Here is a 55,907-nt window from a genome sequence, read left to right on the forward strand (position 1 = left end):
CCCACCCGGCCCTGGTACTCCGCGTCGCCGGCGCTGGTGTGGTAGCCGGTGCCCGAAACGCCGCGGTTGGCCTCTTCCCATCCGAGCTCCGCCGCGACGAGCGTGCTCCAGCGCCGCTCCGGCACGGACGCGCCGATGCCTTCGGTGTAGGAGTCGCCGAGGAAGACGGCGACCGGCGGCTCCTCCTCCTCCTTCGCGGCGGCCGTGGCTGTGGCCGTGGCTGTGCCCGTGGGAGTCGGCTTCGGCGTTCCCGAAACCTGCTGCACATCCTGGTTCACCCGGACGGACGGCGCAGGCGCCGAGCCCGGCGCCACCGGCGGCGGCTTCGGCACGAAGGCATACACGATCGCGCCCAGCGTCAGCAGCGCCAGCACGGCGACCCCGACGTTTTGCCAGACCTTCTTCTGATAAAAGCGCTCCCGCGGCACTTGCTCGTCCCCCCTGCGGTCTCGGACCAGGTAGCTCTACCGGCTCTACCTTATGGGCGGAACGCCTAGAGATGCACGTGCAGCCGCCGCGCCGCCTCGGAAATCGAGCCAGTGAGCGACGGGTACACCGTGAAGGTGCTGGCAACGTCGTCGACGTGCATCTTCTGCGCGACGGCCAGGGCGATCGGGAAGATCAGTTCGGACGCCCGCGGCGCCACCACGACACCGCCGATCACCGTGCCGGACCCCCGGCGCGCGATGATCTTCACGAAGCCCTCCGTCACGTTCATCATCTTCGCCCGCGGGTTCGTACTGAGCGAAAGCTTGATGACGTCGCCCTGGTACTTGCCGGCGGCGACGTCCTCTTCGGTGACGCCGACGGTGGCGATCTCCGGGCTCGTGAAAATGTTGGAGGCCACCTGCTTGAGCTTCAACGGCTTGACCACGTCGCCGAGCAGGTGCGCCACCGCGATGCGGCCCTGCATGGCGGCCACCGAGGCCAGCGCGAGCACGCCGGTGCAGTCTCCCGCCGCATAGATGTTCGGTGCGGTGGTGCGGGACACGCCGTCGACCTTGATGTGGCCGCTTTCCGCCAGCGCCACGCCGGCTTCCTCCAGGCCGATGCCGGCCGTGTTCGGCACGGATCCGACGGCGACCAGGCAGTGCGACCCGTCCACGGTGCGCCCGTCCGCCAGCGTGACCCGCACGCCGTCCCCGGTCCGTTCCACGGCGGAGGCGCGGGACTTGGAGAGGACCTCGAGGCCGTTGTTGGCGAACACGTCCTCCAGCACGCCGGCCGCGTCCGCGTCCTCGCCCGGGAGCACGCGGTCGCGCGAGGACACCAGCGTGACCCGGGTGCCCAGCAGCCGGTAGGCCGAGGCGAACTCCGCGCCGGTCACGCCGGAGCCGATCACGATCAGGTGCTCGGGCACTTCGGTCAGGTTGTAGATCTGGGTCCAGTTGAAGATCCGCTCGCCGTCCGGCTTTGCCGTCGGGAGTTCACGGGGCGTGGCGCCGGTCGCCAGCAGGATTGCGTCGGCGTCCACGGTTTGGGTACCGGATTCGGTGGTCACGGCGATGGAGTTCGGATCGGTCAGCCGGCCCTCGCCGATGATGACCTTCACACCCATCCGCTCCAGCCCGCGGTGGATGTCCGAGGACTGGCTCTCGGCCAGCTTCAGCAGGCGGGCATTGACGGTCTTCAGGTCCGCATAGGCCGCGTGCGCCTGCTCGTCGAAACGCACGCCGAGGTCGTGCGCGCCGGCCACCCGGCGCATGGCGTCGGCCGTGGCGATGAGGGTCTTGGAAGGAACGACGTCGGTCAGGACGGCGGAGCCGCCGAGGCCTTTGCGTTCGATGACGGTCACCTTCGCCCCGAGGGACGCGGCCACCATGGCGGCTTCATAACCGCCGGGGCCGCCGCCGAGGATGGCAAGACGCGGGGCACTGAAATCAATTTGGGTCGACACAAGGCCATTCTGTCGTACGGCCCGAAGCTGCTCAACCCGAACGGCGGGGTCCGGCCGCCGCGGCAATCCAGCGCCGTGGCCGGCCTCATGCCGGAGCACCGCGCGGCGGGCCAGTGTGAAGCGGACGACGACGGCGCGCGCGGCGTGCGCTATGGAGAGGCGGCAGGGCAGCAGGTAGGTTAGCTGTGTGACTACAGATCCCTTTGAACTGGCCACTGAAGCAGCTGCCTACATCGCCGAACAAACCGGCGTGCGGAACCACGAGGTGGCCCTGGTGCTCGGGTCCGGGTGGGGCGCGGCGGCCGAACTGATCGGCGAAACCACGCACACCCTGGAAGCCTCCGCCATCCCCGGCTTCTCAGCGCCGGCGGTCGAGGGGCATGTCGGGACCGTCCGCTCCGTGCTCACGCCTGACGGCAAGCGCGCGCTGGTGCTGGGAGCGCGCACGCACTACTACGAGGGCCGCGGCGTGCGGGCCGTGGTGCACGGCGTCCGGACCGCGGCGGCAGCGGGCGCCGAAACGCTGGTGCTGACCAACGGCTGCGGCGGCCTCAACCCGGACTGGAAGCCGGGCACGCCGGTCCTGATCAGCGACCACATCAACCTCACGGCCACTTCGCCCCTCGAGGGCGCCACCTTCGTCGACCTGACGGACCTGTATTCGTCCCGGATCCGCGCCCTGGCCCGGGAAGTCGATCCAAGCCTCGACGAGGGTGTCTACGCGCAGTTCACCGGCCCGCACTACGAGACGCCGGCCGAGGTGCAGTACGCCAAGCGGATCGGAGCGGACCTGGTCGGCATGTCCACGGCGCTGGAGGCAATCGCCGCCCGCCACGCCGGGCTGGAAGTGTTCGGCATCTCGCTGGTCACCAACCTGGCGGCCGGCATCAGCGCGGCACCGCTCAGCCACCAGGAAGTCATCGAGGCGGGGCAGGCCGCCGGCCCCCGGATTTCCCGCCTGCTGGCAGACATCATCGCCAAGCTCTGACGCCCAGCCGCCCCGCGGCCGCAGCGGCCGCCGACCAGACAGGTACCGGAATTGACTGACATCGCCAACCCCGCTTCGCTGTTCGCCTCCGCCGAGGAGTGGATGGCCCAGGACCCGGATCCGCAGACCGTGCGCGAACTGCAGGACCTGCTCGCCGCGGCCCGCACCGAGGGACAGGCCGCGGCCGGAGCCCGGCAGGAGCTGGCGGACAGCTTCAGCGGCCCCCTGCAGTTCGGGACCGCCGGCCTGCGGGCGGCGCTGGGGCCCGGACCCAACCGGATGAACCGCGTGGTCGTGCGCCGCGCGGCGGCCGGCCTGGCCAGGTTCCTCGTGGCGAAGGTCGGCACCACCAGCCGGCCCCGCGCCGTCGTCGGTTATGACGCCCGCCGCAACTCGGATGTCTTCGCGCAGGAAACCGCGGCCATCTTCACCGCGGCCGGCATCGAGACGTTCCTGCTGCCCTCCGCGCTGCCGACGCCGGTGCTCGCCTATGCGGTCCGGGCGCTGGACTGCGACGGCGGCGTGATGGTCACCGCCAGCCACAACCCGCCGCAGGACAACGGCTACAAGGTCTACCTGGGTGGCCGCGCCACGGACGATGCGGGCCGCGGGGCGCAGATCGTGTCGCCGTCGGACACGCAGATCGCCGCGGAAATCGCCGCCTTCGACGGGATCGAGGGCATCGCCCTGGCCGACGGCGGCTGGACCGTGCTGCCGCCCACCGGCGGGCCCGGCTCCATCGAGGACGCCTACGTGGACGCCGTCACGGCGCTGGCGGATCCGCGGCTATTTCCCTCCCGGCGCCTGAAGATCGTGCTCACGCCGCTGCACGGGGTCGGCGGACGGACGGCGCTGTCGGTGCTGCAGCGCGCCGGCTTCTCGGACGTCACGCTGGTGGAACCGCAGGCGCAGCCGGACCCCGACTTCCCCACCGTGGCCTTCCCCAACCCGGAGGAGGCCGGTGCCCTGGACCTGGCGCTGGAACTGGCCGAGCGGATCGGCGCGGACATCGTGCTCGCCAATGATCCGGATGCGGACCGGGCGGCCGTCGCCATCAGGCGGCCGGCCGGAGGCAAATGGGAGATGCTCCGCGGCGACGAGGTGGGCGCGCTCCTGGGCGCGCACCTGGCCGCGCGGCTCGCCGCGCAGGCCGCACGCGACTCCGCGGACGACGGCGGCGCGAGGACCCGGGAGGGCGCCCCGCCTGCCGCGGTGGCAAGCCCGGCGGTCTTCGCCAACTCGATCGTGTCCTCGCGGCTGCTCGGCAGGATCGCCGAATGGCACGGGATCGCCCACCGGCAGACCCTGACCGGTTTCAAGTGGATCTCCCGCGTTCCGGGCCTGAGCTACGGGTACGAGGAGGCCCTCGGCTACTGCGTGGCGCCGGACCTGGTCAAGGACAAGGACGGCATCTCCGCGGTGCTGCTGATCGCCGAGCTCGCCGCGGATTTGCTGGCCAAGGGGCGGACGCTGCAGGACGAGCTCGACGAGCTTCAGCTGGCCCACGGTATCCACGCCACCGACCAGCTGGCCGTCCGCGTGGGAAGCCTCGACCTGCTCGACGCCATGATGCAGCGGCTGCGCGACAACCCGCCGGCGTCCTTCGGCGGTTCCCCCGTGGAGTCCAGCCTGGACCTGGCCCTCGGCAGCGCGGAGCTGCCGCCGACCGAGGGCCTGCAGTACCTCACCCGCGACGGCTCCCGCGTGATCATCCGGCCCAGCGGCACCGAACCGAAGCTCAAGTGCTACCTGGAGGTGGTCCAGCCGGTCGACGGGGCCGACGAACTGCCGGCCAAGTACGCCGCGGCAAGGGAGCGGCTGGACCAGGTGCTCGAAGACATCAACGACGCACTGGGCCTCTAGCCGGCCGCGAACCGGTCCAGGACCAGGTCGACCAGTTCCTTCGGCGGTTCCTCGTCCGGCACCAGCAGCGGACGGGAAACGAGGTCCGCTCCGGATCCGGCGGCGAGCGAGGCGAAGTAGCCCGGTGCCAGCAGGTAGCTGGCAACGACCACGCGGGCGTGCCGTCCGGCCAGGCGGCGCCGGGCGATGCGCGCCCGCTCGGCGGCGACGGCGGTCTTGAGTTCGGGCTCGGCGGCCGAGATGTAGCCGGCGGCCACGTCGATGCCGAGGAACCCGGAGAGCATGCGGGCGGTGGCCTCACAGTCGGACACCGCGCGGGCATCGGTAGAACCGGCGCAGGCCAGGACCACCCGGTCGCCGCGGCGCAGCCCGGCCTGCTGCAGCCGCCTCGCCAGCACCTTCACCAGCCGCTGGTCCGGCCCGAGCGCGCGGGTCACCGAGACCTGCTGCGATGCTTCCGCCGCTTCGGCCAGGTCCACGTGGACGTGGTAGCCCGCGGAGAGCAGCAGCGGCACCACCCGGGTCTCCTCCCGCAGGCCGGCCAGGACCGCCGGAACGTCCGGCTGCTGGACATCGACGAAGGCTTCCCGGACGGCCAGATCCGGCCGGCGCCGCGCCACCGCCTCGACCAGGCCGCCGATCGCCGCCTGCCCTGCGGGCGAAGCGGTGCCGTGCGAGGCAGCGACCAGTGCTGTGGCGGCCTGGGCCGGGACCAGGCCGCCCCACGGTTCGCACGCGAAGGCATCAGGGGTCGTGGCCAGCTCCGGCTGGGGCAGACGCGCGCGGACCGGCCGGCGGGGCATCAGCAGACCCGTCGGGGTGCTCATGCCGCGCCCTCTCCCGCGGTTTCCGCCGGGAGGCCGACGGAAACCATGCCCTCGTCGATCCGCACCGGGAATACCGGCAGCGCCAGGGCGGGATCCGTGTAGCACTCGCCCGTGCCCAGGTCGTACACCTGCTTGTGCAGCGGCGAGGCGATGGTCCGGCGCCAACCCTTGCTGCCGAGGATGCCGCGGGCCATCACGCAGGAACCGGTGGCCGGATCCCGGTGGGCCGCCGCGTACACCTCGGTGGCCGAAACCTTGAACAGGGCGACCTGCTGCCCCTGCACCAGGGCGGCCTCGCCCCAGGCGGCTTCGAGCTCATCCACATGGCAGACGGCATGCCAGCGCAGTGCGCGGCCATCCAGTCGGGTCTCCTCAGCGGTCAGTACGGTCATCACGGTCATCGCGAACCCCGTTCGGTGTCGGTCGGATAAGGATGGCCCCCACGCTACGGAGCCGATGTTTCGGGCTCTGATCCTGCCCGGTTTCGACCGGGTAAAACGCTCCTCACCGGCCGGGGAACCGCGCTGTGATGCTGCGGCGGGCCCCGAAAAAAGGCCGCAGGCCCCGAAAACGCGCCCTCCGCCGTCGTTGTTTCCGGCAGGTTTCCAAACCCTCACCCCCGACCCCCGAAAACCCGGAGAAAACGTCAACTGCGGGAAACAGAAGGGAAATTGCCGTGCAACGGCGCCCGCCTAGCGTGGAACCCATGCAGCGCCGGTCCTTGCCGGCGGAAGCCGTTTTCGAACCCGAGGTAGGCCATGAACCAGAACAGTTCCCCAGCCGCACGCCGGATTGTCGTCGTCGGCGGCGGGCCCGCGGCGCACCGTTTCACGGAGGCGATGTGCGCCCGCGGCACCGCCGGCCTGGCCATCACTGTGCTGACAGAGGAAGCGCACCTCCCCTACGACCGGGTGGCCCTGAGCAGGGCCCTCACCGAAACCGGCGTGGACCTCACCCTGGGCGACCGGGAGCTGTGGAACAACGACGCCGTCACCCTGGTGACCGGCGCGCGTGCGGTGGACCTGGACCTGGCCGCCAAGGAGGTCATCACGGCCGACGGCCGCCGGTTCGGCTACGACGAGCTGGTCCTGGCGACCGGTTCGAATGCCGCCCGGCTGCCGATTCCGGGCAACGAGCATACCCACGTCTACCGGACTCTGGAGGACGTGTGGGAGATCAACCGGCGCGTCGCGGACCTGGGCGAACTGCTGGGGCGGCCGGTCAATGCCGTCACGATCGGCGGCGGGCTGCTCGGGCTGGAGGCCGCCGCCGGGCTGCAGCAGCTCGGGGCCAACCCCGTGGTGATCGACGGCGGCCCCTGGTTGATGGGCACGCAGCTGGACGAGGGGGCAGGCCAGGCGATGGGCCGGCTCATCGCGGCGAAGGGGCTCGAGGTCCACGGCGGCGTGTATCCGGCGGCCGTGCTCACTGAAGAAGGACCGGACGGTGCGGCGATGGTCACCGGCGTCGAAATGGCGGACGGGCGGATCATCGACGCGGACATGGTGGTCGTCTCGATCGGCGTCCGGCCGCGCGACGAGCTGGCCCGCACGCTGAACGGCCGCGCCAAGGAGGAGGCCGCGGCGGCGGCCGGGAAGGCGCCGGAGGAGCTGGGCGACGAGGACTTCGTCCCGGTCTTCCGGATGGGCGTCCGCGGCGGCATCGTCATCGACGAGTCCTGTGCCACCGATGTGGAGAACGTCTGGGCGGTCGGCGAGGTGGCCAACTTCGGCGGCCTCTGCGTGGGTCTCGTGGCCCCCGCCAACACCATGGCGGAGATCGTCGCGGACCGGCTGCACGGCGGGAGCGCGGCCTTCGCCGGATTCGACACGGCCACCAAGCTCAAGCTTTCCGGCGTGGACGTGGCCAGTTTCGGGGACGGCTTCGCGAAGACTCCCGGCGCGCTGGAGATCGTGTACGCCGACCCCGCCCGCGGCGTCTACCAGAAGGTGGTCACGAGCAACGACGCGAAGACGCTGCTGGGCGGCATCTTCGTCGGCGACGCCGCCCCGTACCAGAGCCTGCGCCCGCTGCTCGGCCGGGAACTGCCGGCCGAGCCCGGGGCCTACTTGTCGGCCGCGGGCGGCGCGGAGGCTCCGGACTCGGATCTGCCGGACGACGCGATCCTGTGCTCCTGCAACAACGTCGCCGCCGGATCCATCCGCGACGCGGTCAACGGCTGCGGCAGCTGCGAGGGCCAGGACCCGGTGCAGGAGCTCGCCGGGCTTAAGGCGTGCACCCGCGCCGGCACCCAGTGCGGCTCCTGCGTCCCGATGCTCAAGAAGCTGCTGGAAACCGAGCTGGCCAACAACGGCATCGCCGTATCCAAGGCGCTCTGCGAACACTTCGCCCTCTCCCGCGCGGAGCTGTTCGAAGCGGTTCGTGCCACCGGGCTTCGCAGCGCCGGCGAGGTCTTCGCGCGCTTCGGCATTCCGGTGGAGCTGGAGCACGAGGACGGCACGGTGGAAGCGGTCCCGCCGCTCGGCTGCGACATCTGCAAGCCGGCCCTGGGCTCCATCCTGTCCTCGCAGCATGCCGAGTACCCGCTCGATGCCGGCCGCGGAACGCTGCAGGACACCAACGACCGCGCCCTGGCCAACATGCAGAAAAACGGCACCTACTCCGTGGTCCCGCGCATCCCGGGCGGCGAGATCACCCCGGAGAAGCTGGCGGTAATCGCCGGGGTCGCGCAGAAGTACGGCCTGTACACAAAGATCACCGGGGCGCTGCGGATCGACATGTTCGGGGCCCGCCTGGAGCAGCTGCCGGACATCTGGAAGGAGCTGGTGGAGGCCGGCTTCGAGTCCGGACAGGCCTACGGCAAGGCGCTGCGCAACGTGAAGAGCTGCGTCGGCTCGACCTGGTGCCGCTACGGTGTGCAGGATTCCGTGGCGATGGCCATCAGCATGGAGCTGCGCTACCGCGGCCTGCGCGCGCCGCACAAGTTCAAGATGGGCGTCTCCGGCTGCGCCCGCGAGTGCGCCGAGGCCAGGGGCAAGGACGTGGGCGTGATTGCCACAGCGGACGGCTGGAATCTCTACGTCGGCGGGAACGGCGGCGCCAACCCGGCGCACGCCCAGCTGCTCGCCAAGGATCTGGATGACGAGACGCTCGTCCGCTACGTGGACCGCTATTTGATGTACTACATCCGCACCGCCGACCGGCTGCAGCGCACAGCCCGCTGGATGGAGGACCTGGACGGCGGCATCGGCCATGTGCGGGACGTCGTCGTCGAAGACTCCCTCGGCATCGCGGCGGACCTCGAGGCCGCGATGGCGCGCCACATCGAGAACTACGAGGACGAGTGGGCGGCCACGCTCAAGGACCCGGACCGGCTGCGCCGCTTCCGATCCTTCGTCAACGCCCCGGACCAGCGGGACGACTCGATCGCGAACGTGGCCGAGCGCGGCATGATCCGCCCCGCCACCGAGGCTGAGAAGGCCGCCGCTGCCGCCGGCGAGGGACCCGTCCTGCTCGGCGCCACCATTCCCGTCCGACAGTCCTCCGAAGGAGCCTGACATGCAGCTCACCGCAGACCTGACCGGCCGGCACGTCCTCGTCGCCGGCGCCCATGACGAGGCCCGCCGCGCGGTCCGCCGCTTCGCCGGCGCCGGCGCCATCGTCCGCCCGGTATCCAGTCCGGAACACTTCACTCCGGAACTGCTCGACGGCGCCGTGCTTGCCGCGGTGGTTTCCGCGGACGACGGCGGGTGGCCGGCTCTGGCGCACGCCTGCGGTGAGCGCGGGGTACTGCTGGTGCGTGAGGTTCCGGCGCTTCCCGGCGGGTGCGTAACCCTGGTGGGCGGCGGACCGGGAACGGAAGACCTGCTGACAGTGGGCGCCCTGCATGCGCTGCGGGAGGCCGACGTCGTCTTCTTCGACCGGCTGGCCCCGCATGCCGACCTGCCCCGCCTCGCCCCCGGGGCGGAACTGGTCGACGTGGGCAAGCAGCCAGGCCACCACAAGGTCACCCAGCGGGACATCGAACGGCTGATGATCGAGTCGGCCAAGGCGGGCAACAACGTAGTGCGGTTGAAGGGCGGCGACCCGTATGTGTTCGGCCGCGGCGGGGAGGAAGCCGCCGCCTGCGCCGACGCCGGCGTCCCCGTCAGTGTCATCTCCGGCGTGACCAGCGCGATCTCCGTCCCGGCAGCCGCGGGTATCCCGGTGACCCACCGCGGCATCAGCCACATGTTCACCGTGGTCTCCGGGCACCAGCCGCTGACCGATGCCGAGCACGAGCACCTCGCCGGCCTCGGCGGCACCGTCGTGGTGCTGATGGGTGTCGGCACCCTGCCGCAGCTCACCGCCGGCCTGCGCCGCGCGGGAATGCGCCCGGACATGCCGGTGGCCGTGGTGGAGCGCGGTTTCAGCGATTCCCAGCGGACCACGGTCTCCACGCTGACCGGCATCGTCACCGCCGCCGGCGCGGCCCGGGTCAAGTCCCCCGCCATCCTCGTGATCGGCGAAGTGGTCCGGCTCGCTGACGGGAACGAGGCCGGGCAGCTCGCCGGCCTGGCCGAATCGGTGGGAGCCTGATGACCGGGACCGCCGCGGGCCGGCCGCCCGGCCACGGCACGGCCGAATCCCTGGAGGAAGTGCGGGCCCTGGTCGAGGCGCCGAACGCGGAGGCCCTCGCAGGCTTCCGGATCGGGGTCACCTCGGACCGGCGCTCCGACGACCTGATTTCCGCGCTGGAACGGCGCGGCGCCCAGGTCCTGCATGCCCCGGCGCTGAGGATCGCCCCGGTGGCCGAGGACCGGGCGCTGCTGCAGGACACCGCCGCCGTCCTGCACGCCCGGCCGGATGCCACCATGATCACCACGGCCTACGGCATGCGCCGCTGGACCGAGGCCGCGGATGTCCACGGCCTCGGCGAGGACCTGATGGCAGCCCTCGAGGCGTCCCGGATCTTCGTGCGGGGCCCGAAGGCCCGCGGGGCCGTCCGGGCCGCCGGCCTCAACGACGCGGGCATTAGCCACGACGAACGCACCTCCAGCCTGGTGGACCTGCTCCTGGCCGAGGGCGTGTCCGGCGCCACCGTCGCGGTCCAGCTGCACGGCTACACCGATACGACGCAGCTGGCCAGGCTCCGCGACGCCGGGGCGCGGGTCCTGACCGTCACTCCGTACCGCTGGGTCAAGCCTGAAGGCTCGGAAGAGAAGGTCGGCCGGCTCATCGAGGCGGTCGTCGCGCGGCAACTGGACGTGGTCACCTTCACCAGCGCTCCGGCGGTCGACGCGCTGCTCAGCACCGCGCACGAGATGGGTCGGTATGAGGCCCTCGTGGAGGCGTTCGGGAACGACGTCGTTGCGGCCGCCGTCGGGCCGGTCACCTCGCGCCCGCTGGAGGATGCGGGAATCCGTCCCCTCATGCCCGAGCGCTACCGGATGGGCGCCCTCATCCGGCTGGTCGTCGAGCACCTGTCCGAAAACCGGATCCAGCGCGTCGGCACGGCGCTCGGCGAAGTCCAGATCCGCGGCCGCTCCGTCATCCTCGGCGGCAGGCGCACGGACCTCTCCCCCACCCCCATGGCCATCTTCCGCGCCCTCGCCACGGCCGGCGGGGCGGTGCTGCCGCGCGAGTCGCTCCAGCAGTGCCTGCCGGACGCCCCGGGCGAACACGCGCTGGACATGGCCGTGAGCCGGCTCCGCCAGGCCCTGCCGGACGCATCGCTCGTCGCCACCGTAATCAAGCGCGGGTACCGCCTCAACGTGTAGCGGCTGCCCCGGAGACGGGGCAGGTTGCCGGCCGGCAGCGGCTCAGGCGACGATGGCGCCTCCGGCCGGCACCGCGGCGGCATACAGCCAGAACAGGGCCAGCAGGGCGGGCGGCAGCAGCAGGGAGCAGACTCCGGCGCCGCGCCCGCGTCCGGTGAAGGCGGCGACGGCTCCCAGCACCATGCCCGGCAGCACCCCGAGCAGGCCGATCTGGGCCAGCACCGCCCCCGCGGCGGAAGCCCGTGCCTCGTCCGCCGTGCAGGCGTTGTCCAGCGCACACAGTCCTTGCAGGAGCAGCGGGAAACCGACGATTATCAGGGCGACCGCCGCGCCGCAGAGTCCTAGCGCCAGCCAGCCGGGCCAGCGGGGCTTGGCAGCATCGGCGGCAGGCAGGACCATCCCCTCAAGATACTCCCGGCGGGAACCCGAGGGAACGCCGCAGCGGCACGCCGGCCGCAGGCGTGCGGCCGGTTCCGGACGGGCCCTAGCTGCAGGTGGGCAGGTGCAGTGCGGCCGGGGCGGATTCCCCGCCCGCAGGCGCCGCTGCCGAGATGCCGAGCACGGTGGCTCCGACGTCTTCCAGCGCGACCTGCATGAAGGACAACGAGTGGAGGTTCTCTTCCCGCTGGCGCTCGCTGACGCCGGCGGAGGAATTGAGCCAGGTGAAGCGGGTGAGCTTGCCCTCGAGCTCGCTGAGCAGGGCCTGGATCTCGGCTTCCAGCACAGCCGACTGCTGCCCGGCCACGGCGGCGGCGTCCACGGCAGCGGGCAGGGGTTCGAAACGGCGCAGCGTCGAGGACTCGTGCGGCATGGGTCGGCCTTTCCGGGGAGGAGTGCGCCAGCGTCTTCCGATGGCAACAGGCACATCGTAACGTTTCATCCCCGCGGCCAACAGCCCCTACCGGCGTGTCCGGGCACACATGCCGGTGAAGTAGGTCACAATGTGCCCGGGCGGGCGCTTCGTCAGATCGGGTATTGCGCGTGGCCGTACTGCTGGATCGTCACCCACCGCTGCTCCGTGAAGGAGTCGATGCCGGCCTGGCCGCCGAATTTGCCGTAACCGGAGTTCTGGATGCCGCCGAACGGGGCCATGGGCTCGTCGGCCACCGGCTGGTCATTCACGTGCACGATCCCGGTCCGCAGCCGCTGCGCCACCTTCAGTCCTTCGTGGATGTTCTCGCTGATCACGCCGGCGGTCAGGCCGTACTTCGTGTCGTTGGCCAGCTCCACGGCATGCTCCGAATCCCGTGCCGGGAGCACGGTGGTCGCCGAGCCGAAGATCTCCTCGTGGAAGATCCGCATCTCGGGCGTAGTTCCGGTCAGCACCGTGGCCGGCACGACCGAATGATCCAGCTTGTGCCCGCCGGCCACCGCCGTCGCACCCTTCCGCAGCGCATCGTCAATGAGTTCGTACTGCCGGTGCGCGGACTTCGCGTTCACCGCCGGGCCGATCACCGTGGCCGGATCCGCCGGGTCGCCGGTCGGCAGCGCGGACACCCTCCGCGCGAACTTCCCGGTGAACTCCTCGGCCAGGCTCTGGTCCACCACCACGCGGTCCACGGACATGCAGATCTGCCCGGCGTTCATGAACGAGCCGAAGACGGCGGCATCCACCGCGTAGTCCAGGTCCGCGTCCTTGAGCACCACCAGGCTGTTCTTGCCGCCGAGCTCCAGGACCGCCGGCTTGAGGTTTTCCGCCGCCATGACGCCGATCTTCCGTCCCACCGTAGTGGACCCTGTGAAGTTGACAATCCGGACCCGTTCGTCGGTGATCATGGCGCCAACGACGTCGGCGGCATCCTCGGGTGCGTTCGTCACCACGTTGAGCACTCCCGGCGGCAATCCGGCGTCCAGCAGCGCATCCGCAAGGTAGAGCCCGCAGGCCAGCGGCGCGTCCTCGCTCGGCTTGAGCACCGCCGTATTGCCGACGGCCAGCGGAACGGCGATCGCCCGGATACCCAGGATAAACGGCGCGTTCCAGGGCGACATGGCCCCCACCACGCCGAACGGCTGGCGGATGGAGAGCGAGTAGGCGCCGGGCATGTCGGAGGCCAGCACGTCGCCGCGGGTGGCGGTCGTCGCCGCGGCCGCCTCGCGCAGCATGTTGGCGGCCAGCCCGGTGTTGAACAGCGACCACGGTTTGACCCCGCCCACTTCGCCCGCCATCAGTTCGGCGCCCTGCTCCACCCGTTCCTCCAGCAGGTCGGCGGCCTTCAGGAAGATCTTCCGGCGGGCGCTCGGGGCCATGGCGACCCAGTCGTCCAAGGCGGCCGCCGCAGCAGCCACGGCCATCGTCATGTCCTCCGCGCCGGCCGCGGCCACGGTCGCGAAAGCCTCGCCGGTGTAGGGATTGATGTCCTCCGTCGTCTTGCCGGAGGCGGCCGGGACATGCTTGCCGCCGATGATCAGGTCACGCGTGATTGCCACTGAAGCCTCCTAGGTCCTCCCGGCTCCCCGCCTCGGGCGGAGGGCCCGTCTTGACACTCCTTTGCTACCACCGACCAGCGCCGAAAGATAGGGAAGGCGCCGCCGTCGTTCCCCTAAACCACGCCTGCATCGTGCAGGTGCTCCCCGGCCGCGGGCACCTAGGCTGCGGCGCCGGGACCCCCAGGATTCGCCGTCCCGCCCCTCAATTCCGGTCCGGCCACTCCCTTGATTTCGGCGTTGCCCCGCTTCCGCCCTCCGGCGACTATTGAAGTCCATCCATAGTTTCGCGGGCATGGCTGGTGTGGGGCGCTGGTCCGTGCCCGTTCCTCGAGAGGACACTCGACATGAGGAAAATTCCAGCCGCCCTGCTTACCTGCGTTTTGGCGCTCGGGGCCCTTCTCCCGGCGGCGCAGCCGGCCGCTGCAGCCACCGCCACCACGGTCGTCGCTGCCGGCAGCAGCAATGCCAAGGCCCTGTTCAGCAATGCCGGCGGCTATGTCGCCTCGAACAAGAGCTTCGGCCAGAGCTACTACCTGAAGAACATCAAGTCCAACCGCACCGGCGTGCTGCAGGAAAGCCGCGGGGGCAAGTGGGTCACGCTGCGCAAGGTCAGCTGGCGCAAGCAGGCCGGCTCGGCCAATTCCACGGCCGTGACCGTCAGGACCACCAAGACCACGGCCACCGTGGTGAAAAAGTACCGGCTGGTCGTCAACGCCACGAAGCTGGAGAAGCAGTGGATTTCCGCCACGGCCACCCTGCGCCACCAGAATCCGCGGCACTACACCGGCTACAAGCGCACGGTGTACAACACGGTCAAGAAGTACTGCCCCAACGTCATCATCCTGGAGGAAAGCCGCACCCGCAGCTACACCTACAGCACGTCGCTGCGGATGAACGTGGCACGCCGCCCCGCAGGCCAGCTGCTGAAGTATGCGGCCCTGCACGAGTGCGCGCACGTGCGGCAGTTCAGCCTCTACGCGCCGCCGCAGCAACCGACCCTGCACAAGAAGCTGAATGCCATCTACAAGACCACGCGCGGCGTGGAAATGGCCGCGGACTGCATGGCCTTCCGCATGGGCGTGAACAGCAAGCTCATCTTCGGCACGTACACCAAGAACTGCTCCGGCGCGCGGGGAACCGCGGCGGCAAAACTGCTGGCCGGGCGGAAGCTCTGAGAGCCGTCCACAGGGCGCCGCGGACCCCCTTTTCCGCCACCCGGGATTGTGCGACGATGCCCTCATGAGGCATGGATACAGCCACGGCCACCACGAGGACGAAGACCTGCCGGCGAGCGATCCCCGGGCCATCGCCGAGCGCCGCCGGGAAGCTGAGGAGAAGCTGGAGCAGCACCAGAAAGAGGCCCGCGAAAAGGAAGCGCACGAGCACCCCAAGGCCTGACCCTTGAGGGCCTGGCCGGGCTAGTTGAGCGCGCGCAGCGCCGCGAAGTAGCCCGGGATCCGTTCGGTCGCACCGCCGGACTTCATCGGCACTGCCTCGATCACCGCCGGGCCTTCCGCGAGCAGTTCCCAGGCGGCCGGATCGAAGACGCGCCGGCATTCGCGGCGGCCGAAATGCCCCGGCATCGGCAGCCCCTCGATCGCGCGCCGCAGCGGGCCGGGGATGCCCCGCCGGTCCGCGCCGAGGTGGGCCACGTACTGGAACCTGTTGCCTTGGAAGTCCGTCTCCGCCAGGAACACGCGGCCGCCCCGGCCCGCCAGCGCGTGCAGGTTCGCCGCCAGCCGGGCCCGCTCCTCCGCATCCAGCACATGCAGCACGCCGCGCAGGAACACGTTCGCGTCGCCGCCGGCTTCCGCGCGCAGCAGCTCGGCGGCGCCGTCGGCAGTGGCGTCGACGGCGAGGAACCGGGCATTGGGCACGTCGCCGCTTTCGGCGTCCGCCCGTGCCACGGCGCTGCCGGATACGTCCACGCCGATGGCTTCGGGAAACATCCCGGCCAGCCACCGCGTGAAGGTGCCGTTGCCGCAGCCGACGTCGATCACCGGCAGCGCAGGATCCAGCTGTCCGCGGATCTGCTCCTCGTACCGCTCCTGCTCGGACGCGGCCCCGGCGTCCCAGAGCACCTGGCCCCCCCGTCCGGTATGGCTGATCCCGGCCCAATACCGCTCCCACGCCGTGTGCGGATTCTTCGGCACGCGGGAGGAGAGCTTGGCCAGGGTCGGCAGCAAGACGAGGGAATCCCAGAGGTTACGCATAAACCAACCTTAGGCAGGCGGAAAGTCCGCATTGAACAGGGACACGACGGCGTCGGCCGGCACCGGGCGGCTGAAATGGAAACCTTGGCCGTAGACGCAGCCGAGTTCCCGCAGTCGCCCGGCCTCCCCGCCCGTCTCTATGCCCTCGACGATGGCCTGCAGACCGGCCGACCTGATCAGCTGCAGGACTGCGGCCACGAAGTCGCGCTGGCCCTCGTCCGCATCGATGCCCTTGATCAGCGACTGGTCCACTTTCACGGTGTCCGCGGGCAGCGAGCGCAGGTAGCTGATGGACGAGTAGCCGGTGCCGAAGTCGTCGATCTGCAGCCCCACGCCCAGCCCGCCGAGCTTGGCCAGCACCTGCGCTTCTTCCGTCTCACGGGTCATCAGGACGGTCTCGGTAATCTCGAAGACCAGCTGCTCCGGCGCGATGCCGCAGCGCGTCAGGGTTCCGGCGACATCGTCCAGCAGATCCTTCCGCAGCAGCTCGGCGGCGGACAGGTTCACATGCAGCTTGACGTCCCGCATGCCGGGCACGACGGCGTTCCATGCCTTCAGCTGCGGCAGCGCCTCCGCCAGTGCCCACCTGCCGATGTCCACGATCAGCCCGGTTTCCTCGGCAAGCGGGATGAAGGTATCCGGCAGGACCATGCCGCGTTCCGGGTGCCGCCACCGGACCAGGGCCTCCAGGCCGATGATCCTGCCGGTCGCGAGGGCGACGACGGGCTGGTAGTAGAGCGACAGCTGGCCGGTTTCCAGGCCGCTGCGCAGCTCCGCGGCCATTCGGGAACGCTCCTGGGTGGCCTCGAGCATGGACGGGGCGAAGAGCTGCACGTTGTTCCGGCCGCGCGACTTGGCCACATACATGGCCACGTCGGCATCGCGCTGCAGGGTGGCCGCGGTGTCCCCCGGCGAACCGATGCTCACACCGATGCTGCCCATGGCCCAGACGGAGGCCGAGCCCACGGTGATGCTCCTCTGCAGGGAGCGCAGCACGCGGTAGGCGATTGCCCGCACGTCGTCTTTGTGCGCGTTGGGAACCAGGATCGCGAATTCGTCGCCGCCGAGCCGGGCCACGGTGTCCGTTTCCCGGACCGAGGCCCGCAGCCTGCCGGCCACCTCGACCAGCACCTCGTCGCCGGCGCTGTGGCCCAGGTTGTCGTTGATGGTCTTGAAGCTGTCCAGGTCCAGCATCAGCAGAGCCGGAGGACGGCCGCCATGCTGCGCTGCGTCAAGGGCTTCGATGATGCGTTCGCGCAGCCGGGACCGGTTGGCCAGCCCCGTGAGCGCGTCGGTCATCGCCATCCGCCGCAGCTCGGCCTGGGCCTGGATAAGTTCCGTTGTCCGCTCCGCCACCACCTGCTCGAGGTCGGAGTAGATGAAGTGCAGTTCCTCCGCCAGCAGGTTGACGCCGGTGATAACGGCGTCGATCTCGTCGCGGGCCTCCGAGGGCTGGATCCGCGCCGAGAGGTCGCCGGACGCCAGCTTCACGACTCCTTCGACGAGTTGCTGCAGGCGGGGGTCCTTCGCTCCGGCCGCCGTCACCGCTGCACCGGAAGTTCAACGGAGACGGTCGTGCCCTCGCCCAAGCGGGAATCCACCAAAAGCTCCCCGCCGTGCTGGTGCACCAGGTCCTGCACGATGGCCAGGCCAAGGCCGGTCCCCTGGATGGCGGCGGCCGTCGCGTTGGATCCGCGGAAGAAGCGCTGGTACAGCTTGGGCACCTCGTCTTCGGGTATCCCGATCCCGCTATCGGCAACCCTGACGCAGGCCCGCTCCACGCCGTCGCCGGCCGTGCTGGACAGCGTGACCGTGACGCTGCCGCCGGACGGCGTGAACTTCACGGCGTTGGAAATGATATTGGTGAAGACCTGCTCCAGCTGCGCGCGGTCACCCTCGACCTGGACCGGCTCGGGATCCTCAAGCCGGAGCCTCAAGTCGCCGGCAGCCGCGGCCGGAGCCATCGTCGCCACCACGGACCGGAGCACCGTATTGAGGTCGAACTTCTCGATCGACTGCCGGATCTGCTGCGCATCGCTGCGGGACAGCATGAGGACGTCCTCGACGAGTTGGTGCAAGCGGTGGGCGTTGCGCGCGACGACCTGCAGCATGCGGGACGTTTCCTCCGGAAGGCGTCCCTCGCCGTCGTCGATAATCAGGTCCAGGTAGCCGATGATGGAGCTCAACGGCGTCCGCAGCTCATGGTTGACGGTGGCGACGAACTCATTCTTGGCCCGGTCCAGGTCCCGCAGCCGCTCCAGGACCTGCCGCTGCGCGGTGATGAGCTGGCCCTGCACCAGCCCGTGCGCCAGGTTGCCGGCCACGTGCTGGACCAGCGAGGCTTCCAGCGGCGTCCAGGTGCGCGGGGCGTCGGTGCCCAGCCAGAGCAGGCCGAAGGCACTCGCACCGTGGCCCAGCGGCACGATCAGGGAGGAACGCAGTCCGTCCCTGGCCGCGGATTCCGCCAGCGGATGGCACGACGGCGCCAGGGCCGGGTCGCGGTGGTCCGGGACGGTGAGCACGGTGGCGTCTTCCCACAGCCGCGCTGCCAGGGGCCGCGCGGCTTCCTCGGCCAAGGCCGGAGCCGTACCGCGGATCCCGTCCGCGCTCCAGCCGAGGGCCTGCTCCGGTACCCGCTCGTCCCCGAAGGTCAGGATCCAGCTGTGCTCGACTCCGAACACTTCCCCGAGGCCGGCAATCACGTTGCGGGACATCGCCAACGGGTCGTGCGAGCCGCGAATGGCTTCCGATATCCGGCGGGTGCGGCCGCGCAAAGCCTCGGTTTTCCCGCGGCGCTCGGCCCGCTGGCTGTTGCGGGCCAGCGCGGCCCGCACCCTCAGCGCCAGCTCTTCCGGCTGCAGGGGCCGCAGCAGGAACTCCGACGGGTCCCATTGGGCGATCCGCTCCGGCGGGATGCTGCCGCCCGTCACCAGGACTACCGGCAGCCGGCCGCGGAGGCCGGTCCGCGCCAGCTGCTCCAGCCAGTGGTCGCCCTCCGCCTCGCAAGCGGCCAGGATGATGACGGCACCGGGCTGCGCCGGGGCATCCGGGGCAAGCAGCCTGACCAGTGATTCCCCGTCCGCAGCCTCCCGCACGGGGAACCCCGCGGCACGCAGCAGCGAACAGGCCTCCGCCCGTTCCTCAGGCCTGTCCCCCGCGACCGCGACGGGCGCTTGGGCCGCCGGCACCGTGGCTGTTTCCATGAATCCTTTTCCCGACGCCTGCACTGCTGCCTGGCGTCGTCATACTGCATGGGCGAGCCCCACAATCAATCATTTCACCACCGCGGCCGCCGCTGCGCCAGCATCCCGCCCGACCCGGTCCGGGTGCGCCGCGCGGGGCGACTAGGCCCAATGCAAGCCCGCACCCTTCTATGCAAAGATGGAGGCTCCAGAGCACGTAGTCGAAAGGATGCCAATGTCCGGGATCGCCGCCTATATTGACCACACATTGCTCAAGCCGGAGGCATCGCGCGAGGACATCCTGAAAGTCTGCGAGGAGGCGGTCAAGTACAAGTTCGCCTCGGTCTGCACGAACCCCGTCTGGACGGCGCTCGTGCATAACACGCTGAAGGGCTCGGGCGTCAAGACCTGCGCCGTCGTCGGCTTCCCCTTCGGAGCAACGCCGACGGACGTGAAGGTCTACGAAGCCCGCGGCGCGAACCTGGACGGCGCGGACGAAGTGGACATGGTCATCAATGTCGCCGCCGCGCGCGCCGGGGACCGCAGCTCGCTCTTCACCGACATCGCGGCCGTGGCCGACGCGGTCCACGCCGGGGGTGCGCTGCTGAAAGTCATCCTGGAGACCCACTTCCTCACGGACGAGCAGAAAGTGCTTGTCTGCGAGGTCGCCGCCGAAGCAGGCGCCGACTTCGTCAAGACTTCCACCGGGTTCACCGGCGGCGGCGCCACGGTCGAAGACATCAAGCTGATGCGCGGCGCCGTCGGATCCGCATTGGGCGTCAAGGCCTCGGGCGGAGTGCGCTCGATCGAGGACGCCAAGTCCATGCTCGAAGCCGGCGCAACACGGATCGGCGCCAGCTCGTCAGTGGCTATTGTTAACGGAGAGACAACTACTTCCGGATACTGACGTCCGGACCACCACCCGCATTCCGAGGAGAGAAAATCCCCCATGGCAACCCCTAAGCAGCGCTCCCACTCCGGCGAAGGCCACCTTGTCAGCAACATCGTGGTCTTCGTCCTCATGATGGTGCTGTTCTTCGGCGCACTCGTCGCCTTCGGCCTCGAGCCGCAGATCGGAGCGATCCCGGCCTTCGCCATCGGCCTGGTGCTGTTCGGCCTGGCCTTCTTCATCCCGAAGCAGATCATCGGCCGCTCGGATTCCCACAAAGACCTCGCTAGCTAAGTCCCCCAACGGGCGAAAAGCCCCCCAACACCTGGGCGCACAGCCTCGGTTGCAGGAGAACTCCGGTGCTCGGCCATGGCCGAAAACCCGGTGGCACCTGCAACCGGCTGTGCGCTCAGCCCGTTTAACGGCGCCAGGCCCCTGTAATCCGGCGCAACAACGACGGCGGGACGGTCCGCCGTCGTCGGCGTTCCGCTGCCGGTGGATGCGCATGTAGACTGGCACACGGTGTGACGGGAAGTCTGGTCGTCGAGCAATGTGTGGCGTCCCGACCCAAGGAGACTTATGACTCAGCCCGCTCCCGGCACTTCCAGGACCGTCCTCGGCCGCGGCAGCTATCCCGAATACCTGCGGATCAGCGACCTCCTGCGCAAGGAAACCGTCGGCGGGATCCTCCTGCTGATCGCCGCCGTCGCCGCCTTGGTCTGGGCGAACTCCCCTGCCGCGGACAGCTACTTCGCCATCCGGGACTTCAAGATCGGCTACGAGCCCTGGCACCTGGACCTGAGCATCGGCAAGTGGGCCTCCGACGGCCTGCTGGCCATCTTCTTCTTCCTCACCGGCCTGGAGCTCAAGCGCGAATTCGTCGCCGGCGACCTGCGTTCGCCCAGCCGCGCCATCGTCCCCATCGCGGCGGCCTTCGGCGGCGTGGCGATCCCGGCACTGATCTACGTCGTCATCAACCTCAGCGCCGGTCCCGAAGCGCTGCGCGGGTGGGCCATCCCCACCGCCACCGACATCGCCTTCGCGGTCGCCGTACTGGCCGTCATCAGCTCGCACCTGCCGAGCGCCCTGCGCATCTTCATCCTGACCCTGGCGGTGGTCGACGACTTGATCGCCATCGCCATCATCGCCTTCTTCTACACCGAAGAAGTCCATGTACCGTTCCTGCTGTGGATGCTGCTGCCGCTCGGGCTCTTCGCCTTCCTGACGCAGAAGTACACCCGGTTCTTCGCCCGGAACCACGCCGCGGCCTGGATCGTCCTGCTCCCCCTGGGCGTTATCACCTGGGCCCTGATGCATTCCTCCGGCGTCCACGCCACCGTTGCGGGCGTCCTGCTCGGCTTCACAGTTCCTGTCCTGCGGCGCGCGAAGGACGGCGGCCCGGATGCGGGGCCTGGCCTCGCCGAGCAGCTTGAGCACCGCTTCCGTCCGCTGTCCACCGGGTTCGCGGTTCCGGTCTTCGCCTTCTTCTCCGCCGGTGTGGCGCTTGGAGGATGGGAGGGCTTCAGGTCGGCCGTCACGGACTCCGTCGCGCTGGGCATCATCCTGGGCCTGTTCCTGGGCAAGCCCATTGGCATCCTGCTGACCACGTGGGTCCTCACCAAGGCTACGAAGGCCCACCTGGACCCCTCGCTGAAGTGGGTCGACGTGCTCGGCGTCGCCATCCTCGCCGGCGTCGGCTTCACGGTCTCGCTACTGGTCAATGACCTCAGCTTCGTCCTCGGCAGCCAGCATCACGACCACGCCAAGGTCGCCGTCCTCACCGGATCGCTGGTTTCGGCCCTCGTCGCCGCGGGCGTCCTGCGCGCCCGCAACCGCCACTACCGCCGTATCGAGGCCGAGGAGCAGGTGGACGCCAACCACGACGGCATTCCCGACGTCTACGAAGAGGGCAACCGCGCCTGACAGCGCCCACCCGCCAACGCTGGCGCGGCCAACTGTCTAAACAGGACACTGGCCAGTGCCCTGGACATGGCTCAGGGTCCAAGTCCTGGATGCTCCGTCGCTAGAGGTCATCCTTACCTCGTAAGTACGGTTATCGTTCTGAAGCTGCAGCTTGTCCAACGGCAGCGTGAGCGTCATGTAGCCGTACTGGTCCGGGCCTGTCGGTACCCATTGCTCCGGGGAACTAACATTCTGCCCGTTATTAAACGTGCGGCCGACGACCGTCGACGTAGCGTTCGGGGCCTGCTCCCACCTAATCGTGAAGGTGTTCGCCTGAAATGAGCAGCCGGAACCTACGATTCCAACGGCAACTGACACCTCGACCTCTGCCGACTGGGACCACTTGGCCGCCGCGGCTCCCGCGCCGACGCCCATCAGCACTGCAGCGGCGAAGGCTGCAGCGGCGACACGAAGTTCCTTGGACTGTCGGACCCTCGCCGCCTGCGCGGTCATGCCCCGGCCTTCTTCTTCCGGCGCGATTCCTGTGCCCCTCGGAGAATCGTGACGACTCCGTAGCCGATCAGGCCAACGGCTACCCACTTGGCCACTCCTTCGCGGTTGTTGTTCTCCATCCAATTGGCCGCCCACCCCACCTGCGGCACGGAGTACAACAGCTTCCCGCGGACCTGCACCTCTCGGACCGGAACCTCGTCCTCCAGCGAATTGTTGTCCCCCTTGGTGATGAGCGTGCGGTCGCCCTCCTGGTTCACACCGATCGACACGATACGGTGCGTTACCACCTCCGGCTCTCCGGACCTGAGCTGGTACGTGACCACGTCGCCGATCTTCAGGTTGGCGAAATCCGCCGGCTTGACGATCAACAGGGTCCCCGGCGGGTACTTCGGTGCCATCGAATTCGTTAGTACGGTGTACGGCTGCGAGCCGGTTACGGCAGGAATGACAATCAGGATTACGGCGGCAAAAAGTGCCACGCACAGCGCCACGAATCCCAACACCCGGCCGACAGCGTGCCGCATCCCCCGCGGCTTGGTTCCAGGGCTGGTTTCAACGCCAGCAACAGTCATAGCTATCCGTTCAAAGCTGGTCAACGATAATCGGCACGGTAATCTTCGCCTGCCTACCGGAAAGTGCCTCAGGCGCGGTCGCCGCCAACATCAGTTGAAAGCAGAAGACGGCCGACGCATCCTTGGCGAGAACCATTTCGGCCGTCCCGCCGACCTTAGCTGCAGCAAAATCATCCGGGCCGCAACCAGCAGTGCCTTGCGGAGCGGTCTTTGCCACAACTGCCATAGAGAAATAGTCTGCCAATTCGCCCGTTGTCGTTGGAATGGGTCCAACGCGGGCCTGGACCGTGAAATCCGAGCCCGCATCCGTGACATTCGAGACCTTCAGACCGGCATAGGCCGGCATCGTGCTCGAAACAGGGCCGCTCGGTTTCAGCTGCAACCGCGCTGACGCTCCAGATACATCAACCATGTCCACCACTTCGTCAGTCCCTACGTCTGTGAGCGTGACGCGGAAATCGGCCGCCTGGATGGTGCCGGCCTCCACCGGCACCACCCTGCTCCACAGCGCATACGTTCCCTGCACAGTCAGCAGACCAAGAACGACGGCGGCAGCGAGGAGAGCGCTAGCCTTCAGTAACGTCTTGGTCCGCATCATGTTTCTTAGGGTTGGTTGCGGTCGAATGCCGCTGAGATGTGTTGCGCTGCCGCCTAAACTCCCTTACTGTGCGGCGATCGCCTGCGGAGCTATCTGCTCGAGCTTGTAACTGACGTTTTCAAAGCTGTGTTTTGCCAAGACGCTTTGGCGCCCCGACGTACCTGTTTTGAAAACGAACGTGGTTGACGCTTTGATGGACTTATTACTGTCCGAAGAATCCAGCGGATTCTCGAGCGTGCCGACAACCTCGTCACCATCCTTGAAGACGGTTGTTACAGTCAAGGTCTTGTCTGCGAAGGTACCGGTGCCCGGCCCGGTTGCCGTGAGTTTGGCCTTGATGTGCTTACCCGCAAGGACCGGAGTAACGGACTGCGTGTATGTGAGCTGTTCGCCAGGAACAATGCGATAGGTCGAGATGTCCGTGATTTCGGGCTGGAGATTAGATGACCATGCGCCCTTGGCCGGGAGCAGGAGATCGAGGTTGCCCGCCTCGATGGTATCTGCGTTAGATAGCTCGCTGTCGCTCCACAAGGCCAGCGTGCCGCCGCCGCCTAGGAGCAGTGCTACGCCAATACCGGTGGCGATGGCACCTTTCGTCATCTTGTTCATTTGTAGCCCCAACTGTTCAAACTAATTGCTGACAAAGCCCACCCTTGCGGCTGATTCTCAAGAATGGACGCTGGGTAAACAAAAGGAACATGCAAGATCTGCTCAAGATTTGCGCCTCCTTCGCCCGCCGAATCTTGAGCAGATCTTGAGGTGTTTCTGCGCTGGAGCTTGAGCATGTGTGGCGACAATGGCTGCATCAGGTCGGATCACGCGGACGGAGGAACCATGAGGGTCGACGACCAGCTGGTTTCCTTCGAGACGCTGCGCGAACTGGCGGATGAGTTCGATGACGACCGTGTATGCCGGTCCTTCGTGGATAGCTTCATCAACATGTGGGAGGCGCGGCACGCCCGGCTTCGGGAGGCCATCCTTACGTGTGATGTGAAGGCTGCGATGGACGCGGTGCTCAGCGTGAAAACTGCCAGTGCCATGGCAGGCGCTAAGCCGTTGTCGGCGCTGGCTGCGAAGCTTCAGCAGCTCATCCAGTGCCTGGGCGAGGAGATGCGGACGTCGCGTACGCTCGCGCTCCTTGAGGAAATCAAGTCCTGCGGCGAAGCGACGATCGTTCAGCTGAGGCTCTGGTATTCGGGCTCAGCGGGATCCGGCGGCAGGTAGCTGGTGACCGGGCAGCGGGGTCGGTTAGCGGAGGGCGTTGGGGGCCAGCCGGTAACCGACTCCGCGAACGGTCTCCAGGTACTTCGGCGAACGGGAGTCGTCTCCTAGCTTGCGCCGCAGGTTGCCGACGTGGACTTCGATGGCGCGTTCGTCAGCGTCACTGATGAAGGACCCCGTGTCATATTCCTCGTACCGCAGCCGGCGGACCAAGTCAGCCTTGCTGCGGACTACGCGGCCGCTTTCCAGCAGCGCATGCAGCAGGTCGAACTCGGTGCGGGTCAGCTCGATCGAAGCCCCGTCGACCTCGGTGGTCCGAGTCCTGTGGTTCAAGACCAGCCCGTTGTGGCAGTAAGCGCTGTCATCCTCCTCAACGGGAGCAGTGACGACTGACTGCCTGGGTGCCGACTCGGGAGACGAAGGAGCCATTACCGGCGGCGTGGCCGGTTCGAGGCCAGGCTCCCGGCCGGACACTTCAGGCTCCTCGGCCACCTCAGGCACTTGCCCGGTCCGGGGCCTGCGGAGCATGGCGGTGATCCGGGCCCGCAGTTCGCGGGGCCGGAAGGGTTTGGTGATGTAGTCATCCGCCCCGGATTCCAGCCCTAGCAGCGTATCCAGCTCTTCGGCGCGCGCCGTCAGCATAATGATGTACGCGTCGCTGAACTGCCGGATCTGGCGGGCGGTTTCGAAGCCGTCGATATCGGGAAGCCCAAGGTCGAGGGTCACCACCGTCGGGTTGCTTTCGCGGACAGCCGATACGCCTTCGACACCGCTGGCTGCGGCATAAACCTCGAAGCCGGCCTGGGTCAGGACAGCACGTATGAGGTCACGAATGTCCCCGTCGTCCTCGATAATGACTGCTACCCGTGTTGGAACCACACTGCCCCGCTTCGCATTTGTTCCCCAACCTACGCTCCCTGACCTGCATTGTAGCCCCTTGTCAGATCGATTTACCAGACCGTTTAGGACTGCCCCAGCTAAGTGTCAGTAACCCGACTTATACTGATCTCGCCGGTGGGGGCCTGCCTCCTGCGCAGGCGTGCATCCGTCGTCAACAGGAACAGGATTCGTCCGCCATGTCCACGGTCGTCAGAAGAACCTTGGGGCTGATCGGCGTGCGCAAGCCGTTCTACGAACTTAGCCTTCGCCTCCGGGTGGGCCTGAGCCAGCTGCCGCTCGTGATGACCGTGGCACTGGTGACCGTGCTCGTCGCGTGCTTTTTCCCAGAGACCCTCCGGCATCCTTCCTTCCTGATTGGCCTGGGGCAGCTTGCTGTCCTGACGCTGCTGGCGTTCGCGGTGCCCTGGGACAAGACGCCGCGCGGGTCCTACTGGGTCATCCCGCTGGCGGACTTCATCGCGATCGGCGCGCTCCGGCACAGCGGGCAGGACGCCATCACCGGGCTGGGCCTGCTCATGCTCTTTCCGGTTTTCTGGCTCGCGTGGTCCGGCATCGCGCCGGTTGCCGCCCGGATCATCAGCTTCGTGCTGCCGCTAGCCATAGTTTGGCTGTCCGCCTTCCTGTCAGCAGGACCGGTGACTTTGCAGGACCTGGCCTCTACGTTGATCATTCCCGTGCTGATGCTGGCTTTCGGGGTGACGATCTCGGTGGCCAGCGAGAGCGAAACGGCGCGGCAGCTCGCGTTCGAGGCAAAAGACCGGGAGCTGCAACAGGTCCTGCGCGAGACCCGGGACCGCCAGCGGCTGCTCGAGACCATGATGGACACCGTGAGCGTGGGGTTGGTGGCCGTGGACCGGGGTGGACACGACATCCTGATGAACCGGCACCAGCGCCATAACCACCTGCTCGCCGCTCCCAGCGGCAACCGGGACCCGAACGAGTCCCAGCTGCTGATCTTCCAGCCGGACGGCACCACCCCCATCCCCCTGGAGGAGAGGCCCGTGCTCCGGGCAATCCGAGGCGAGACCTTCAACGATGAGCTGCTGTGGATCGGCGAGGGCAAGCAGCAGCGCGCCATGGCCGTCACCGCGCGTCCCATGACTGACGACGACGGGAAATTCGACGGCTCGGTCATCGCGTTTTCCGACGTGACGGAGCTGGTCCGTGCGCTGGCTGCCAAGGACGACTTTGTCGCCAGCGTGTCCCACGAACTGCGCACTCCCCTGACCTCGATCATCGGCTACCTGGACCTCGCCCTGGAAGAAGCCGAGGAGACGGACGAGGCGGGGCAGCTGGCCGGCTCGCTCCGCGTGGCGCAGCGCAATGCGGAGCGTCTGTTCCAGCTCGTCTCCGACCTGCTGTCGTCCGCATCCGGGCCCATGAGCATCGCACCGAAACGTACCTCCCTCGCCGAGGTAATCCGCTCCAGCCTGGACTCCGCCGCTCCCAAGGCGGCCGCGGCCGGCGTCGTCCTCCGCGATGACTGTCCGGAGACGTTGCTGGCGTTTATCGACCCGGACCGGATCGGCCAGGTCGTGGACAACCTGCTCTCCAACGCCATCAAGTACTCCCCCGGCGGCGGCGAGGTGGAGGTCCGGGCCTGGACGGCGGGCGGCCACGCCGTCCTCGAGGTCCGGGACAACGGCCTGGGCATCTCGGAGGAGGACCAGCGGGAGGTCTTCACGAAGTTCTTCCGCACGGCCGCGGTCCGGCGGACGGCGATCCCCGGCGTCGGGCTCGGCCTCGTCATCAGCAAATCCATCGTGGAAGCCCACGGCGGGACGATCGAGTGCAAAAGCACCCTGGGTGCCGGCACCACGTTCACTGTCACGCTGCCCCTGGACGAGGCGCAGGACGGGGAGCGCCGGCAGGCTCCCGCGGGTGTCCGTTGACGGCCGCACCCCCGCACGCCCCGTACGGCCGCGGCCACCTGGCGGCCTGCCTCCTGGCCCTGTACCTGGTCACTGTGGCGTTCATCGTGCTCTGGCCGTCCCCGGTGGACCAGCAGGCGCAGGGGGCTCTCGCTCGCATGCTGATCCGGCTGCATGCTTTCGGGGCACCCGACTGGATCGACTACAACCTGGTAGAGACGAGTGCCAACGTCGCCATGTTCGTCCCGATCGGCGTGCTCGCCGGGATCCAGCTGCGCGACGGCCTGCGGTGGCTGGCCCTGCCGGCGGCGTTCGTGGTCTCGTTCCTGATCGAGTTCTTCCAGGACAGTTTCCTGCCCGGCCGCTTCGGCACCATGCAGGACGTCCTTGCGAACACGCACGGCGCCGCGGTCGGCCTGGTCATCCTCTACGCGGTCCTCGAACACCGCAGGCTACGGCAAACGGCGCCGCCGGACATCCCGAAGAGATGAACGACGGCGCCGTGCCGGGTTAGCGGTGCAGGTTATCGCTGCTCGCCGTGGCCCTTGTGCTCCCACTGGTCGTGATTGCCCTTGTGGTGGCCCTTGCCCTTGCCCTTGTCGTGCCCCTTGCCATTGCCCTTGTGCGGCTGCAGGTCGGCAAACGTCGCCGTGGCGTGTGCGACCGCGTCCGACATCTGGCCCAGCAGCTTCTCGTCGATGTTGCTCAGGTCATCGCAGGCCGTGTGGTAGCACGGGTCATAGGCCTCGCCGGCGGTGCCGCCGAAGATCGCTGCCTCTTCCTCGGTCTTGATGCCCTCCGCGCCGGTGAACAGGCCGCCGGCCGGGATGCCGGCGGCGATGAAGGGCGCGTAGTCCGACCGGCCGCTGAAGTCCGTCTCGGCCGAGGCGAGCCCTTCGGAAGCGAAGTAGTCGGCGAAGACCTTCTCGATCGCAGCCGATCCTTCCGGTCCCGCCTGGCCGAAGGCCGATCCGTCCCCGTCATAGACGAAACGGCCGCCGTTGGGCGAGCCGACCATGTCGAAGTTCAGGTTGAGTGCGTGTCCGGCGATCTCTTCGTCGCTGAGCTGCGAAACGTAGTACCCGGAGCCGAGCAGGCCGCTTTCCTCGGCGCCCCAGAAGGCGAAGCGGACGCGGTTCTCCGGCTTGGCCTTGGTCTTCGCCAGCTGGATGGCCGTTTCGAGGGTTGCCGCCGTACCGGAGCCGTTGTCGTTGATCCCGGCTCCTTCGGCGACGCTGTCGAAGTGCGCACCGACGACGACGGTTTCATCCGCATTGCCCTTGGTGTCCGCCAGGATGTTGAACGTGGTCGAGTCCACGACCTCCGCATCCACCGCAATCCGCACCTCGGTGGCCGGATCGGCGGCCAGCTCCTGGCCCAGGGCGTAGGTGCCGCCGACAACCGGCACGGCAGGGTTCGGAACGGCGGCGAGCGTTCCGTTCAGCAGGCCGCTGCGGTCCTCGCCGTTGCCCTGATTGAAGATGATGACGCCGGCCGCGCCGGCTGCCGCTGCCGCCTGTGCCTTCTCGCCGAAGGTGCAGGTGCCGCGCTGGATGAGCGCGATATTCCCAACCGGGAAACCCGCGAAGTCGGCAGCTTCGCAGCCACTGGTCGAGGCGGCCGGGTCGGTGAAGTTCACGTCGACTGCCGTCACCGCGGCGGTCACGTCGCCAGTGCCGGAGTACTCCATGGTGAGGAAGTCCGTGCCGTGCTTGTACGTGGTCGCCACGTGTGACACCTGCTGCAGTTCGGACGGGCTGTTCTCGACGAACTGCTGGTAGTCGAAGTACTGGCGCTGCGGGTCATAACCGGCCTTGCGCAGCTGCTTCTCGACGTACTGTGCCGCGGCTTCATAGCCCGGGCTGCCAGAGGCCCGGTTTCCCCCGTTGGCCTCGGCGATTTCCTGCAGTTCCTCGAGGTGTTCGACGACGTTGTCGGTTTCGACTGCTTTCTGCAGCCTTTCCGCGCTGTTCGGCACCGCCTGGGCTGTACCGCCCAGGCTCAGCGCCAGAAGGACGACGGCGGACACAGCCACCGTGCGAGTGGTGCGTTGATGCTTCATCAGGTGCGATTCCCCTTCATCTGCGAGCGGCCGGTCCCGATGTTCCCCAACTCCGGCCAGTGGCCCAGAGACTAGTAACCGCGGGCGGAGATTGGAAGACTTTGTTTCAGATCTGGCCGATCTTGCAGGTCCCGCACGTCGTAACGCCTCCAGGTATTGACGACGGCGGGAATCCGGACTGCGATGAGGAGGTTAACCCCTCGACCTCGCCAAGCTTGATGCACTTCCAAGTCCCCCTGTGAAGAATCTAGCGCAGCACTCCGGCGCGTGACAGAGTTCGACCCGCGGCTGTGGAGACGGCCGCGAAGCCGACCCCGAACATTGCCAGTGCCACCGCGAGGGCCACCGCCTCCGGCGTGAACGTACTACCGGCTACGGCCTCCAACGCCACGGGCGACAGGAGCACCAGCAGCGCTCCGGCCGCCGTTACGATTCTCGGGGCAGCCACGCAACCGACGAGGACCAGCGCCGCCACGGCCAGTGTCCACACCCAATCGCTGCCCGGCAAGTCCAGCATCCGCATTCGACCGCGGTCCATGGCGAACAGCAGCAGCTGAAGTCCGCCGTAGGCGCATAGTCCGATGCCGAGGACGGTTCCCTGCCCGCCCACCTGATGGAGGTGGTTGGGCAGGACAGCCAGCGCGGCAGCGACCAGCAAGGCGATGTAGACCGCCGTCCAAAATGGCCGCGGCAGCACTGATGTCGAGGCGGCCGAAGCGAGCTCGAAGTAGCCGGCCGAGACGTGCACGAACGCGATGCCGCCGAGGAGGAACTCCGCGGAGGATCGGCCGACGTGCATGTTGTGCGCCGAGTCCGGCCACCTCCGGGCGAGGCTCGCGAAGAGCGCATAGGCACCCCCGATGCCGAGGGCTGCCAGGGCCAGACGGCCGGCCTCGTCATCGACGGCTCCCGCCACGACGGCGGTCACGGCGGATCCGGTGACGATGACGGTGCCCGCCAGCCCGGCGTCGCGGTCCAGCCCGGCCGGCGGCCGGCGCTGCAAGGCGATGAAAAGCAGCAGCAGCGCGAGGCACAGGACAATAACTATTCGAATTCCGTAATCACCCAACAGGGCGACAGATGGTTCCACCGCCCCGCCTACCGTTTGTCCGGAATTACCCCGCTACGGTTCGGCCTGCGTTTTCGGATTGCCTGTGTTGCTGACATATGAATCGGATCCCCCAACTGATGTCCCTCAACCGTGCTCCCCAGCACGGCCTTCGTGGACTTACAAGCACTCTAGCGCAGAAAGTCAAGATGCTTAATGTCCCTACTTCGTGTCCCTCAGGAAAAGCCCGGATAAGCTGCGCCGCACCCTTCGGCGACCCTCGGTTTTAATCTTCTCTTCACGATTGCGGGATACTGTCAATAGTGGCGCCGGGACTCCGGCGCGGAACCAGTCTCATCATTGTTGAAGGATCAGTATGCGTATTTCCGTTATCGGCTGTGGCTATCTCGGTGCCGTGCATGCGGCCTCGATGGCCAAGCTCGGCCACGAGGTCATCGGTATCGATGTGGACGAGCGCAAGATCAGCGACCTGCAGGCCGGCCGCGCGCCGTTCTTCGAGCCCGGCCTGCCCGAACTGCTGACCGAGGTGCAGGAGACCGGGCGGCTGTCCTTCTCCACCAGCATGGCCGACGCGGAAGGCGCCCGGGTCCACTTCGTGTGCGTCGGCACCCCGCAGCGCAAGGGCGAAAACGCCGCCGACCTGACCTACGTCGACTCGGCCTTCAATGAACTCTTCCCCTACCTGCGCGAGGGCGACATCGCCGTCGGCAAGTCCACGGTCCCGGTCGGCACCGCGGCCCGGCTCGCCGGCCTCGCCGCCGACAAGGCCCCCGGCGCCGTGCTGGCCTGGAACCCGGAGTTCCTGCGCGAGGGCCACGCAGTCAAGGACACCCTGACCCCGGACCGCTTCGTCTACGGCATTCCCGCCGGGCCGGACGGCGACGCCGCCACCGAGGCCCTCGACGAGGTCTACGCCACCCCGCTGGCCACCGGCACCCCGCGGCTGGTCGTGGACTACGCCACCGCCGAGCTGGTCAAAACCGCCGCCAACTCCTTCCTCGCCACCAAGATCTCCTTCATCAACGCGATGGCCGAGGTCTGCGAAGCCACCGGCGCCGACGTGACCGCCCTCGCCGACGCGATCGGCATGGACGAACGCATCGGCCGCAAGTTCCTCAACGCCGGCGTCGGCTTCGGCGGCGGCTGCCTGCCCAAGGACATCCGCGCCTTCATGGCCCGCGCCGGCGAACTCGGCGCCGACCAGGCCCTGACCTTCCTGCGCGAGGTCGACGCCATCAACATGCGCCGCCGCTCCCGCGTCGTCGAACTCACCCGCGACCTCTGCGGCGGCTCGCTCATCGGCAAGCGCATCACCGTCCTCGGGGCCGCATTCAAGCCCGAATCCGACGACGTCCGCGACTCCCCCGCCCTCTCCGTCGCCGCCCAGCTCCAGCTCCAGGGCGCGACCGTCACCGTCACCGACCCGGAAGCCCTGGCCGGCGCCAAGATCCGCTTCCCCGAGCTCTCCTACGAGCCGGACACCAAGACCGCCCTGGCCCGCGCGCACGCCCTGGTCCTGCTGACCGAGTGGAAGGAATACCGGGAACTGGACCCCGCCGCCGTCGGAAACCTCGTCGACGAGAAGAACATCCTCGACGGCCGCAACGTCCTCGACCCCGCCGCCTGGCGCGAAGCCGGCTTCACCTACAAAGGCATCGGCCGCCCCTAACCGGGCACGGAGCCGCCTGCGTCCACAGCCGCATGTGCCGAACGGCCCCTCACCGGGACCGTTCGCCGTACGGTGCGGACGCAGGCGGCTTGTCGTACGCGGACACAGTGGCCGGGCATCCGTTCCGGCCGACGGCGATGAGGACGGTTCTCCGGGCCCTGCGATAGTAGGGGCCCGCCGGCGCGGACGATCAGCGCCCCGGAGTCTCGCCCAGGACGCGCAGCCGCTCGTTGTAGTCGTCCGGCGTGATGTGCCCATGCGCCAGCCGCTCGTCCAGGATCTGCCGTGCCCTGCTCCGCGGCATCGCGCCGAGCGGCGGGCTGCCCACGGGCGGCTCCGGCGCGGCTTCGTTCTGCGTGAAGGAGACCAGCGCCCGGACCACCAGCACCGCCAGCAGTACGACGACGGTCACCAGGACCAGGCCGAAGATCCAGGCGAGGCCCATGAGGTACCAGTTCCCGTTCATCATTGCCACCATCCCCTTTGACGCCGCAACAGGGGCCGCGCCGGGCTCCCTTGGTGCCTAGGATACGCTTCCGCGGCATCCGCAGACAGGGGCCCGAAGCCGTACCTTCCACTCCCGCTGATCCAAGGTTTCCCCAACGGACGGCGCCAAGAATGAACACGGCACGGGCCACCGTGCCATGGCATTCATTGACACGTCCGGAGCGGCAGAGCAAGGTAGACACCACCGGATTTGGAGAGATCGAGCGGGGGCAGGCAGGGTTGGCGCCCCGCTGCATGGGAGAACAGCATGAGCTTCAGGTCCTGGTCAGCAGTCGGCACGTCGGGCCCGGGCGCCGGCGGTATCCGGTGCTTCCGCGGCTGGGCGCGCCGCGGGACGGCAGCCGGCGCAGCGCTTGGCCTGGCCGCCGGAGCGTTCCTGCTGCCCTCGTCGTCCGCCTTCGCGGCCCCGAATCCGGGTGCCGTCGAATTCGAGCCGGGCGCCTCCGGCCTGGGCGATGCCTACTATCCCAATGCCGGCAACGGGGGCTACGACGTCCGGCACTACCGGCTGGACCTGGACTACCATCCGCCGACGGACACCCTCGCCGGCACCGCCACGATCACGGCGCGGGCAACCCAGGACCTCGGCTCCTTCAATCTTGACCTGGACGGGCTCAGCGTCGAGTCCGTCCAGGTCAACGGCCTGACCGCAGCCTGGTCCGTCATGGACGATGAGCCGGGCGGGGAACTGACCGTGACCGCGCCGCAGGGGATCCGCCGCGGCAAGGTGTTCACCGCCGTCGTCAAGTACAGCGGGGTGCCGAAGACGATCACGAAGCCGGGCACCGCCGGATTCATCCACACCGAGGAAGGCGCGGTCGTCACCGGCCATCCGTTGGGGGCGGCCACCTGGTTCCCGTCCAACAACCATCCGAGCGACAAGGCTGCGTTCAGCTACAACATCTCGGTGCCAGACGGCTGGGAGGCCCTGGCCAACGGGGCGCTCAAGGGCAAGTCCAGCAAGTCCGGCCGGACCACCTGGTCCTGGGAGGCCAAGGAGGAACTGCCGACCTACCTCGCTTCGATCAACATCGGCGATTTCGATATCGAGTCCTACACCTGGAAGGGCACCGACTACTGGAACGCGCTGGATCCGAAACTGAAGGACGTGGTCACTCCGCGCAACGGCCACGGGCTCGCCTGGTCGCACGCGGCGGACTCCTCCTACAAACGGTTGACCCGCACCATCAGCGTCCCCGACGGCGGCGCGGAATTCTCCTTCTGGATGCACCGGGACACCGAGCCGGGCTGGGATTTCGCCTTCGTCGAGGCGCGGACGGCGGGCGGCGGCGACTGGACCACGCTGAAGGACACCACCGGCCATGCCACGAACGACACGGGGCAGTCCTGTCCCGCCTGGCACGAGGTGCACCCGTTCCTGAAGCACTACCAGTCGGACGACGGCGAGGGCGGCTGTACGGCGTCAGGCACCACGGGCAAGTGGTGGGCGGCCAGCGGCGCCAGCGACGGCTGGGAAAAGTGGGAGTTCGATCTCGAAGCCTACAAGGGCAAGGACGTTGAACTGTCCATCACCTATGCCAGCGACATCACCGGCCAGCACGACGGCGTACTGGTCGAGGACATCGACGTCTCCACCGGCGAGGGGTCCACGTCCTTCGAGAATGACCGCAACCGGGACCGGTTGGAGGGCTGGAAGGTGGCGAACGCGCCGGAGGGCAGCCCGGCCAACACCAACAACTGGGAGGCCGGAGTATCCACCCCGACGTCGATCGGTGCGAAGGCGCAGAAGGGCCTCGACCGGCAGCCGAAGATCCTGGCCTTCCTGGCGCAGAAGTTCGGCGCCTACCCGTATGCGTCGGCGGGCGCCGTGGTGACGGACCAGGATGGCCTGGGCTTCGCGCTGGAGAGCCAGAGCCGTCCGATCTACGCGAAGGACTGGTTCTACGACCCGGCCAGCGCGGACTCCTACATGGTCCACGAACTGGCCCATCAGTGGTTCGGCGCCGACCTGTCGCTGGCCTCGTGGAAGGACGCGTGGCTCGCCGACGGCTTCGCCACCTACGCCCAGTGGCTGTGGAACGAGGAGCAGGACCTGGGCACGACCCAGGAAACCTTCGACTTCTATGCCGGCATCGACGCAGGCGAGCAGTTCTGGAAACTGCGGCTGACCGACCCGAAGGCGGACCGCCTCTTCGACCCGGCGCTGCAGGCCCGCGGGGCGATGGTCCTGCAGGCCTTGCGCAAGGAACTCGGCGACAAGGAGTTCTTCGGCCTGCTGCGCAGCTGGACCGCCTCGCAGTCCGGGAAGGCTGTGGAAACGAAGGACTTCACGGGCTTTGCCGAGGTCTATTCCGGCCGGGACCTCGATGAATTGTTTGACCAGTGGCTTTTCACCCCCGGCAAGCCGGGAAGCCTGAAGACATCCTGAGAATCGGCCGTTGCGGCCGTGTCTGGTGGGGCCGATGCGGCGGCCGCGGCCTACAGTGGCTGTACATTTCCTGGGGAGGAAAAATGCAACGTGAGCAAGCAACCGGAACCAGCAGCTTCCTGACCGTCTCGGACGTCGCGGCACGGCTGAATGTTTCAAAAATGACCGTCTACCGGCTGGTGCACTCCGGCGAGCTTCCCGCCGTGCACATCAGCCGCTCATTCCGGATCAGCGAGGACGCAGTCTCGGACTACCTGGCGCAGGCCGCAGTGGAGGCCGACCCCGTCCCCTGAAGACCGGTCCGGCTCCGTCAGCCGGAGTGGTTCGAGGCATTGCGGCGCAGCACCCACACGTTGCTGCCGCCCTCGCGCTCGAACGTGACCGTCGTGACGAGGGCCTGGATGAGCGCGAGCCCCCAGCCGGACTCGTTCTCCGCGCCGGCTTCCGGCATCGCCGCGTCCTCCGCGGCAGGGTCGGAGTGTCGGGCCCCGATCTCGCTGATGCGTGCCTCCAGCCGCTCCGCCGACACCGTCACGTCCACGCCCAGCTGGAGCTCGGCGCCGTCGTCCGGCTGCGCATGCCGGATGACGTTGGTGGAGGCCTCGATGACGGCGGTCGTGAAGGCCATCCGGTCCAGGTCGGACAGGAACTCCGCGTCCGTCCAGAGCTCGTCCAGGGCGGCATGCACGGCCTCGAGGGTTTCCTCGGAGGCCGGACCGCGGCGTGAGAACCTCGCTACGATCTCAGCCATTGGAAAAGGCGGCCTCAACGCTTTGGTACGGGGTCAGGACCCGGTGCATGCTGGTCAGCTCGAGGACCATCTGCACTTGAGGCTGGACGTTGGCGATCCGCAGGTCGCCGCCGGCCTGGCGGGCCAGTTTCAGGCAGCCGATCAGGGCGCCGAGCCCGGATGAGTCCATGAAATCGGTGCCCGCCATGTTGACCACGACGTGGTTGCTGCCGTGCGCGACGACGTCCGCGACGACCTCGCGCAGCTTGGGGGCGGCGACCATGTTGAGCTTGCCGACGCCGTTGACCTCGGCGTAGTCAGGCAGCCGTTCAACGGTGAATTGCATCTGCGTTCCTTTCCAACGGGTTAAACCCTTTGTACCGGACCGCCTTGATCAGGACGCTCATCACGACCAGATCGAAGACCACCCAGGCGACATTGACCAAAGTTCCGATCGGCTCATTCATGCCGGCGGCGAGCCGGCCCAGCCCTGCGACCAGGGCCACGGCCAGCAGCACCATGGCGACCAGCTGCGGCCGGATCAGGCTCCAGCCGGGAGCGCCCGACTGCCTCGCCTTCGGCGTGACCGCGAACCCGAGGGGACGGCCGAACCAGACGTTGCGTGCCGCCGTCGTACACGCCTTGATCCACGTGGGGAAGAGCGCCAGGCTGTACTGCTGCCCGCGCCAGGTGCTGACCCCGCGGCCGATCACCGCGAAGAGCAACTGGTTGACCACCATGAACGGAATGAACCGGATGAAGAAGTCGAAGCTCAGGCTGCTCACCGGCAGGATGCCCAGCGTCAGGTAGACGATCGGGGCAGCGATGTAGACGACGGCGGCGAACCCGCTCAGGTAGCTCCACATGGTGGCGAAATACATCAGCCGCTGACCGGGCTTGAGGCCGGGCTGCACCAGCGGATTCTCGCGCAGCAGCACCTGGATGGTGCCCTGGGCCCAGCGCAGCCGCTGGGTCAGCATGGTCTGCACGTCCTCAGGCGCCAGTCCGTAAGCCAGGATCTCGTGATGGTAGACGCTTTCCCAGCCCATGCCGTGCATGCGCATGGCCGTAGCCATGTCCTCGGTGACCGAGATGGTGGCCAGCGGCATGATCGGCTGGGCCTCGTCCGAACGCTCCACCGAGACCGCGTCCAGAATCGCCTGCACGGACTCGAGCGCGCCCAGCGGTGACCAGTCGCGCTTCGCCATCCGCTCCACGGCACTGTCCAGCTCGTCCGGGACCTCCAGTCCCTCGCCGCGGGCCAGGTCCATGGCCGCGATCTCGGCGAGGTCCGCCTCCAGCGCGGAAAAGTCGGCGGCCACCAGGGTCTGGACGGCCGCGTCCACCTTGCGGCGCACCCGGTACGTGATCTCGCTCAGCGAGGCGCCGTCCTTCAGCTCGCGGGAGGCCTGCTCGGCCGCTTCGGCCACCTCGTCCAGCAGCGCGGAGACCAGCGGGTCGCTGGCCTGCGGGGAACGGCGGGCCTGGCGCACGGCGCGGCGGGCACCGGCGAGGGCCTGCCGGACCCCGCGGTCCACCTCCCGGACGTACCCGGCCAGGCCCAGCTGCATCAGGGCCTCGCGCCGCAGGATGGCGTTGGAACCGCAGAAGAAGGCGGCGTTCCAGCCGTCCTTGCCCTGCTGGATGGGCCCGTAGAAGAGCGGTGCCTGGCTGCCCAGCGGGTCATCGGCGGGCACGTTGCTGAAATACTGCGGGGTCTGCACCAGCGCGACCTTGGGATTGCGGAAGTACCCGAGCGTGCGGTCGAGGATCTCCGGCTCCGGAATCTGGTCCGCGTCCAGGATCAGCAGGAACTCGCCGGACGTCGTCATCAGGGCGTTGTTCAGGTTACCGGCCTTGGCATGGCGCGGCCGGTCCGCCCAGTCCGCGCTGCGGGTCAGGTAGCCGAGCCCGTGCTCCTCGGCGAGCCCGCGCAGTTCGTCCCGGGCCCCGTCGTCGAGGATCCAGGTGTTGTGCGGGAACCTGATGCGCTGCGCGGCCAGCGCCGTTTCCATGACCAGGTCCAGCGGCTCGTTGTAGGTGGTGATGAAGACGTCCACCGTGGCGCCGGGGTCAGGCTCCGGCGGCTCCGGCCGCCGCTTGAGCCGCCAGACCGTGACTCCGAACAGGCACACATCGATGAGGCTGTACGTCTCGGCCAGCACCAGCGGTACCGCGATCCACCAGGCCGACCAGTTCAGCGAGTCGAGCCAGCGCCAGGCAACGTAGTTGATGCCCAGGATGATCGTGAGCACCACGACGAGGCGGACCAGGAACCGGTTCATGCCGGCGCCGGCCCGTCAGCGGTCCGGCGCACCATGACGGCGGTGACGTCGTCTGCCGCGGCGTCCGTGCCTGCCAGCCGCAGCACGGCATCGCAGGCGCCCTGCGCCGTCGCCTCCTGCGCCGCAGCCTCGCGTACGGCCGCGATGGCCTCCGGCACGGAACCAAAGGCATCCAGCAGGCCGTCGCTGGCCACCAGGACTCCCTCTCCCGGGGCAAGCTCCACGCTGTGGGAGCGCCAGGTGCTCCCGGGCAGCGCCCCCACCGGCGGCCCGCCGGAGGGCAGCCGGCTCACGTTGCCGCCGGCAAGATAGAGGCCGAGCCCGTGGCCGGCATCAACGTAGTCCAGCCGCGCGCGCCGCGCATCGAGGCGCGCGTGGAAGACGGTGGCAAAGGATCCGGACTGCTCCAGGTCCCGCTCGAGTTCCCGGCCGGCGCCCCGGAAGGCGGCGTCCAGGTCCGCCTGACCCGCGGAAGAACGCAGCACGGCCCGTACGGTGGCGGCGATCAGGGCCGCGCCCATCCCCTTCCCCATCGCGTCGGCGAGCGTCAGCTGCAGTCCGTCCGGGGTGGGGTACCAGTCGAAGAAGTCACCGCCGACGCTGCGGGCCGGGCGGCAGTTTCCGCCGATCTCGTACCCGTCCAGCAGCAGCGGCTCCGAGGGCAGCAGGCTGCGCTGCACCTCGGCCGCGCGCCGCTGTTCGTCTTCGCCGGGGACGACGGCGGCCGGCTGGGTGCGCGGGCGGCGGAACAGGGCGGTGATGCGGGCGGCGAGTTCCCGCGGGCTGAACGGCTTGCTGATGTAGTCGTCGGCTCCGGTTTCCAGCCCCTCCAGGCGGTGGAGTTCATCGGCCCGCGCGGTGATCATGAGCAGGTAGGCGTCCGAGAATTCCCGCACCCGCCGGCAGACCTCGATGCCGTCCATGTCCGGCAGGTTCAGGTCCAGGGTGATCAGGTCCGCCCCGCCGGCCCGCACCAGGTCGAGTCCTTCGCTGCCGGTGGCCGCTTCGACGGTCTCGAAGCCCTGGCCGGAGACAATCTGGACCAGGAGGCCGCGGATATCATCGTTGTCCTCCACAATGACGGCGCGGCGGGTGCTTTGCGGCTCAGGCATGTTCTCATTAAGTCGGGAATCGCCCCATTTGTCACATCTGTCCCAGCCAAACCGCCCTCATCACCGGTAACCGGAGCCGCCGTTGTGGATAAAGTCCTCGATTTCCTGACGCTCAACCGCATCAGGTTCGACGCCCTCTCGCTGCGGATGCGCGTGGTGCTCAGCCAGCTGCCGCTGTCCATCACCATGCTGTTCCTGCTGGGCGGCAGCATCGTCCTGCACGCGCCGCTGCTCCGGGACCCGCTCTTCCTCCTCAGCATGGCGTGCAGTGCTGTGCTCCTGCTGGCCTGTTTCGTGGTTCCATGGGAGAAGCTGCCGTATCCGTCCTTCCTGGCCATTCCGCTGCTCGACTTCATCCCGATCGGGCTCCTTCGGGAGGGTGCCGGGTCGCACCTGACCGGGCTGGGACTGCTGGCCGCGTTCCCGGTGATCTGGCTCGCCGCCTCCGGCCAGCTGCCCCGGTTCTCCGTCATCGCCGGCGCCCTGGCATCGCTGGCCATGGTGTGGATACCAGTCCTGGCCTCCGGGAACCCCGTCACCCTGGACACGCTGACCCAGCCCCTGCTGGTTCCCTTCATGATGCTGGCCATCGGGATCACCATTCGCGTCATGACCGCCAGCATGATGGCGCAGCAGGCGATCCTGGAGGCGAAGGACGCCGAGCTTCGCGAACTCCTCGAGGCAAGCGGCCGCCGCGAGAGGCTGCTGCGGACCGTCGTCAACACCGTGGACGTCGGAGTCCTGGCCCTGGATCCGACGGGCCGCAGCGTGCTGGCGAACCGGCCGCTGGAACAGATGCGCCGGGTCGCCACGCCGGAGGGCGTGGAGAAGGCTCCGCTGGCGGACCTGCTTCTTTATCGCATGGACGGCGTCACGCCGATCGCGGAGCCGGACCTTCCTACGGCCCGGGCCGCCCGCGGCGAGACCTTCTCCGAGTACCTGGTCAGGGCCGGCCGGAGCGGCCACCAGCGCGTGCTCTCCACATCGGCCCGGGCCATGAAGGACAACGACGGGAAGCGCGAGGGATCGGTCCTGGCCTTCAGCGACGTCACCGAACTCGCGGAGGCACTCAACGCGAAGGACGATTTCCTCTCCAGCGTTTCCCACGAGCTGCGCACTCCCCTGACCTCCATCCGCGGCTATACGGAGCTGCTCCTGCTGGACACCAGCCTGCCGCCGCAGGTGACTGCCGGCCTGACCGTGATCGACCGCAACGCCGACCAGCTGTTCAAGCTGGTGTCCGACCTGCTCGGGACGGCGACCGGGTTCGCCGACCTGCGGCCGGTCGAGGCCGACCTCGCGGACCTCCTGAAGCAGGCAGCCACCGCCGCCGAACCGCGGGCCGCGGCCTCCGGCGTCGTTCTCTCACTGGATACCGCGGAACCGCTGATAGTCGAGTGCGATCCGGCCCGGATCCGCCAGGTCCTGGACAACCTGCTCTCCAACGCGGTCAAGTACTCCCCCGACGGCGGCACGGTCACCGTGCGCGGCGGCGTGCGGGACGGCGTCGTGTACGCGGAGGTCGCGGACACGGGCATGGGGATGGATCCGGAAGAATCCGGCTCGATCTTCACGAGGTTCTTCCGCACCTCGGTGGCCCGCAGGAGTTCCATCCCCGGCGTGGGGCTGGGCCTGCCGCTGTCCAAGGACATCGTGGAACGGCACGGCGGCACCATCTGGTGCACCAGCGCCCCCGGTGAAGGCAGCGTCTTCACTTTCACGCTCCCCCGCCGGACCGGCGGCGGGATGACCGAAGGGGCGGCCGGCGGGAACCAGTAGGATGGACTCTGGTCCGATCCGAACCGATTCCCCGGGAGCTTTATTCCATGGCACTCTCTGCCTCCACTGCCCTGTCCCACCCCGTCTCCGAGGTCGTCGACACCTTCACCAGCGAAGACTTCCTGCGCCACATCAGCGAGATGGTCGGCGGCAGCCTGGTGTCCGTCGAGCAGGACGGCGAGACGGCCGGCGCCTTCACCCTCAAGGTGGTACGCAACATTCCGACCACGCGCCTGCCGGACATTGCCCGCAAGATGCTGGGCGAGTTCCTGTCGGTGACGCAGACCGAGAACTGGCAGGCCCCCGAGGCGGACGGGTCCCGGACCGTGAACATCGACGTCAAGATCGCCGGCGCCCCGGTGGACGTGGACGCGGTGCAGAAGCTCGTGGCAGTCGGCGGCACCACCCGCGTGGACCTCGAGGGCACGGTTTCCTCCAGCATCCCGTTCCTCGGTGGCAAGGTTGCCTCCGCGGCCGAGCCGATGCTGGGCAAGGCGCTGAAGATCCAGGCGACGCAGGCCGAAGCCTGGATCGCCGGCCGGGCCTGACATCCAAGGAACGCAGCTCATGACGATGCCCGCAGTGCTGGCCTGGATCCTGGTCTTCGCCGGCCTCTGGTCGCTGATTGCCTGGGCGCCGATCCTCCTGGCCGCCTGGAAGGACCCGCGCGCCAGGGACGAGAACGGCGCGCTGACGCGCTACTTCACCAACCGCTTCATGCTGGCGTCCACGTCGATGATCCTGGGCCTGGCCACGGCGGTCATCGGGGTGCGCGGCCTGGTCGGCTGACCCGAAGCCAAAGCCGCTGATAGTGGTCCGGGCCGGCGGCGAATGCCCCGGCCCGGACTGCTCAGTCCGTGTAGGCGCGCCAGCGTTCCTTGACGTCCTCCGCCAGGTCTTCCCACGGCGGGGCGTCCGGCATTCCCAATCCGTCCAGCAGTTTCATGCGCTCTTCATACAGCGCCTTGCCGGCTGCATCCCGGTCACTTGCTCCCACGCCTCCGAGTATCGCCCATGCGGGGCCGTTGGCTAAAACTTTCCGGCGTCATGATCCGTCTTTAGTGGCCGCCGTGCTTCCCGCACACCCGGTGCCGCCGGCACCGTTCCCGGGGGCCAGCACCCGGTCCTTGGTCCACCCGGTCGCGGCGGAGACCATCCGCTCCAGCGGACCCTGCGGCTTTCCCGTGACGTTGTGCCAGAGTACCGCGAAGAGCACCGCCGCGACGGCGTGCAGGACGAACGCCAGATGCGGCCGCCCGCTGAGGAAACCGGTCGCCAGCAGGACCAGGTGGGCCGAGTACAGCGTCAGGCTCATGGTACCGGCCATGGCCAGCGGGGTTAGCAGCGAACGGAGCGCGGTGCCTGCGAACAGGACCACGCCGAGTACGACGGCGGCGATCCCCAGGGTATTCAGCAGCTCCACAGGCGTGGAGGAATAGGGCGAAAGCACCGTCAGCCACCACCCGGTGGAGGTCGGCAGGCCGTCCGCCGGGCCCCAGGTGAGGATGTCATCCACTCCCTCGGCGCCCAGCCGGGGACTGTTGGCGATCAGCTGTTCCCGTCCGCCGAGCGGGCCCGTCATGACCAGGGCGAACAGCCAGGTCGCCGCGCCGACGATGGTCCCCGAAACCATGAGCCGGACCTGGGTGTCCCGGCTGGCCAGGTCCAGCTGGCCCACGGCCATGCCCGCGCAGATATAGGTCATCCAGGGAATGGCCGGATACGAGCCCGTCAGCAGTAACGCCCCGACCACCGCGCCCGGATCGTCGAAGAGCATGCTCAAGGAGGGATCGTAGCCGCCAAGGCCATGGAGATCCGGGCGCAGCCCCTGCATCAGGAGCGGCCCGAGCACCGCGAAGCACACCGCGGCGATGCCCAGGGAGCGGGCGCTGAGCCCCAGCAGCGGAATGGCCAGCAGGAACATCGCCCCGTAATAGGCCAGGATGATGGCCGCGGGCGGATCCAGCAGGGCGATCAGGAACCCCAGGGCCAGGATGAGCGCCGCCCTGACGGCCAGCGCACTCTTCGCGGCGGCCAAGGCGCGGCCCCCAACAGCCCGCGCCTTGGCCGCCGAGAGGGAGAGCGATATCCCGGCCAGGAAGGCGAACAGCGCCGCCGAGGTTCCCGAGAGCAGCTGCCAGGTTATCGTCGGTTCGAAGTCCGCGTTCCAGCCCGGCAGGACATGGATGGCCATCATGGCGATCAGCGCCATCCCCCGGGCGGCATCAAGGGCGGCGATGCGTGGCCTGGCCGGGCCGTCCGAATCGGTGGTTCTGCTCATGGTGCGTGGTTCCTTCACGGGTCGGTCGGCGGGCCGGTCGGCCATCAGGCAGGCTGGGAGACGCCGGCGCCGGCGGCGGCCGCGTTGGTCAGGCCGGCCAAGTCCGCCAGCAGCGCGGTGTGTTCTTCGGCGGTCAGTTCGGCCAGCGGCGTGCGCAGGCTCCCGGCCGGCATCCCCAGCGCGGCGAGCGCGGCCTTGACCGACGCGGCGGCCGGAGCGCGGAACATTCCCCGGTAGACCGGCAGCAGTTCCCGGTGCACCGCGAGCGCCTGGTCCACCCGGCCCTGCGAGTAGAGGTGGAACAGTTCCGCCAGCTTGTCCCCCACCACATGGCCGACCACGGAGACGAAGCCGACGGCGCCAATCGCCAGCAGCGGAAGGTTCAGGGCATCGTCTCCCGAGTAGTACTCCAGCGCGGTTTCCCGCATGACCCAGGAGCTGCTCTCCAGATCGCCCTTGGCGTCCTTGACCGCGACGATGCTCGGGTGCTTGGCCGCCGCGGCGAACGTCTCAGGTTCGATGGCGACTCCGGCGCGCTGCGGGATGTCGTAGAGCATCACTGGCAGCGAGGTGCTGTCGGCTACGGCCAGGAAGTGGCGCAGCAGCCCGCGCTGCGACGGCCGGGAATAGTACGGCGCCACGAGCAGCAGCCCGTCCGCTCCCCACTGCTCCGCCGCCTGCGCCAGCCGGATGCTGTGCCTGGTGTCGCCCGCGCCCACGCCGGCGATCACGCGCTTGCCGCTGCCGGCGACAGCGCGCCGGGCGGCACCGACCATCTTGGACTTTTCGTGGTCGCTGGTGGCGATGGACTCGCCCGTCGTGCCGTTCACGACGATGCCGTCGTTCCAGCCGTCCCGGGTCAGCCAGGCAGCGAGCCGCTCCGCCGCGGGCAGGTCCACGCGGTCGCACTGGTCGAAAGGCGTGACCATGGCGGTGAGCACGTTACCGAACGTGGTGGCCGCCGTCGTCGTTAGCTCAACGCCGTGGATAGTTGTCATGGTCGGTTCCCCCCCCGGAAGATGTTGCGGTGCGGTCACGTTGCGGTGCGGTCACTTGGTGCTTCCGGCGAGCTGCTGCTGGCGGCGGACCCCCGGCGACCAGCTGCGGATCGGGTTGCCGGCCCAGTGGCTGCCGGCCGGAACGGATTCCGAGCGCATGACCAGCGAGCCGGGCCCCACAATGGTGCGGGCCTGGAGCCGGCTGCCCGGCAGCACGATGCTGTTCGGCCCCAGCGTGGAGTAGTCCTCCAGGTCGACCTGCTCCATCCGCATGATGCGGTCGTGGAAGAGATGCGTCTGCAGCACGGTTCCGCGGTTGATGCTCACCCCGTCGCCGATGCTGATCAGGTCGAACTCCGGCAGCCACCACGTCTCGCACCACACCCTGCGGCCGATCTTCGCCCCCATCAGCCGCAGCCAGAAGTTGAACATGGGCGTGCCCAGGCTCATCCGGACCAGGCCGGGCACGGCGAGCGACTCGGAGAACACATCGGCCAGCTCGTTGCGCCAGATGAAAGAGGTCCAGAGCGGATGTTGGGAGGGGCGGAACCTGCCCACCAGCGCCCACTTCGCCGTCAGCGCCACCAGGCAGGCCGCGAAACCGCTGGCCAGCAGCACCGGTCCGGCAAGCAGCGCGGCCGCCAGGAGCCCGGCCTGCAGGTAGACCTGCGCCAGTATCCATACGGTTGCCAGCGCCAGCCAGGCGGTAATCACCACGGGCAGGAAGCGGCAGCTTTCGACGGCGGCGCGCGCCACCATCAGGCGGCGCGGAGGGTTGTAGGTGCGCGCCGAGTCCGACTGGTCCACCGGGCGGGGCAACTCCACCGCCGGGCGGCCGAACCAGTTCGAGGACGCCGGCATGTCCCGCGGCGCCGAGGAGAGCACGGCGATCAGCGAGTTGTCCGGCACCTTATTGTCCGCGCCGACGATCCCGGAGTTGCCCACGAAGGACCTGGCGCCGACGCTGGCCGGGCCGATGTGCAGCCACCCGGCGCGGGCGCGCGGCGCGGTGGCCAGCGAGTGGTCGGCCATGAAGGACCGGTCCCCGAAGCTGCTCAGATGCGGGATGGTCTCCATCGTCGAGAGCTCAACGTGCTTGCCGACCCGGGCACCGAGCAGCCGGAACCACAGCGGGGTGAGCAGGCTGGCGTAGATCGGGTAGGCGGACACCAGGGACTTGGCTAGCAGGAGGTTGGAGAGCCAGGCGGCCCACGCCGCCGCCGAGTGCAGGCTGTGGAAGCCCGGCACGATCAGCAGCGCCAGCAGCCGCACCAGCCCGGCGGTCACTGCCAGGTAGAGCACCACGGTCATCGCCAGGAACACCGGGCTCCACGCGGCCAGCGTCAGCAGTGCCGTCGCCAGGTTGGAGATCCCGCGGGTCACCGCGACCATCAGCAGGGCACCCGGTACGACGGCGACCATGGGCATCAGCGTCAGCAGCAGCGTTCCCAGCGGGTACAGCAGGGCGACCGGCCGCCGGCGCGGCGCCTCGCCGGTTTCGGCCGGCCATTCGTCGCCCGCCGTTCCGACCCGCTCCAGCTGCGAGCCGGCCCATCGTTCACCGGCGGGGACGATCCCGTTCACGCAGCTGCCCGGCTCCACTTCCGCCCCGGCCCCGATGCGCGCCTCGTTCATCACGATCGAACGGGTGCCCACGCGGGCGTTCCTGCCGATCCGGACCCGGCCGATGTGCAGCCTGTCCCCTTCCAGCCAGTGGCCCGCCAGGTCCGCCTCGTATTCGATGGTCGCGCCATCGCCGATCTCCGCCAGGCCCGTGACCGGCGGCAGCGCGTCGAGGTGGACGTCCTTGCCGATTCTGCAGCCGAGCGCCCGGGCGTACCAGGCGGCCATCGGCGTACCCATCAGCGGCTCCAGCTTGCCGAAGGTGGCGATGCGTTCCGCGGCCCACAGCCGCAGGTGCGTCGAGCCGCCCCGCGGATACACGCCGGGCCTGTCGCGCCAGAGCAGCACCCGTGCCGAGAGCACCGCGAAGATCGCCCGCGACGGCAGGCTGAAGAGCACCACCCAGGCCGCCAGGGTCGGCAGCAGCGGCGGATTGGGCACCCACGGCGTATCCGTGAAGTTGAAGAGCAGCAGGCAGACGATCGCCATGCCGGTCACGTACCGCAGGCCGGAGACGCCGTAGAGCCCGGCGATCAGCGGCGCCTGCACCAGCCCAGTCCACCAGGGCGTGGGCCGGACCTCGCGCTGCTCCCCGGTGGTGGTGCCGAGTCCGTCCAGGTATGCCGCCAGGTCGCCGAGCACTGGGCGGGCATAGAGGTCGGCGATCGAAACCGCGGGGTGGCGGCTCCTGAGCTTGGCCACCAGCTGGGCGGCGGCCACGCTGGCCCCGCCCAGGGCGAAGAAGTCGCTGTCGCCGTCCAGCGGGACGGGTCCCAGCAAATCGGTCCAGCTGTCGGCCAGCCAGCCCTCGGTACCGGTCAGCCGGTGGCCCGCGCCGTCCGCGGCTGCGAGCGGCCAGGGCAGCGCCTTGCGGTCCACCTTGCCCGAGGTCTTCACGGGCAGCTCCGGCACCACGCCGAGGGCCGGCACCAATTGCGCGGGCAGGACTTCGCCGAGCCGCTTCCGGCAGGACGCCAGGTCCAACTCGGCACCGTCCTCCGCAACCAGGTAGCCGGCCAGCACCTTGTTGCCGCTGGGCGTCGCCTGCACCGCCGCGGCGGCCGCGGCCACCCCGTCCAGGCGTGCCAGTGCCTCGTCGATTTCCCCCAGCTCCACCCGCCGGCCGCCGAGCTTGACCTGCTCGTCGGCGCGGCCCACGAAGAGCAGGCCCTCGGGATCGGCGCGGACCAGGTCGCCGCTGCGGTAGGCGCGCTCCCAGCCCAGGGCGGGCATCGGTGCGTACTTCTCCGCGTCCTTGGCCGGGTCCAGGTAGCGGCCCAGGCCCACGCCGCCGATGATGAGTTCGCCTTCCTCGCCCCACGCAACGGGATGGCCCTCCGGATCCACCACAGCCAGGTCCCAGCCGCGCAGCGGGAGCCCGATCCGCACCGGCCCGGAGCCGTCAAGGGCCGCGCCGCACGCGATCACCGTCGCTTCCGTCGGCCCGTAGGTGTTCCAGACTTCGCGCTCCGGGCCGGCGAGCCGGGCCACCAGTTCGGCCGGGCAGGCCTCTCCGCCGAAGATCAGCAGCCGGATGTCCTCCAACGCCTCCCTGGGCCAGAGCGCGGCCAAGGTGGGGACGGTGGAGACCACGGTGACGCTGCGCTCCGCCAGCCACGGGCCGAGGTCCGCGCCGGATCGCACCAGGGACCTCGGCGCGGGCACCAGGCAGGCCCCGTTCCGCCAGGCCAGCCACATCTCCTCGCAGGACGCGTCGAAGGCGACGGACAGCCCGGCCAGGACCCGGTCGCCGCGGGTGAGCGGGCGCTCCTGCAGGAACATTTCCGCCTCCGCGTCCGCCCACGCCGCCGCGGAACGGTGCCGGATGGCCACGCCCTTGGGCTTTCCGGTCGAACCGGAGGTGAAGATGATCCAGGCATCGTCGTCCGGGTGCGGCTGCGGGCTGTGTCCCAGCCGCTGGACCCCGGGCATCGTCGCCACCACCAGCCCTTCGCCGATCACCGCGCAGACCTGCGCCTCGGCCCAGACGGTTTCCGCCCGCTCGTCCGGCTCGTCCGCATCCACCGGGACGTAGGCCGCGCCGGCCACCAGCACGCCCAGGATCGCCACGTACAGGTCCGCCGATCCCGAGGGCACCCGCACGCCGACCCTGTCCCCGGCCCCGATGTCCGAGGCCCACAGGCGGTGTGCCAGCTCGTCGATGCGCGCGCCCAGGTCGCGGTAGCTCAGGCAGGTGGTGCCGTCGTCGATGGCCGGAGCCTCCGGATAGCCTGCAATGGTCTGCCGGATGATATCCACCAGAGTCCGTTCCTCCGCCGGCTGCCGGCTGGGATACAGCGCGGGTCCGGCGAGCGGCACCTCTTCCCGGCGGACAGGCCCTTCCAGCAGGCCGGTCGGCGCCATGGCGTGCGGCAGTGCAGCACTCTTCAACGATTCCAAAATTTCCCCCACAGAAGTCCGGATCATCCCTGCCGTCCGGATGGTGCGAGTGACACCAGGACATGGCAGGGCAACGCGGCACCGCCGGCGGCGTTGGGCTGCCGGCTGCGCCGTAAAGCTAGGTCTTGTAAAGCTGGTCAAAGAACCGGTTTGGGCCGGCGGACGGTGCGTCCCGCCGTTACCCCCACATCTGGAACCCTACGGAGCCGGAGCCGGGGCTGTGATGCGTAGCGCCTACGGGAGTTGCCATAAGCAACTACTCGATTGAGCGTTTCAACTACCGGTCCTGCCGCTCCCGCTACTCGAAAGGGGCGGTTGGCTATCCTGCCAGGCGCCGGCGGCTGGCAGGATGTTGCCGATGACACTCGCCAAGCACCGCGCCGCCGCCCTCGCGCTGGCCTTCGCCGCCGTCACCGGATGTTCCGCGCCGGCACCCGGCTCCACCCCGGCGGCGGGCTCTGCCCCGGCGGCGGGCCCTGCCCCTGCACCGGCCGCCGAGGGGCCGTGCCGGCTGCTGGCCGAGGGACGCGTCGCCTTCGAGGCCGGCGGCACCAACCGCGTCACCTTCGCAATCGGCGAGGCCTACGGCAAAACCTCGGTGAAGCTCACCGCCTGCGTCCGTGTCTCCGGCGGCTACGCCGAGGAATGGCAGGCCGACGGCTTCACCGGCAGCGAGGGTTTCGGCAAGCCCGGGGCGGTACGGGTGAACTCCCTGCTGACGCCGTCGGGCTCCTACACGGTCACCGAGGCCTTCGGCCGCGAAGACCCGGGCACCGCGCTCGAGTACCACGAACTCGCCCCGTCCTCGCGCTGGGGAGCCCGTCCGGGAGACCACTACCAGCAGTACTTCGAGGGCGAAGGGGCATGGCCGGACGAAAACCTCTGGGAGCTCATGGAGGACGGGCTCTACGAGCAGGCCGCCGTCATCAACTACAACCGGCCGCCGGACATGGAACCGCAGCCCGGCCTCTCGCACGCGATCTTCCTCCACGCGGGGATGGAGGAATCCTGGGGCTGCATCTCCACGGACCTGGCCACGGTCACCGCCTTCCTGCGGACCGCGGTCCCGGGCGACCGCATCGTCATGGGCGTCGAGGATGCGGTCTTCGACGCGTCAGGAACAGCGCGGGGTTGATCAGCACCCGGCTGTACATCGTCCCATCCGCGCTGACGAAGGCCACCGGAATGCTCGGCGTCGGACAGTCCACGGTGGCGCCGGACGATCCCTTCCGCGCGGGAACCCTCCGGGCCCGAAGGCTCCGGAGGGTTCCCGCCGCGGCTACCGCCGGCGTCGTTGTCTTTCATGCGTCAGGCGCCCCGGGCGCGGAACCCGGCTAGAAGATGGAGCCCCGGATGAGGAAGCCGTAGTAGCGCGCGCCGTCCCCGCCGGAGGCATCGCCGGTGAAGCCCTGGTCGGGGTTGGAACCGGCGAACTCGGCGGTGGCATCCAGGAAGCTCTGCATCACGGACGCAGGATCGCCGCTGCAGGTGCCGCTGCTTAGGCAGAGCGCCACCGTGCCGGCGACGGCCGGGCTGGCGAAGCTGGTGCCGTGGTTGTTTCCGTAGCCGCCGGGAGCGGTGGACTGGACGCAGACGCCGGGTCCGGCCACGGTGTGGCCGAAGTCGCCGGAGCCGGTGGCGTAATTGGAGAACGACGCCGGACCGTCATCCTGGGCGTACCGGCTCAGGTCTTCGCCGTCGCAGGTCGAGGAGCCGGAGCCGCCGGGCCTGCCGTCGAAGTCGCCGATCGCGGTGGCCGTGAGCACCTCGTCGTAGGCGGCCGGAACGGTGGTGGCGAAGTCGGTGCCGCTGTTGCCCGCGGCGACCGCGTAGGTCACGCCGGCCTCGACCGAGCGGCAGATCGCCGCGTGCATCGGGTCGCCGCTGCTGCCGCAGTCGCCGTCGTCCGTGCCGCCCCCGCCGATGCTGACGTTGGCCACGGCGATATCGTTGTCCGGATCATCGTCCGTGCGGGTCGCGGTCACCCAGTCGAAGGCGCACAGCAGGGCGGCCTCGGAGATCGCCCCGGCGCTGTCCATCACCCGGACGGACCACAGCGGGGCGCCGGGTGCCATGCCGACCACGCCCGTGTCGTTGTCCTTGGCCGCGGCGACGCCGGCCACCGCAGTGCCGTGGCCGTAGACATCGATGACCGGAGATTCGTCCGTGGCGCTGCCGCTGCTGCAGTCCACGCCGGCCTGGACATTCAGGTCCGGATGGCTGCCGTCGATGCCGGTATCGATGATGGCGATGTTGACGTCCACAGTGCCGCTGCCGTCACCGGCCTTGGCGCTCGATTCATCCGCGCCGGTGCGGGTCACGCTGCGCGGGACGGACTGTTCCGCCAGCGAAAAGATCCGGTTCGGGGCGACGTAGGCTACGCTCGGGTCGACCGCGACGTCCGAGGCCTCTGCCGCGGTCATCTCCGCCGAATAGGCCGGCACGGCGTGGCTGTAGGTTCCGGTTTCGGTCATTGCGTACTGCTTGTCGTGCACGTGCGCGACGGCCTCGGCGTCCACGTTGTCCTTCAAAACCACGATGTATTCGTCAACCGGCTGCGCGGCCGAGGCCGGGGCCAGGCCCCACCCGCCTGCGGCCATTCCCAGCGCGGCTCCCAAAGCCAGAAGCCGGCCGGCCCCCGAACACATTCTTCCCATGATGTCCTCCCAAGCACGGACCTAGATGCCAATCCCCCGATTGCTTTACCGTCCGGCACACCCGCCCCCAAGCGCGCGGTTGGAAATCAGTATGGCCCCGCCCGCAGTTCCCGTCTAGGGGAATCTGCAACCGTTTCGTTATCTTGCGGGACCGGGCTAGGCGACGTGCTCGATATGGGTGATCAGCACCGAGCAGTGCGCGTGGGCCGCCACCGCCGAGCTGACCGATCCGAGCAGCAGGCCGGCGAATCCCCCGTGCCCGCGGCAGCCGACGACCAGCAGTTCGGCATGCCGGCTGGCCTCGATGAGCAGGTGGGCTGGCTGGCCCTGCTGGACCGTCCGTGCCACGCCGGTGGGTTCCTCGGTGCCGAAGACATCGCGCACGCTGGCTTCCTGGAGCTGGCGTGCGTCGTCCGCGGGATCCCACTGGTAGACCGTGGTCGGCTCGACCATCAGGGGGAACTGCCAGGCTGTAAGGACTTCGATGTCGCAGCCGAGCAGGCCCGCGAAGCGCCGGGCTTCCCGCAGGGCGTGGTGCGAGTGCGGGGATCCGTCCACGCCCACGAGGACCAGCGGGCGGCGGGGGCCGTCGTCGTTATTCATGCGTTCCTCTCCCTGCGCTGCCGCTCCGCCTCGGCGATGCGGGGCACAGTGCGCACGAACGTGTCCGGGTTCAGCGAGATCGTGTCGATGCCCTCGTCCACGAGGAAGGCGGCGAAGTCCGCGTGGTTGCTGGGCCCCTGCCCGCAGATGCCGATCTTGATGCCGGCGGCGTGCGCGGCGCCGATGACCTGGGCGATCATCCGCTTGACCGCCTCGTCCCGCTCGTCGAACAGCGGCGCCAGCAGCTCGGAGTCGCGGTCCACGCCGAGCACCAGCTGGGTCAGGTCGTTGGAGCCGATGGAGAAGCCGTCGAAACGCGTGGCGAACTCCGCGGCGAGGACCACGTTGGAGGGGATCTCGCACATCATGTAGACCTGCAGGCCGTTCTCCCCGCGGACCAGTCCGTTGGCCGCCATCACCTCCAGCACCCGGTCCGCCTCCGCGGGCGTGCGGCAGAAGGGAATCATGACGACGACGTTGTCGAAGCCCAGCTCCTCGCGCACCCGCTTCAGCGCCCGGCATTCAAGCACGAAGCCCTCCCGGTAGCGCTCGTCGTAGTACCGCGAAGCGCCGCGGAAGCCCAGCATCGGGTTCTCCTCGGCCGGTTCGAAGGCGCTGCCGCCGAGCAGGTGGGCATACTCGTTGGTCTTGAAGTCGCTGAGCCGCACGATCACCGGGCGGGGAAAGTACGGGGCGGCCAGCTTGCCCAGGCTGGTGGCGAGCGTCTGCACGAAGTACTCGCCCGGGTCGGCGAAGCCGGCGGTGAGCTCGGCGATCCGTGCCGACTCCTGCGGGTCCGCGACGCGTTCCGGATGCACCAGGGCCATGGGGTGGATCCGGATGACATCGTTGATGATGAATTCCATCCGGGCCAGCCCCACGCCGGCCGCCGGGAGGCGCCACCAGCTGAAGGCGGCGGCCGGGCTCGCCACGTTGACCATGACGCCGGTGTCGGTCTGCGGCAGCCCGGCGAGGTCGATCTCCTCGGTCTCGAACTCCAGCGCGCCGGCGTAGACGTGGCCCTCGTCGCCCTCGGCGCAGGAAAGCGTGATCTGCTCCCCGTCGCCGATCGTCTCGGTCGCGTTGCCGGTGCCGACGACGGCGGGGACGCCGAGTTCCCGGCTCACGATCGCCGCGTGGCTGGTCGTGCCGCCGTGTTCGGTGATGATGCCTGCAGCCCGCTGCATTACCGGAACCCAGTCCGGGTCCGTCATCTCGGTGACCAGCACGGCGCCGTCGCGAAAGCGCTCGATGTCCGCCGCGCTGCGGATGACGCAGGCCTCGCCCACCGCGACGGAGTCTCCGATGGCGGCGCCCTTCGCCAGCAGGCGGCCCTCGCCGAGCAGGTGGTGGACGCTGAAGCGGCTGCCGCTGCGCCCGGCCTGCACCGTCTCCGGCCGCGCCTGGACCAGGAAGAGCTCGCCCGTGGTGCCGTCCTTGGCCCACTCCATGTCCATCGGCGTGCGGTAGTGGTCCTCGATGGCGACAGCCCAGCGCGCCAGCTGCAGGACCTCGCTGTCGGTGAGCACCAAGGCTTTGCGCTCCCGGTCGCTGGTGTCGACGAGCCGCGTGCGCACGCTCCCGCCGCGGCCGTACACCATCTTGCGTTCCTTCTCGCCGCGCGTGCGCTCGATGATCGGGGCGAAGCCGTCCCGGCCCAGCAGAGGCTTGTAGACCAGGTACTTGTCCGGGTTGATGCTGCCCTGAACCACCGTCTCGCCCAGTCCCCACGCCGCGCTGATCACCACCGCGTCCGGGAAGCCCGTCTCCGTGTCGAGCGTGAACATCACCCCTGAGGCACCGACGTCGGACCGCACCATCCGCTGCACGCCGACGGACAGGGCCACCTGCAGATCGTCGAAGCCCTTGATGGCCCGGTAGCTGATTGCGCGGTCCGTGAACAGCGAGGCAAAACAGCGCCGGCAGGCGTCCAGGAGCGCCTGGTCGCCGGCGACATTCAGGAACGTCTCCTGCTGGCCGGCGAAACTCGCGTCCGGCAGGTCTTCCGCGGTCGCACTGCTGCGCACCGCCACCGCCGCGGCGGAGGCAGTGCGGCCGGAACGCTCGGAGAGCTGCCGGTACGCCTGCAGGATGGCCGCGGCCAGGTGCGGCGGGAACTCCGCGGCCACGAACAGATTCCGCACCGCATGCCCGGCCTCGGACAGGCTAACGCCGCCGGACCGGTAGCGCTCCAGCCAGCCGCGCAGCTGCGGCTCCATCGTGTTGGCCCGCACGAATTCGCGGTAGCCCTGCGCCGTCACGGCGAACCCCTCCGGCACCCGGACTCCCGCTCCGGCCAGCGTGCGGACCATCTCGCCCAGCGACGCGTTCTTGCCGCCCACCAGCGGCACGTCGGCCATGCCCGTGTCTTCGAACCACACGATGTATGCCATGTCCGTCGGGACTTGCTGCTCCACGGTGTTCCTCCCCCTACGTTCCTTACACCCTTGCGTTCCTTACACGGCTACGGCCTGGTCAGGCGCAGTGAGTCCAGCAGTTCGGTGCAGGCCTGCTCGCAGCGAACGCAGGCCTGGAGGCAGAGCCGGCAATGCGGGAAGCCCAGATGCGGTTCGCACTGCTCCTGGCAGGCCCGGCAGGCGGACCTGCAGGCTTCGAGCAGCGCCCCCATGAAGGCCTTCCCGCTGTCTGTTCCGGGCGATCCCAGCCGCGGCAGGATCGAGACGGCCGCGAGGCACATGTCTGCACAGTTCTCCTGGGCACGCTGGCAGGTACGGACGTTCGCCGCCACTTGTTCGTCCAGCCACGCGTCCGCGCCGGAGCGGCAGGCCTGGGCGCAGTCGAAGCAGGCGTCGATGCACACGCCTCGGGCCAACCGGTGCTCGGGGGCGGTTTCCGGCGCCGTCGGATGCACGGCCAGCACGTGCTGGGTACTGCTCATCGCGCCTCCCTGTCAGCCGTGCGGGCAACGGGTCCTGCTCCCCCGGCAGGCGGCACCCACGGCGTAATGGTTGCAGGGTACCCCTCGACGCTGCGCGCCGCATCTGCCATTTGGGGCAGGCTTACCAGCGGTGGGCTACATCGATAACCAGCATGGTCTGGTTCTTTTCCGGACCCGGAAGGGTGAAGACCCGGAACGGCAGGCGGGCACGCACTCCCAGCCCAATGGTGGACTGGCCTTCGAAGCTTCCCGCCCAGGCGACCTGGCGGAAAGTATCGAAGGTCCGGACGTTGACAATATTGGACTTGTTGGGCGGGTTGTAGGTCGCCCGGCCCTTGCTGTCATACGCCGGCGCTTTCACGGTGATGCGCATGTCGTAGCCGCGCAGCCGCACCCGGTCTCCCTTGCCCTCGGTGTAGACAGCGCCGTAACGGACGTCATAGCCGGGCCGTTTGCCCTTGAGATCGACCACCAGCCGGTCGTAGCAGGGATGCCTGCCGGCACGGACGTTGGTGAGCAGCGGACTGTACTTCGACGACGATGCTTTGGCCTGGGATCCCCAGGTGATGCCGCAGTAAGCCGCAGCCGAGGCGGGCCCGGGAGCCACCAGCCCCAGACCGAGCACAAGCAGAACGGCGGCGAGCAGCGCATGCAGTTTCTTCATGGCGATGGATCTTTCAAAATCGCGGTTCACTAGTGCGATTGCAGAACGACTGGTCGCGATCGCTCGCCGGCACTACACCGACGGCTAACCAGCGGCTCTGCCGATCGAGCGCACTGTCCGTGAGTGCACCCATAACGCGAAGGAGGTTGCCCTGGCTCTCCTGGATTCCTTCATTATGGAACGGCAATGCTCCGCGGCGGAAGAGGAGGCATAGCCGTGTCCGCCGGGACCTTCGGCTCTGGCAGCGGGGCGCTGCCCCCGTTCCAATCGGAGTGTGGCCTCTGGCACCGGAAGGACCGTAGGCGACCGGACCATCACGAAGGACCTCGCATCGATGCCGGTCCGGCCCAACCTGCTCGACTACCGGAAGGCCTGCGTCGAATTCACCTGGGACGATGCCAGGGCTGCGCTGTCCGGCCTGCCCGGAGGCGGACTGAACATCGCCCACGAGGCCGTGGACCGGCATGCGGCCGGCCCGCTGGCGGGGCACGAAGCGCTGCGGTTCATCCGGGCCGACGGGTCCTCCACTTCGGTCACGTTTTCCGCCCTCGCCCTCGAGGCGGCCAGGTTTGCCGGGGTGCTGGAAGAACTCGGAGT

At 68.9% G+C, this 55,907-nt stretch carries 51 protein-coding genes and 1 pseudogene (1 of these 52 running past the window's edge); 21 read left to right on the forward strand and 31 right to left on the reverse strand.

What is annotated here, in order from left to right; all coding sequences use genetic code 11:
- Positions 1-428: pseudogene (locus AHIS1636_RS12915) on the reverse strand (hypothetical protein); the annotation flags it as partial.
- 65 nt (positions 429-493) lie between these two features.
- Positions 494-1,897, reverse strand: coding sequence for an NAD(P)H-quinone dehydrogenase (locus AHIS1636_RS12920; protein ID WP_264796244.1), 1,404 nt, complete (start codon positions 1,895-1,897; stop codon positions 494-496).
- A 187-nt stretch (positions 1,898-2,084) separates the two neighbouring features.
- Between AHIS1636_RS12920 and AHIS1636_RS12925 the strand changes: the two genes are divergently transcribed.
- Complete coding sequence (locus AHIS1636_RS12925; RefSeq protein WP_264796245.1) at positions 2,085-2,885, forward strand: purine-nucleoside phosphorylase; 801 nt, start codon at positions 2,085-2,087, stop codon at positions 2,883-2,885.
- A 102-nt stretch (positions 2,886-2,987) separates the two neighbouring features.
- Entirely contained in the window at positions 2,988-4,748 is a 1,761-nt protein-coding gene (locus AHIS1636_RS12930) for a phospho-sugar mutase (protein ID WP_264796347.1), read from the forward strand.
- Here the strand turns inward: AHIS1636_RS12930 and AHIS1636_RS12935 are convergent.
- Together AHIS1636_RS12935 and nirD are read right to left on the reverse strand one after the other, a co-directional pair.
- Positions 4,745-5,575 carry a sirohydrochlorin chelatase gene (locus tag AHIS1636_RS12935; RefSeq protein ID WP_264796246.1) on the reverse strand — a complete coding sequence of 277 codons (831 nt, stop codon included), beginning with the start codon at positions 5,573-5,575 and terminating at the stop codon, positions 4,745-4,747. The two genes, AHIS1636_RS12930 and AHIS1636_RS12935, sit on opposite strands and share 4 nt — an antisense overlap.
- Positions 5,572-5,967, reverse strand: coding sequence for a nitrite reductase small subunit NirD (nirD, locus tag AHIS1636_RS12940; RefSeq protein WP_264796348.1), 396 nt, complete (start codon positions 5,965-5,967; stop codon positions 5,572-5,574). The genes AHIS1636_RS12935 and nirD overlap by 4 nt, the downstream gene beginning before the upstream one ends.
- Before the next feature lie 366 nt (positions 5,968-6,333).
- Here nirD and nirB point away from each other — a divergent pair, with 366 nt between their 5' ends.
- From nirB to AHIS1636_RS12955, 3 genes are read left to right on the forward strand one after another with little or no spacing between them, the layout of a single operon-like run.
- Complete coding sequence (gene nirB / locus AHIS1636_RS12945; protein ID WP_264796247.1) at positions 6,334-9,093, forward strand: nitrite reductase large subunit NirB; 2,760 nt, start codon at positions 6,334-6,336, stop codon at positions 9,091-9,093.
- 1 nt (position 9,094) lies between these two features.
- Positions 9,095-10,114 (forward strand): uroporphyrinogen-III C-methyltransferase, encoded by a 1,020-nt coding sequence (gene cobA, locus AHIS1636_RS12950; protein WP_264796248.1) that lies wholly within the window; start codon positions 9,095-9,097, stop codon positions 10,112-10,114.
- The gene (locus AHIS1636_RS12955; protein WP_264796249.1) at positions 10,114-11,295 is read left to right on the forward strand and encodes a uroporphyrinogen-III synthase; all 1,182 of its coding nucleotides are present in this window, start codon (positions 10,114-10,116) and stop codon (positions 11,293-11,295) included. Before cobA ends, AHIS1636_RS12955 begins: the two co-directional genes overlap by 1 nt.
- Positions 11,296-11,337: 42 nt before the next feature.
- Here AHIS1636_RS12955 and AHIS1636_RS12960 read toward each other — a convergent pair whose 3' ends face one another.
- From AHIS1636_RS12960 to AHIS1636_RS12970, 3 genes are all read right to left on the reverse strand, one after another.
- Positions 11,338-11,694, reverse strand: a complete 357-nt coding sequence (locus AHIS1636_RS12960) for a hypothetical protein (RefSeq protein ID WP_264796250.1) — start codon at positions 11,692-11,694, stop codon at positions 11,338-11,340.
- A gap of 85 nt (positions 11,695-11,779) precedes the next feature.
- Positions 11,780-12,106 carry a hypothetical protein gene (locus AHIS1636_RS12965; RefSeq protein ID WP_264796251.1) on the reverse strand — a complete coding sequence of 109 codons (327 nt, stop codon included), beginning with the start codon at positions 12,104-12,106 and terminating at the stop codon, positions 11,780-11,782.
- A gap of 152 nt (positions 12,107-12,258) precedes the next feature.
- Positions 12,259-13,722 carry an aldehyde dehydrogenase family protein gene (locus tag AHIS1636_RS12970; protein WP_264796252.1) on the reverse strand — a complete coding sequence of 488 codons (1,464 nt, stop codon included), beginning with the start codon at positions 13,720-13,722 and terminating at the stop codon, positions 12,259-12,261.
- A gap of 344 nt (positions 13,723-14,066) precedes the next feature.
- On the opposite strand from AHIS1636_RS12970, the gene AHIS1636_RS12975 reads away from it, so the two are divergent.
- Positions 14,067-14,897, forward strand: a complete 831-nt coding sequence (locus AHIS1636_RS12975) for a hypothetical protein (RefSeq protein WP_264796253.1) — start codon at positions 14,067-14,069, stop codon at positions 14,895-14,897.
- Between the two features lie 64 nt (positions 14,898-14,961).
- Positions 14,962-15,120: a hypothetical protein gene (locus AHIS1636_RS12980; protein WP_262103305.1), complete on the forward strand. Its 159-nt coding sequence runs from the start codon at positions 14,962-14,964 to the stop codon at positions 15,118-15,120.
- A gap of 20 nt (positions 15,121-15,140) precedes the next feature.
- Here the strand turns inward: AHIS1636_RS12980 and AHIS1636_RS12985 are convergent, their stop codons facing one another.
- From AHIS1636_RS12985 to AHIS1636_RS12995, 3 genes are read right to left on the reverse strand one after another with little or no spacing between them, the layout of a single operon-like run.
- Positions 15,141-15,935 carry a class I SAM-dependent methyltransferase gene (locus AHIS1636_RS12985; protein ID WP_264796254.1) on the reverse strand — a complete coding sequence of 265 codons (795 nt, stop codon included), beginning with the start codon at positions 15,933-15,935 and terminating at the stop codon, positions 15,141-15,143.
- 9 nt (positions 15,936-15,944) lie between these two features.
- Positions 15,945-17,480 (reverse strand): putative bifunctional diguanylate cyclase/phosphodiesterase, encoded by a 1,536-nt coding sequence (locus AHIS1636_RS12990; RefSeq protein WP_264796255.1) that lies wholly within the window; start codon positions 17,478-17,480, stop codon positions 15,945-15,947.
- Entirely contained in the window at positions 17,477-19,138 is a 1,662-nt protein-coding gene (locus AHIS1636_RS12995; RefSeq protein WP_264796256.1) for a hybrid sensor histidine kinase/response regulator, read from the reverse strand. The genes AHIS1636_RS12990 and AHIS1636_RS12995 overlap by 4 nt, the downstream gene beginning before the upstream one ends.
- A gap of 214 nt (positions 19,139-19,352) precedes the next feature.
- Here AHIS1636_RS12995 and deoC point away from each other — a divergent pair, with 214 nt between their 5' ends.
- From deoC to nhaA, 3 genes are all read left to right on the forward strand, one after another.
- A complete protein-coding gene (gene deoC, locus AHIS1636_RS13000; protein ID WP_264796257.1) occupies positions 19,353-20,024 on the forward strand; it encodes a deoxyribose-phosphate aldolase in 672 nt (223 codons plus the stop codon).
- A 42-nt stretch (positions 20,025-20,066) separates the two neighbouring features.
- The gene (locus AHIS1636_RS13005; protein WP_264796258.1) at positions 20,067-20,300 is read left to right on the forward strand and encodes a hypothetical protein; all 234 of its coding nucleotides are present in this window, start codon (positions 20,067-20,069) and stop codon (positions 20,298-20,300) included.
- 285 nt (positions 20,301-20,585) lie between these two features.
- Positions 20,586-21,929 carry a Na+/H+ antiporter NhaA gene (gene nhaA / locus AHIS1636_RS13010; protein ID WP_264796259.1) on the forward strand — a complete coding sequence of 448 codons (1,344 nt, stop codon included), beginning with the start codon at positions 20,586-20,588 and terminating at the stop codon, positions 21,927-21,929.
- A gap of 36 nt (positions 21,930-21,965) precedes the next feature.
- Here nhaA and AHIS1636_RS13015 read toward each other — a convergent pair whose 3' ends face one another.
- The 4 genes from AHIS1636_RS13015 to AHIS1636_RS13030 form a co-directional block, all read right to left on the reverse strand.
- Positions 21,966-22,421: a hypothetical protein gene (locus tag AHIS1636_RS13015; RefSeq protein WP_264796260.1), complete on the reverse strand. Its 456-nt coding sequence runs from the start codon at positions 22,419-22,421 to the stop codon at positions 21,966-21,968.
- Positions 22,418-22,993, reverse strand: a complete 576-nt coding sequence (locus AHIS1636_RS13020) for a signal peptidase I (RefSeq protein ID WP_264796261.1) — start codon at positions 22,991-22,993, stop codon at positions 22,418-22,420. The genes AHIS1636_RS13015 and AHIS1636_RS13020 overlap by 4 nt, the downstream gene beginning before the upstream one ends.
- A 10-nt stretch (positions 22,994-23,003) precedes the next feature.
- Positions 23,004-23,591 (reverse strand): hypothetical protein, encoded by a 588-nt coding sequence (locus tag AHIS1636_RS13025; RefSeq protein WP_264796262.1) that lies wholly within the window; start codon positions 23,589-23,591, stop codon positions 23,004-23,006.
- A 63-nt stretch (positions 23,592-23,654) separates the two neighbouring features.
- A complete protein-coding gene (locus AHIS1636_RS13030) occupies positions 23,655-24,200 on the reverse strand; it encodes an alternate-type signal peptide domain-containing protein (RefSeq protein ID WP_264796263.1) in 546 nt (181 codons plus the stop codon).
- Between the two features lie 225 nt (positions 24,201-24,425).
- On the opposite strand from AHIS1636_RS13030, the gene AHIS1636_RS13035 reads away from it, so the two are divergent.
- Positions 24,426-24,815, forward strand: coding sequence for an Hpt domain-containing protein (locus AHIS1636_RS13035; protein ID WP_264796264.1), 390 nt, complete (start codon positions 24,426-24,428; stop codon positions 24,813-24,815).
- Positions 24,816-24,839: 24 nt separating this feature from the next.
- On the opposite strand, the gene AHIS1636_RS13040 is transcribed toward AHIS1636_RS13035, so the two are convergent.
- Positions 24,840-25,691, reverse strand: a complete 852-nt coding sequence (locus tag AHIS1636_RS13040; protein ID WP_264796265.1) for a response regulator transcription factor — start codon at positions 25,689-25,691, stop codon at positions 24,840-24,842.
- 197 nt (positions 25,692-25,888) lie between these two features.
- Here AHIS1636_RS13040 and AHIS1636_RS13045 point away from each other — a divergent pair, with 197 nt between their 5' ends.
- Both AHIS1636_RS13045 and AHIS1636_RS13050 read left to right on the forward strand, forming a co-directional pair.
- Positions 25,889-27,604 (forward strand): sensor histidine kinase, encoded by a 1,716-nt coding sequence (locus AHIS1636_RS13045; protein WP_264796266.1) that lies wholly within the window; start codon positions 25,889-25,891, stop codon positions 27,602-27,604.
- Entirely contained in the window at positions 27,601-28,074 is a 474-nt protein-coding gene (locus AHIS1636_RS13050) for a VanZ family protein (RefSeq protein ID WP_264796267.1), read from the forward strand. Before AHIS1636_RS13045 ends, AHIS1636_RS13050 begins: the two co-directional genes overlap by 4 nt.
- 32 nt (positions 28,075-28,106) lie before the next feature.
- On the opposite strand, the gene AHIS1636_RS13055 is transcribed toward AHIS1636_RS13050, so the two are convergent.
- Together AHIS1636_RS13055 and AHIS1636_RS13060 are read right to left on the reverse strand one after the other, a co-directional pair.
- The gene (locus AHIS1636_RS13055) at positions 28,107-29,645 is read right to left on the reverse strand and encodes a M20/M25/M40 family metallo-hydrolase (RefSeq protein ID WP_264796268.1); all 1,539 of its coding nucleotides are present in this window, start codon (positions 29,643-29,645) and stop codon (positions 28,107-28,109) included.
- Positions 29,646-29,892: 247 nt separating this feature from the next.
- Positions 29,893-30,735, reverse strand: a complete 843-nt coding sequence (locus tag AHIS1636_RS13060; RefSeq protein WP_264796269.1) for a hypothetical protein — start codon at positions 30,733-30,735, stop codon at positions 29,893-29,895.
- 334 nt (positions 30,736-31,069) lie between these two features.
- On the opposite strand from AHIS1636_RS13060, the gene AHIS1636_RS13065 reads away from it, so the two are divergent.
- Positions 31,070-32,383, forward strand: a complete 1,314-nt coding sequence (locus AHIS1636_RS13065) for a UDP-glucose dehydrogenase family protein (protein WP_264796270.1) — start codon at positions 31,070-31,072, stop codon at positions 32,381-32,383.
- Positions 32,384-32,573: 190 nt separating this feature from the next.
- Here AHIS1636_RS13065 and AHIS1636_RS13070 read toward each other — a convergent pair whose 3' ends face one another.
- A complete protein-coding gene (locus AHIS1636_RS13070; protein ID WP_264796271.1) occupies positions 32,574-32,849 on the reverse strand; it encodes an SHOCT domain-containing protein in 276 nt (91 codons plus the stop codon).
- Positions 32,850-33,137: 288 nt separating this feature from the next.
- Between AHIS1636_RS13070 and AHIS1636_RS13075 the strand changes: the two genes are divergently transcribed.
- Entirely contained in the window at positions 33,138-35,279 is a 2,142-nt protein-coding gene (locus AHIS1636_RS13075; protein ID WP_264796272.1) for a M1 family aminopeptidase, read from the forward strand.
- A gap of 83 nt (positions 35,280-35,362) precedes the next feature.
- A complete protein-coding gene (locus AHIS1636_RS13080) occupies positions 35,363-35,572 on the forward strand; it encodes a helix-turn-helix domain-containing protein (RefSeq protein ID WP_264796273.1) in 210 nt (69 codons plus the stop codon).
- Positions 35,573-35,589: 17 nt separating this feature from the next.
- On the opposite strand, the gene AHIS1636_RS13085 is transcribed toward AHIS1636_RS13080, so the two are convergent.
- Genes AHIS1636_RS13085 through AHIS1636_RS13100 form a run of 4 tightly spaced genes read right to left on the reverse strand, consistent with a single transcriptional unit; the run spans position 35,590 to position 39,406 of the window.
- Positions 35,590-36,030: an ATP-binding protein gene (locus AHIS1636_RS13085; RefSeq protein WP_264796274.1), complete on the reverse strand. Its 441-nt coding sequence runs from the start codon at positions 36,028-36,030 to the stop codon at positions 35,590-35,592.
- Positions 36,023-36,355 carry an STAS domain-containing protein gene (locus tag AHIS1636_RS13090; RefSeq protein WP_264796275.1) on the reverse strand — a complete coding sequence of 111 codons (333 nt, stop codon included), beginning with the start codon at positions 36,353-36,355 and terminating at the stop codon, positions 36,023-36,025. The genes AHIS1636_RS13085 and AHIS1636_RS13090 overlap by 8 nt, the downstream gene beginning before the upstream one ends.
- Positions 36,339-38,294 carry a glycosyltransferase family 2 protein gene (locus tag AHIS1636_RS13095; protein ID WP_264796276.1) on the reverse strand — a complete coding sequence of 652 codons (1,956 nt, stop codon included), beginning with the start codon at positions 38,292-38,294 and terminating at the stop codon, positions 36,339-36,341. Before AHIS1636_RS13095 ends, AHIS1636_RS13090 begins: the two co-directional genes overlap by 17 nt.
- Positions 38,291-39,406: a SpoIIE family protein phosphatase gene (locus AHIS1636_RS13100; protein WP_264796277.1), complete on the reverse strand. Its 1,116-nt coding sequence runs from the start codon at positions 39,404-39,406 to the stop codon at positions 38,291-38,293. Before AHIS1636_RS13100 ends, AHIS1636_RS13095 begins: the two co-directional genes overlap by 4 nt.
- Before the next feature lie 84 nt (positions 39,407-39,490).
- On the opposite strand from AHIS1636_RS13100, the gene AHIS1636_RS13105 reads away from it, so the two are divergent.
- Genes AHIS1636_RS13105 through AHIS1636_RS13115 form a run of 3 tightly spaced genes read left to right on the forward strand, consistent with a single transcriptional unit; the run spans position 39,491 to position 41,974 of the window.
- Positions 39,491-41,185: a sensor histidine kinase gene (locus AHIS1636_RS13105; RefSeq protein ID WP_264796278.1), complete on the forward strand. Its 1,695-nt coding sequence runs from the start codon at positions 39,491-39,493 to the stop codon at positions 41,183-41,185.
- Positions 41,186-41,232: 47 nt separating this feature from the next.
- On the forward strand, positions 41,233-41,733 hold the full coding sequence (locus tag AHIS1636_RS13110; RefSeq protein WP_264796279.1) for a DUF2505 domain-containing protein: 501 nt from the start codon (positions 41,233-41,235) through the stop codon (positions 41,731-41,733).
- A 19-nt stretch (positions 41,734-41,752) separates the two neighbouring features.
- A complete protein-coding gene (locus AHIS1636_RS13115) occupies positions 41,753-41,974 on the forward strand; it encodes an SCO4848 family membrane protein (protein WP_264796280.1) in 222 nt (73 codons plus the stop codon).
- Between the two features lie 61 nt (positions 41,975-42,035).
- Here the strand turns inward: AHIS1636_RS13115 and AHIS1636_RS13120 are convergent, their stop codons facing one another.
- The 4 genes from AHIS1636_RS13120 to AHIS1636_RS13135 are packed head-to-tail and all read right to left on the reverse strand — an operon-like array spanning position 42,036 to position 48,451.
- Positions 42,036-42,182: a hypothetical protein gene (locus tag AHIS1636_RS13120; RefSeq protein ID WP_264796281.1), complete on the reverse strand. Its 147-nt coding sequence runs from the start codon at positions 42,180-42,182 to the stop codon at positions 42,036-42,038.
- 48 nt (positions 42,183-42,230) lie between these two features.
- Positions 42,231-43,466, reverse strand: coding sequence for a heparan-alpha-glucosaminide N-acetyltransferase domain-containing protein (locus AHIS1636_RS13125; RefSeq protein WP_264796282.1), 1,236 nt, complete (start codon positions 43,464-43,466; stop codon positions 42,231-42,233).
- 44 nt (positions 43,467-43,510) lie between these two features.
- Positions 43,511-44,464 (reverse strand): 4-hydroxy-tetrahydrodipicolinate synthase, encoded by a 954-nt coding sequence (gene dapA / locus AHIS1636_RS13130; RefSeq protein WP_264796283.1) that lies wholly within the window; start codon positions 44,462-44,464, stop codon positions 43,511-43,513.
- Between the two features lie 51 nt (positions 44,465-44,515).
- The gene (locus AHIS1636_RS13135; protein ID WP_373875844.1) at positions 44,516-48,451 is read right to left on the reverse strand and encodes a Pls/PosA family non-ribosomal peptide synthetase; all 3,936 of its coding nucleotides are present in this window, start codon (positions 48,449-48,451) and stop codon (positions 44,516-44,518) included.
- A gap of 394 nt (positions 48,452-48,845) precedes the next feature.
- Between AHIS1636_RS13135 and AHIS1636_RS13140 the strand changes: the two genes are divergently transcribed.
- Positions 48,846-49,622 carry a hypothetical protein gene (locus AHIS1636_RS13140; RefSeq protein WP_264796285.1) on the forward strand — a complete coding sequence of 259 codons (777 nt, stop codon included), beginning with the start codon at positions 48,846-48,848 and terminating at the stop codon, positions 49,620-49,622.
- 199 nt (positions 49,623-49,821) lie between these two features.
- Here AHIS1636_RS13140 and AHIS1636_RS13145 read toward each other — a convergent pair whose 3' ends face one another.
- The 5 genes from AHIS1636_RS13145 to AHIS1636_RS13165 form a co-directional block, all read right to left on the reverse strand.
- Positions 49,822-51,144, reverse strand: coding sequence for a S8 family peptidase (locus tag AHIS1636_RS13145; protein WP_264796286.1), 1,323 nt, complete (start codon positions 51,142-51,144; stop codon positions 49,822-49,824).
- A 156-nt stretch (positions 51,145-51,300) separates the two neighbouring features.
- On the reverse strand, positions 51,301-51,747 hold the full coding sequence (locus tag AHIS1636_RS13150; protein ID WP_264796287.1) for a universal stress protein: 447 nt from the start codon (positions 51,745-51,747) through the stop codon (positions 51,301-51,303).
- Positions 51,744-54,140: a phosphoenolpyruvate synthase gene (gene ppsA / locus AHIS1636_RS13155; RefSeq protein WP_264796349.1), complete on the reverse strand. Its 2,397-nt coding sequence runs from the start codon at positions 54,138-54,140 to the stop codon at positions 51,744-51,746. The genes AHIS1636_RS13150 and ppsA overlap by 4 nt, the downstream gene beginning before the upstream one ends.
- Positions 54,141-54,211: 71 nt before the next feature.
- Positions 54,212-54,646, reverse strand: a complete 435-nt coding sequence (locus tag AHIS1636_RS13160) for a four-helix bundle copper-binding protein (RefSeq protein WP_264796288.1) — start codon at positions 54,644-54,646, stop codon at positions 54,212-54,214.
- Between the two features lie 121 nt (positions 54,647-54,767).
- Complete coding sequence (locus AHIS1636_RS13165; protein ID WP_264796289.1) at positions 54,768-55,310, reverse strand: AMIN-like domain-containing (lipo)protein; 543 nt, start codon at positions 55,308-55,310, stop codon at positions 54,768-54,770.
- Positions 55,311-55,584: 274 nt separating this feature from the next.
- Here AHIS1636_RS13165 and acsA point away from each other — a divergent pair, with 274 nt between their 5' ends.
- Positions 55,585-55,907: the 5' end (the start) of an acetate--CoA ligase gene (gene acsA / locus AHIS1636_RS13170; protein ID WP_264796290.1), read on the forward strand. Its footprint extends 1,477 nt past the window's final position; the window shows 323 of its 1,800 coding nt (coding positions 1-323); its start codon is at positions 55,585-55,587; its stop codon lies beyond the right edge, outside the window.

The sequence above is a fragment of the Arthrobacter mangrovi genome (assembly GCF_026011795.1).
In the GTDB taxonomy this organism is placed as follows: Bacteria; Actinomycetota; Actinomycetes; order Actinomycetales; family Micrococcaceae; genus Crystallibacter; species Crystallibacter mangrovi.

Bases quoted from the DNA above. Each gene is read 5' to 3' on its own strand.
- AHIS1636_RS12930 (WP_264796347.1), top strand. From the start codon at position 2,988: ATGGCCCAGGACCCGGATCCGCAGACCGTGCGCGAACTGCAGGACCTG.
- AHIS1636_RS12935 (WP_264796246.1), bottom strand. From the start codon at position 5,575: ATGAGCACCCCGACGGGTCTGCTGATGCCCCGCCGGCCGGTCCGCGCG.
- nirD (WP_264796348.1), bottom strand. From the start codon at position 5,967: ATGACCGTACTGACCGCTGAGGAGACCCGACTGGATGGCCGCGCACTG.
- nirB (WP_264796247.1), top strand. From the start codon at position 6,334: ATGAACCAGAACAGTTCCCCAGCCGCACGCCGGATTGTCGTCGTCGGC.
- cobA (WP_264796248.1), top strand. From the start codon at position 9,095: ATGCAGCTCACCGCAGACCTGACCGGCCGGCACGTCCTCGTCGCCGGC.
- AHIS1636_RS12955 (WP_264796249.1), top strand. From the start codon at position 10,114: ATGACCGGGACCGCCGCGGGCCGGCCGCCCGGCCACGGCACGGCCGAA.
- AHIS1636_RS12960 (WP_264796250.1), bottom strand. From the start codon at position 11,694: ATGGTCCTGCCTGCCGCCGATGCTGCCAAGCCCCGCTGGCCCGGCTGG.
- AHIS1636_RS12965 (WP_264796251.1), bottom strand. From the start codon at position 12,106: ATGCCGCACGAGTCCTCGACGCTGCGCCGTTTCGAACCCCTGCCCGCT.
- AHIS1636_RS12975 (WP_264796253.1), top strand. From the start codon at position 14,067: ATGAGGAAAATTCCAGCCGCCCTGCTTACCTGCGTTTTGGCGCTCGGG.
- AHIS1636_RS12980 (WP_262103305.1), top strand. From the start codon at position 14,962: ATGAGGCATGGATACAGCCACGGCCACCACGAGGACGAAGACCTGCCG.
- AHIS1636_RS12985 (WP_264796254.1), bottom strand. From the start codon at position 15,935: ATGCGTAACCTCTGGGATTCCCTCGTCTTGCTGCCGACCCTGGCCAAG.
- AHIS1636_RS12995 (WP_264796256.1), bottom strand. From the start codon at position 19,138: ATGGAAACAGCCACGGTGCCGGCGGCCCAAGCGCCCGTCGCGGTCGCG.
- deoC (WP_264796257.1), top strand. From the start codon at position 19,353: ATGTCCGGGATCGCCGCCTATATTGACCACACATTGCTCAAGCCGGAG.
- AHIS1636_RS13005 (WP_264796258.1), top strand. From the start codon at position 20,067: ATGGCAACCCCTAAGCAGCGCTCCCACTCCGGCGAAGGCCACCTTGTC.
- nhaA (WP_264796259.1), top strand. From the start codon at position 20,586: ATGACTCAGCCCGCTCCCGGCACTTCCAGGACCGTCCTCGGCCGCGGC.
- AHIS1636_RS13015 (WP_264796260.1), bottom strand. From the start codon at position 22,421: ATGACCGCGCAGGCGGCGAGGGTCCGACAGTCCAAGGAACTTCGTGTC.
- AHIS1636_RS13020 (WP_264796261.1), bottom strand. From the start codon at position 22,993: ATGACTGTTGCTGGCGTTGAAACCAGCCCTGGAACCAAGCCGCGGGGG.
- AHIS1636_RS13025 (WP_264796262.1), bottom strand. From the start codon at position 23,591: ATGATGCGGACCAAGACGTTACTGAAGGCTAGCGCTCTCCTCGCTGCC.
- AHIS1636_RS13030 (WP_264796263.1), bottom strand. From the start codon at position 24,200: ATGAACAAGATGACGAAAGGTGCCATCGCCACCGGTATTGGCGTAGCA.
- AHIS1636_RS13035 (WP_264796264.1), top strand. From the start codon at position 24,426: ATGAGGGTCGACGACCAGCTGGTTTCCTTCGAGACGCTGCGCGAACTG.
- AHIS1636_RS13045 (WP_264796266.1), top strand. From the start codon at position 25,889: ATGTCCACGGTCGTCAGAAGAACCTTGGGGCTGATCGGCGTGCGCAAG.
- AHIS1636_RS13055 (WP_264796268.1), bottom strand. From the start codon at position 29,645: ATGAAGCATCAACGCACCACTCGCACGGTGGCTGTGTCCGCCGTCGTC.
- AHIS1636_RS13065 (WP_264796270.1), top strand. From the start codon at position 31,070: ATGCGTATTTCCGTTATCGGCTGTGGCTATCTCGGTGCCGTGCATGCG.
- AHIS1636_RS13070 (WP_264796271.1), bottom strand. From the start codon at position 32,849: ATGAACGGGAACTGGTACCTCATGGGCCTCGCCTGGATCTTCGGCCTG.
- AHIS1636_RS13075 (WP_264796272.1), top strand. From the start codon at position 33,138: ATGAGCTTCAGGTCCTGGTCAGCAGTCGGCACGTCGGGCCCGGGCGCC.
- AHIS1636_RS13080 (WP_264796273.1), top strand. From the start codon at position 35,363: ATGCAACGTGAGCAAGCAACCGGAACCAGCAGCTTCCTGACCGTCTCG.
- AHIS1636_RS13085 (WP_264796274.1), bottom strand. From the start codon at position 36,030: ATGGCTGAGATCGTAGCGAGGTTCTCACGCCGCGGTCCGGCCTCCGAG.
- AHIS1636_RS13090 (WP_264796275.1), bottom strand. From the start codon at position 36,355: ATGCAATTCACCGTTGAACGGCTGCCTGACTACGCCGAGGTCAACGGC.
- AHIS1636_RS13095 (WP_264796276.1), bottom strand. From the start codon at position 38,294: ATGAACCGGTTCCTGGTCCGCCTCGTCGTGGTGCTCACGATCATCCTG.
- AHIS1636_RS13100 (WP_264796277.1), bottom strand. From the start codon at position 39,406: ATGCCTGAGCCGCAAAGCACCCGCCGCGCCGTCATTGTGGAGGACAAC.
- AHIS1636_RS13110 (WP_264796279.1), top strand. From the start codon at position 41,233: ATGGCACTCTCTGCCTCCACTGCCCTGTCCCACCCCGTCTCCGAGGTC.
- AHIS1636_RS13115 (WP_264796280.1), top strand. From the start codon at position 41,753: ATGACGATGCCCGCAGTGCTGGCCTGGATCCTGGTCTTCGCCGGCCTC.
- AHIS1636_RS13125 (WP_264796282.1), bottom strand. From the start codon at position 43,466: ATGAGCAGAACCACCGATTCGGACGGCCCGGCCAGGCCACGCATCGCC.
- dapA (WP_264796283.1), bottom strand. From the start codon at position 44,464: ATGACAACTATCCACGGCGTTGAGCTAACGACGACGGCGGCCACCACG.
- AHIS1636_RS13135 (WP_373875844.1), bottom strand. From the start codon at position 48,451: ATGGCGCCGACCGGCCTGCTGGAAGGGCCTGTCCGCCGGGAAGAGGTG.
- AHIS1636_RS13140 (WP_264796285.1), top strand. From the start codon at position 48,846: ATGACACTCGCCAAGCACCGCGCCGCCGCCCTCGCGCTGGCCTTCGCC.
- AHIS1636_RS13145 (WP_264796286.1), bottom strand. From the start codon at position 51,144: ATGGGAAGAATGTGTTCGGGGGCCGGCCGGCTTCTGGCTTTGGGAGCC.
- AHIS1636_RS13150 (WP_264796287.1), bottom strand. From the start codon at position 51,747: ATGAATAACGACGACGGCCCCCGCCGCCCGCTGGTCCTCGTGGGCGTG.
- ppsA (WP_264796349.1), bottom strand. From the start codon at position 54,140: ATGGCATACATCGTGTGGTTCGAAGACACGGGCATGGCCGACGTGCCG.
- AHIS1636_RS13160 (WP_264796288.1), bottom strand. From the start codon at position 54,646: ATGAGCAGTACCCAGCACGTGCTGGCCGTGCATCCGACGGCGCCGGAA.
- AHIS1636_RS13165 (WP_264796289.1), bottom strand. From the start codon at position 55,310: ATGAAGAAACTGCATGCGCTGCTCGCCGCCGTTCTGCTTGTGCTCGGT.